This window comes from Clostridium sp. AF27-2AA (genome assembly GCF_003478505.1).
GTDB lineage: Bacteria > Bacillota > Clostridia > Lachnospirales > Lachnospiraceae > Brotaphodocola.
Map to the genome: position 1 here is coordinate 1 of NZ_QUFI01000004.1, position 57,671 is coordinate 57,671.

Genomic DNA, 57,671 nt, shown 5'->3' on the forward strand with positions numbered 1-57,671 from the left:
TGAGGGGCAGGGGAGTTGAAGTGTCGAAGACACTTTTTCGTATTTGCGTACAAGTTATGCAATCGGTACTGAACACGAACCGATTTTCCTGCATTCTTTTACGGAAAAACAGTTGTGAATCCCCGAAGAATGTGAGATAATAGGGAACGATTTCTATTTTAAAGGGTATTACAGACCAGAAGGAGGGAAAACCATGTATTCTTTTGACAGTAGAGTGCGTTACAGCGAGGTAGACGAAGACCGGAAGCTTTCCCTGACCGGAGTGATCAATTACATGCAGGACTGTTCCACGTTTCAGTCGGAGGACTTAAACATGGGAATTGATTATCTCACGGAAAAGCACCGTGCATGGCTGCTTTCTTCCTGGCAGATCATTGTGGACCGTTATCCGAAACTGGGAGAACGCATTGTGGTGAGTACCTGGCCCTATGATTTCAAAGGCATTTACGGACTGCGTAATTTTACGATCCAGGATCCGGAGGGCAATTACCTGGTGCGGGCCAATTCCAACTGGTTCTTCTTTGACACGGAGCACGGAGTACCGGTGCGCGTGGGGGAGGAAGATATCCGGGGATACGGCGTGGGACAGGAGGAAAAGCTTTCCATGGACTACGCGCCGAGAAGAATTCCGCTTCCGGCTGAGTATGAGGAATATCCGGTCATTGCGGTGGCGGCACATCACATTGACACAAATCATCATGTGAACAATGCCCAGTATGTGGAAATCGCGCGTGAGGTATTGCCTGCGGGACTTCTCATCCGGGAACTCCGGGTGGAGTACAAGAAAGCGGCAGTCCTTGGCGATCAGATCATTCCGCGCGTCAGCGTGGAAGAGGGGTGCTATACAATAGCCCTCTGCGATACAGAAGGAAAGCCTTACGCAGTTGTATGGCTGCGGACAGGCGTTACTGTACACGGGTAGGCATTTTCTGAACTGAAAATGCCGTATGATACAGCGGTGGCAGCAGATTTTGCCGATTTGGAATGCGAACATCGGCAAAATCCGTTGCTGTTTGCGCAACGCGTGAACAGTAACAGGCAGGTAAGCCGGTTGTGAAGGAACGACCAGAAAGAGAGAACCAGATGATAGAATTAGGAAAGATACAGCCCCTTATAGTTCAGAGAGAAAAAGAATTCGGAGTGTATCTTGGGGAGAAGAAAGACGATAAGAACTCTGTACTTCTGCCGAAAAAACAGGTGCCGGAAGGCACAAAGGTGGGCGACAGCCTGGAGGTATTTGTATACAAGGATTCCCAGGACCGCCTCATTGCAACCACCAACCGCCCGAAGCTGCAGGTTGGGGAGACTGCCGTACTGACAGTCAAGGACGTGGCAAAGATCGGAGCATTCCTCGATATGGGACTGGAAAAAGATCTGCTGCTTCCGTTTAAAGAGCAGAACCATAAGGTGCGTCAGGGAGAGAACTGCCTGGTAGCCCTTTATGTAGACAAGAGCCAGAGACTGGCTGCCACCATGAATGTGTATTCCTACATGAGCGCAGAGTCTCCTTACAAGAAGGATGACAAGGTGCAGGGAACTATTTACGAGATCAATGAGAATCTCGGAGCATTCGTTGCAGTGGACAACCGCTACTACGGACTCATCCCGAAGAAAGAGCTCTACGGAGATTTCCACATGGGAGATGTGATTGAAGCCCGCGTAGTGAAAGTGCGCGATGACGGCAAGCTGGATTTAAGCCCGCGTCAGAAAGCTTACATGCAGATGGACGACGATGCTGAGCTGGTATTAAAGGTCATTGATGAGTTTGACGGCGTACTTCCGTTCAACGACAAGGCAAGACCGGAGACCATCATGCGGGAATTCAAGCTGAGCAAGAATGCCTTCAAGCGTGCGGTCGGCAAATTACTGAAAGAAAACAAAGTCCGTATTACGGAGAAAACCATAGAGAGAATATAGGAGGATAGTTTTGGACACGATAGAATACTATAATAAGTATGCGTCGCGAATTTTTGAGGATACAGTAGACCGGGACATGGAGCCGCAGCGGGAGGAGTTCTTAGAGGAACTCCGGGAGATCGACGGCGACACCATCCTGGATCTTGGATGCGGCTCTGGCCGCGACAGCCTGGCTTTTTACGAGCAGGGCTTTGATGTGACCCCACTGGATGCATCGGAGGAGATGTGCAAGCTGGCGGAGATCCACACAGGCCTGGAAGTGCTGTGCATGGACTATGAGGACATGGAGTTTGATGATGCCTTTGACGGCATCTGGGGCAATGAGGCTCTTATCCATGTGCCGGAGGACGAACTGCCGGGTATCCTGGAAAAACTGACCGAGGCGCTGTGCCAGAACGGAATCTTATTCCTTTCCTTCCAGGAAGGGGACTTTGAGGGCCAGAGAAGCGGCCGGTATTTCTGTGAGTACACACGGGAAGAACTGGAGCGCATTCTGACCGAAACCGGACGTCTGGAAATCTTGAAACTCTGGACTACGGAGGATGAAGACAGGGAAGCAGGAGACAAGCTTCTCAATGTACTTGCAAAAAAGATTTCCTGACTGAACAGACGCACACCAGGCGCAGCAAAACGGGCGATTGAAACAGCTTATGTTTCACCGGTGTGATAAGGAGGTATTATGGGAGTCAGGGGAAAGTCTCCGTTTCGGGATTATATTCTGATCCTGATCGGGGCGTCAATTATGGGGTTTGCGATCAAAAACATTTATGATCCCATCGGACTGGTCACGGGAGGGGCTTCCGGTGTGGCCATCATCTTAAAAAAACAGTTTGGCGTGCCTCTGTGGCTGACGAACACGGCTATTAACATTCCGCTGTTCGCGGCTGCAGCAAAGCTAAAGGGCTGGAGCTTTATCAAGCGGACACTTCTGGCTACGGTCACGCTGTCGGTTTCCCTTTATGTGATTCCGGAGATGCCGTTTCTGATGGATGATCTGTTTTTAACGGCGCTGTTTGGCGGTCTGATCACCGGAGCCGGGGCCGGCATTGTGTTTGCCTGTCAGGCCACAACCGGCGGGACCGACATGCTGGCTGCCATCATCCGGCGCTGGCTGCCGCACTATACGCTTGCCCAGATCCTGCAGGTGTTGGACGCGGCCATCGTTCTGATCGGCGCGGGAATTTTTGGCGTTACCTATGCGCTGTACGCGCTGATTGCCATTTACGCGGTTTCCAAGGTGTCGGACGGAATCATTGAAGGTATGAAATATTCCAAGGTGGCCTATATCATCTCGGATAAGAGTGAAGAAATCGCCGCAGCTATCTTAAAAGAGCTGGAGCGCGGCGTGACGGCCTTGGATGCAAGGGGAATGTACTCCGGAAACCGGAAAGATGTCCTGTTTTGTGTTGTATCGAGAAAAGAAATTGCACAATTAAAGGAGCTCGTAGTTGGTCATGATGCACAAGCTTTTGTCATCGTAAGCGACGCACGGGAGGTTTTGGGAGAAGGTTTTATTGAATATAGACAATAAAACCTCAAAAAAGGCAGGCAAGTATTGGATACTTGCTTGCTTTTTTCTGCAAAGTGCATTAAAATATACGATAAGGGTCCTTTCAGGTTTGTGCGATTTTACAAAACGGGGCGGTATTACGAAATTAGGATTAAGGAGTGAATATTATGATTTCAAACCAGATTCTTCAGACAACCATTGACGGGCTGAAGGGGATCACCAGAATTGATCTGTGTATCTGTGATACGGAAGGAAAGGTGCTGGCTTCCACATTTCCGGAGGCGGAAGAGTACGAGAATTCTATTCTTTCCTTCGTAGATTCACCGGCAGACAGCCAGGTAATCCAGGGTTATCAGTTCTTCAAGGTGTTCGATGAGCATCAGCTGGAGTACATCCTGTTAGCCAAGGGCAGCAGTGATGACGTCTACATGGTAGGAAAACTGGCAGCGTTCCAGATCCAGAACCTTCTGGTAGCCTACAAGGAGCGTTTCGACAAAGATAACTTCATCAAGAACCTGCTTCTTGACAACCTGTTGTTAGTCGATATTTACAACCGCGCGAAGAAGCTGCACATTGAGACTAACGTGCGCAGAGTTGTATTCCTGATCGAGACCAAACAGGAGAAAGACGTCAATGCACTGGAGACTGTCCGCAGCCTGTTTGCCACCAAGACAAAAGATTTCATCACTGCGGTGGATGAGAAGAACATCATTCTCGTAAAAGAAGTAAAACCGAACGAGGACTACGCAGATCTGGAGAAGACCGCCAGCGTCATCCTCGATATGTTAAGCTCCGAGGCCATGACCAAGGTGCGCGTGGCTTACGGTACCGTAGTCAACGATATCAAGGAAGTATCCCGTTCCTACAAGGAAGCGAAGATGGCTCTGGATGTCGGCAAGATCTTCTACAACGGAAAGAACGTGGTTGCGTACGGAACGCTGGGAATCGGCCGTCTGATCTATCAGCTGCCGCTGCCGTTGTGCCGTATGTTCATCCGCGAGATCTTCGACGGCAAATCCCCGGACGAGTTTGACGAGGAGACCTTAACCACCATCAACAAATTCTTTGAGAACAGCTTAAACGTATCGGAAACATCCCGTCAGCTCTACATCCACAGAAACACCCTGGTGTACCGCCTGGACAAACTCCAGAAGAGCACCGGACTGGATCTGCGTGTCTTTGAAGATGCCATCACCTTCAAGATCGCGCTGATGGTTGTTAAGTACATGAAATACATGGAGAACCTGGACTATTAATCATGATAGAAATTCGTAATATAAGCAAAACATACGATAAGGGAAGCAAGGCACTGAAGGACATTGACATCCGCATCCAGGACGGAGAGTTTGTCTTTATCATGGGACGGAGCGGATCAGGAAAATCAACCCTGATCCGCCTTCTGCTGAAAGAGGCAGAGCCTTCATCGGGACGCATCATCGTCAACGATATGGACCTTCAGAAGATGCCGCGCCGTTACATACCGAAATACCGCCGCCGTCTTGGCGTGGTGTTTCAGGATTTCCGGCTTTTAAAAGACCGGACGGTATTTGAAAATGTAGCATTTGCCCAGCGTGTGGTAGGTGCTTCCCCCAGAAAAATCCGCGAAGAGGTTCCGCGCATGTTGAAGCTGGTGGGACTTTCTTCCAAGTATAAGTCTTTCCCGCATCAGCTTTCCGGCGGAGAACAGCAGCGTGTGGCTATTGCCCGCGCCCTCATCAACCGGCCGGAGGTGCTTCTTGCCGATGAGCCGACTGGAAACCTGGACCATGAGAATGCAACGGAGATCATGAAGCTTCTGGAGCGGATCAACGCGCTTGGTACTACGGTTGTGGTCGTAACCCACAGTCAGGAGATTGTAGACCAGATGGGAAAACGAGTCATTACCCTGAATAAGGGACATCTGGTAAGTGACGAAAGAAAGGGTGGATCAGACCGTGAAGATTAGTACATTCTGGTATTGCATGAAAGAGGGCATGAAGAATATATGCAGAAACATCTGGTTTTCGCTTGCTTCTGTGGCGACGATTTCTGCATGTATTTTTTTGTTTTGCCTGTTTTTTTCCATTATTGCCAATATCCGGTATATGGTGAAGCATGTGGAGAGCACGGTTGGAATTACCGTGCTGTTTGATGAGAATCTGACAGAGCAGGATATCCAGGGGCTTGGTGAGATCATCCACCAGCGGCCTGAGATCCGCGAGATGTATTATATTTCTGCGGAAGATGCCTGGAATTCTTTTAAGGAAGAATATTTTGCAGGCCATGAGGAGCTGGCCGAAGGCTTTGCGGAAGATAATCCGCTGGCTGGTTCTGCTTCTTATGAGATCTTTTTAAACGATATTTCCCAGCAGGATGAGCTGGTTGCGTATTTACAGGGTCTGGATGGCGTACGCCAGGTGAACTATTCCAACTCAGCGGTCGCCGGTTTTTCGGGCTTTAACCGTGTGATCGGTGTGCTGTCTTCCCTGATCATCGGTGTGCTTCTGGCAGTATCCCTGTTTTTGATCAACAACACCATTTCCGTAGCAGCGGCATTCCGCAGACAGGAGTGCCAGATCATGCGTCTGATCGGTGCTACAAATTTTATGATCCGTGCACCGTTTATCGTTGAGGGCGTGATGATCGGCCTCATTGGCGCGCTGATCCCGTTGGCAGGAACCTATTTCCTCTATACAAAAGGAATTGTGTATCTGTCTGAGCGGTTTCATGTGCTCTCCAACCTGTTTTATTTTGTACCGGTTGGTGAAATCTATCCGCTGCTGATCGGGGCAGCACTGATCCTGGGTGTTGGAATCGGATTCTTTGGAAGCTTTTTCACCATCCGCAAGTATATGAAGGTGTAATGATGCATAGAAACAAATGGAAAAGAATGCAGAGGCGCATGCTGGCTGCGGTGATGGGCACAGTGCTTGCCATGTCCTCATTCCAGACAGCCTACGCGACCAAGCAGGATGTGGAGGCGGCTAAAAAGAAGGTCAGCTCCATTGAGGAAGAAAAGAAAAAGGTACAGGCTACCATCAAGAACCTGGAAGGTCTAAAGAATGATGCGGCAGCATATGTCAAAGAGCTGGACGGCAGCCTGACAAAGCTGGAGGGAGAACTGGACCAGCTTTCCACCCAGATCGGAAACAAAGAACAGGAGATTGCCGATACCGGCGTGGCTCTGGAGCAGGCGAAAGAGACGGAAAATAAGCAGTATGCCGATATGAAGCTTCGTATCAAATACATGTACGAGCAGGGCAATACCAGCTACATTGATATGCTGTTTCAGTCTGAGGATATGGTACAGCTTATGAACCGGGCCGAGTACATCAACAAAATTTCCGACTATGACCGCAAGAAGATGGATGAGTACGAGGCAACCCGCCAGACGATTGCGGACGAAGAACAGAAATTAAAAGATGACCGGGAAGCGCTTCTCGACATGCAGGAGAAAACAAAGGCAAAGCAGGAATCAGTCAAGACGCTGCGTGCCCAGAAAAATAAGGAAATGCAAAGCTATGCCGGTCAGATTGATACCGCCCAGAGCCAGGTAGACCAGTACAACGCGGATCTGGCGGCGCAGGAGAACAAGATCAAGCAGATCGAGGCAGAAATCAAGCGCAAGGAAGAAGAGGAGCGCAAGAAGGCGGAAGCGGCCCGCAAGGCAGAAGAGGAAGCACGCAAAAAAGCAGAAGCAGCAGGAAAGAAAGTTTCTGCTACAGATAAAGCTGCTTCGCATAATGTTGCCAGTCTTGGGAATATTAGCTTTAAGTGGCCGTGTCCGTCCAGCGGACGCATTTCTTCCGGTTTCGGAATCAGAACCTCTCCGACAAAAGGAGCGTCCAGCAACCATCAGGGAATCGATATCCCGGCATCTACCGGAGCGGCCATCACGGCAGCAGCATCCGGCACGGTTGTGATATCTACCTACAGCTATTCTGCGGGAAATTACATCATGATCAGTCATGGCGGCGGTGTATACACCGTATATATGCACTGTTCCCAGATCCTGGCATCGGAAGGCCAGACGGTAAAACAGGGACAGACCATTGCGAAAGTAGGATCTACCGGCTATTCCACCGGTTCGCACCTGCATTTTGGAATCCGTTCCGGCGGGCGCTATGTAAATCCGCAGTCCTATGTAAGTCCGTAAAGAAATGGTATTTCGCAGTTTACAGTTACAAAGTGCCTGTCCGAACAATAGGAGCAGCATATGGACAGCAGGCGGGAATCATAAACAGACGAGGTGACATTATTGGAGAAAGAAAATAAAGGCAAGTCAAAGTTTTGGAAAGGCGTCTTAGCAGGTTCCCTTGTAACTGCTTTGGCAGGTTTTGGCATTGTGGGTGTGGCAACTGGTATCTCTGTGATCGGGCGCACCGTGATCGAGAATCAGGCGCAGAATACAACGGCAGAGGGTTCCGGCAGCGATGCCGTTCGAACCCAGGTAAATTTAAAACAGGTGGATGCAAAAATTTCCGTGCTTCAGCAGATCATCGACCGGTATTTCCTGTTCGATGAAGACGCGGAGCAGATGGAAACCGGAATCTACAAAGGCATGCTGGCCGGACTGGATGATCCGTACACCGTTTATTATACTCCGGAGGAGTACAGTTCCCTGACAGAGGAGACCAGCGGTGTATACTGTGGCATTGGTGTGCTGGTCAGCAAGAATGTGCAGACCGGGGCAGTGACGGCGCTCCGCGTTTTCCCGGGTTCCCCGGCAGAAGAGGCGGGCATGCAGAAAGGCGATATCATCTATAAGGTAAAGGATGTCTCTGCAGCGGATGAAGAACTTGACATTCTGGTTCAGGAGTACATCCGCGGTGAGGAAGGCTCCTATGTCGATGTGACGGTTTTGCGCGGAACCGAAGAAATCCCGCTCCACATTCAGCGTCGTATGGTGGAGGTGGCTACGGTAGAACACCAGATGCTGGCGGACAAGACCGGATATGTAGAAGTAACCCAGTTTGATACTGTGACAGCAGAGCAGTTTATCGCTGCGGTGTCTGATCTGGAACAGCAGGGTATGGAGCGCCTGATCATTGACCTGCGCGACAATCCGGGCGGCGTAGTAACATCCTGTGTGGAGATGGCGGCATACGTTCTGCCGGAAAACCAGCATGATGGAACCATTCTTTCTACCGCTACCAAGACCGGGCAGGAAGAACGCTACTACTGCCAGGACGGTGAGACCCGCCATGATGTGAGAGGAACAAGCACGGAGGGCGGCGATTTTCCGAAAGCCGATGACCATGAACTCAATGTTCCAATTGCGGTGCTGATCAACGGTCAGTCTGCCAGTGCGGCAGAAGTATTTGCCGGTGCCCTGCAGGACTACGGCGCAGCAACCCTGGTGGGAACCACTTCCTTCGGAAAAGGCATTGTGCAAAGCCTGATCCCGTTAACGGACGGATCTGCAGTCAAGATCACTACCGCCCACTACTACACCCCGGCCGGACATGACCTTCATAAGAAGGGACTGACACCGGATATAACGGTAGAACAGAAGCTGGATGAGGATCTCATCGGACAGTACGACATTCCGCTGGAGCGGGATAATCAGGTTCAGGCAGCCATCGAAGTGCTGGAAAAGTAGAAGCCCATCTGGTAACCAAAAAAGAATATGATCTGATACTTGCCGCATGCATAGAATAAAATGCATGCGGCTTTTTTTCGTTCTGTCCTATAATTACAATGATCTTTTAATGGCAGCTGTGCTCACCGCAGCTGTGTTCGCCGCAGGCATGTCCTTCGCCTTCATGGTCATGATGGCTGCAGTGTATGTTCGGATTATAGCCGAGGGTTCCGGTTAACAGTGCATTTACGGCTTCGTCTGCGTTTCCGCTTACGCCGCCGTACAGCCGGATGCCGGCCTGGGCGAGGGCGCTCTGGGCACCGCCGCCGATGCCTCCGCAGATCAGAGTGTCGACGTTATGTTCCAACAGAAAACCGGCAAGAGCTCCATGTCCGCTTCCGTTGGTATCAACAACTTCGGCTGCAGTTATGGTTCCGTTCTCTACCGTGTAGAGTTTAAACTGCTCTGTGTGTCCAAAATGCTGAAAAATTTCTCCGTTCTCATAAGTAACTGCAATTTTCATAATACATACTCCTTTGTTGTGTTGTAGATGGAAAACAGGAAAACTGTGTTCTGCCGTGGCCATGTGGCAGATGCATTGTCTGCAGCGGGGATATTCCCGCCCTTCGCAGATTCGGTAATTTCCGCCGGAAATGATGAGCCGTTTCCCGTTTACGATGCACTGTGCAAGCTTATAACGGGCGCTTTCATAAATTTCCGTGACTGTTGTGCGGGAAACATCCATCTGCGCGGAGCATTGTTCATGGGTTTTCTTTTCCAGGTCAACCAGACGGATCACTTCATATTCATCCAGTGTAAGTGTGATCGTGTCATCGGTCTGGCTGTTTTCCGGATAAAATGAATCGTACTGCGGTGTAAAGCAGATCCTCCGGCATTTTTGGGGTCTCGGCATGGGAAATCCTCCTTGTTTTCGACATATGTCGATTATAACTCATAAATAACAAAAGTCAATACGAAAACCACTATTAACCTGGGGACTTCGGGATATAAAGATTGACAGATCTGCCTGATTAGGGTACCATCCAATAGGAACGATACGCTGTATTCCGCCGGTTGCGGAAAATGCGGAACATAGCGGACATACTATAGAAGAGGTGAGAATCACATGTTAAAGGTAGACAACCTCACGTTTGAGGTGAATGAAGAGGGTAGAAAACGCTGTCTGGTCAATCATGTCAGTTTTCAGGTTGCGGATGGTGAAATGTTAGTGATTACCGGGCCGAACGGCGGCGGTAAGTCTACGCTGGCCAAGGTGCTGGCAGGCATTGAGAAAGCGGATGAGGGTCTGATTTTCCTGGATGAAGAGGATATTTCCGGTTACGATATCGATCATCGTGCCAATGCGGGAATCGGCTATGCATTCCAGCAGCCGCCACGCTTTAAGGGCATGACGGTGGCAAGAATGCTGTCTCTTGCAGCGGGAAAAGACCTGACGGAGGCAGAAAGCTGTAAGCTGCTTTCTGCAGTGGGACTTTGTTCTGCCGATTATCTGAACCGACAGATGGACGGCACACTTTCCGGAGGCGAGATGAAGCGTCTGGAGATTGCAACGGTACTGGCGAAACCGCACAAGGTCAGCATTTTTGATGAGCCGGAGGCCGGTATTGATCTTTGGAGCTTTTCTATGCTGATCAAACGGTTTGAGGAGATCCACAAAGAGAAACAGGAAAGCCTGATCCTGATTTCCCATCAGGAGCGGATCATCCGTATGGCAGACAAGATCATGGTAATCGAAGATGGTGAAGTGAAACGATACGGCAGCCGTGAGGAAGTCCTGCCAACTCTGTTTACGCAGGAGAGATGCGGCAAGTGTGCGAATGGACTGGAAGGAGGTGTCTGCTGATGGCACAGATCAATGAGACTACCCAGGGGGTTCTGGATCAGATCAGCGAAGGATTTGCGCAGAAAGGTGCTTATAATCTTCGCCAGAATGGCGTATCGATCTGTCATGGAGACAGCGAGCACATCAAGATTCGTAAGAAAGAAGATAAGCCTGGGATCGATATCCTGATTGACGGTGATACAAAGGGTGAAAAAGTGTTCATCCCGGTTGTAGTCAGTGTTTCCGGCATGACGGATCTGGTTTACAATGATTTCTATATCGCGGATGGTGCGGATGTGACCATCGTGGCAGGCTGCGGCATCCACAACAGCGGCTGCAATGAGAGCCGTCATGATGGTATTCATACCTTCCATGTAGGAAAGAATGCCAATGTCCGTTATGAAGAAAAGCATTACGGAGAAGGCAACGGAACCGGAAGCCGTATCTTAAATCCGGTGACGAACATTGAGGTAGGCGAGAATTCTGTTTTTACCCTGGATACCGTTCAGATCAAAGGTGTGGATTCCACGGTGCGCAGAACCAATGTTTCCATGGAGGCAGGCTCCAGGCTTTATGTGGTGGAGCGTATCATGACAGACGGAACACAGCATGCGGAGTCAGATATGGAGGTCTGCATGAATGGAAGCGGCTCCTCAGCACAGATCGTTTCCCGTTCTGTAGGCAAGGGGGAGTCTTCCCAGGTATTCCATCCGAAGGCAGTCGGAAACACCAAATGTCATGCTCATATCCAGTGTGATTCTATCATCATGGATCATGCAAAAGTTGGTTCCATTCCGGAGATTCAGGCTAATCATGTGGATGCTGCAATCGTTCATGAGGCAGCCATCGGACGAATCAATGATGAGCAGCTGTTGAAGCTCAGAACCCTCGGCATGACCGAGGCAGAAGCTGAGAATGTGATCATTGAAAACTTTTTAAGTTAATATTCTGTGATAGGAACAGGAATGAAGGATCTGTAGCAGCGGATTTTTCATTCCTGTTTTGCTTGCCTGAAAAATAACATATTCCTTTCGTAGAAAATCCCGGAATCTTATGTTATACTTAAAGGCAAATCGTGTAAGGAGGTGTCTCTTTTTATGATGCAGCGAATCTGTCCGGTCTGTGACCAGGTTATGAAGCATGCCCACTACTGCAGCGCATGTCACTCCTGGGTGAAGGACCCGATGTATATGAATGTCACGTATTATCTGAATGAGCGCCACCCGAAAAACGAGGCGCACTGCAGTTACCATAATGCAGAAGAGGAGCATACGAATGCCGGAGCCGAAAGGCGGAAGGCAGTGCGATCGTCTTCCGGCAGAGAGCGAAGCGTGAAAACAGAGCGGGCGGTCCGAACCACAGAAAAAGGCGCGTCAGGGCAGTCGAAGATGGTTATCGAAAAGAAAAATCCGGTTCGAAAACTGATTCTTTTGTATATTTTCCTGATGGTTGTGATATGGCTGTTCAGGCTGCTAAGCGGTATGGCTGGTTCATTCTCTGATATTACCGGAAGCATATTTGACAGTATCAGCGGGTCTGATTTCCGGGAACTGACGGATGAAGAAGCAAGAGCTTACGGCGGTCCCTGCACGGATGAACCGCATTTTGAAGTCACGATCGAAGCTCTTAAGAGTCCGATCCGGGAACTGTTTGATACCTGTCAGATTCCGCTGGCCGGAACAGATACCTATTCCCACAACACGGTATATTCCGATGAGACTACCTGGTTTTCTTCCACAGACACCTATTATATGGAAGCAGAGGACACATATGCCTATGTGGATTTTGACTACGACACAGCTACAGGTCAGCTCCATCAGATTTATCTGTCTGTCCCGGAACGAGATTCCATCACGGTTCTGACGAAGCAGTTTCTGCTGATGTTAAACGATGCGGATGCATGGGATATGGAACAGAAGCATCGTTCTGATGCGGCAGACCTGGATGAGCTGTATGCCCGGATGATGGAGCCCGGTGTGAACCAAACAGAGGGGGTCTGGTGCGGAGCCGGTATCAATGCTGAATTTCCGGATGCGGAAGATGAAAACTGCAGTGTGTGGATCTATCCTGACAGAAGCAGCGACAGCTACAGTTATGGAGAGCATACCGATAGTCTGTAAATGCCAAAATGTATGATGTGCCTGAGGTACAAAACAGTTATGAAATCATAAATATGAGAGGAACAGTACGTATGAAAATCAGAGATATTCTTGCAAAAAACGAACCAACACTTTCCTTTGAGGTATTCCCGCCAAAGACAGAGGATAAATACGAGTCTGTAGAAATGGCTGCTTCCGAGATTGCGAAGCTGAATCCGGCATTCATGAGCGTGACCTACGGCGCAGGCGGCGGTACCAGCCAGTATACGGTTGATATCGCAGCATCCTTAAAGGCAAAGGGGGTTACTCCGTTAGCGCATCTGACCTGCGTTTCATCCACCAGAGAAAAGGTACATTCGGTTCTGGAGCAGTTAAAGGCAGAGGGGATTGAGAATGTACTGGCTCTGCGCGGTGACATTCCAAAGGACGGAAAAGTTGAGAACGACTATCGCTATGCATCGGAACTCATTGCAGAGATCAAGGCATCCGGCGATTTCTGCATTGGTGCAGCCTGCTATCCGGAGGGGCATGTGGAGTCTGTCAATAAGACGGAGGATATCCAGCATCTGAAAGAAAAGGTAGAGGCCGGCTGTGACTTCGCGACTACCCAGATGTTCTTTGACAACAACATCCTATACAATTATCTGTACCGCGTGCGTGAAAAGGGCATTACGGTTCCGGTGATCGCAGGCATCATGCCGGTGACCAATGTAGCCCAGATCAAGCGCATCTGCTCTATGTCCGGGACCTATCTTCCGGCGCGCTTTAAAGCCATTGTTGACCGTTTTGGTGATAATCCTGCAGCTATGAAGCAGGCCGGCATTGCCTACGCAACGGAACAGATCATTGACCTGATCGCGAATCATGTAAACGGCATTCATGTGTATTCCATGAACAAGCCGGATGTGGCAGCCCAGATCCAAAACAGCCTTTCTGAGATCATCCGGTAGGAAAATACGATAAAGAAGGACAATGGCCCGGCATCGGAATTTTGGATGCCGGGCAGAAACTACGGAGAGAACAGGATTGATGAATGAAACATTTCACTGGAATGACCGGGAACTTTTGCGTTATCTGGGCTGTAAAAATGGGACAGCTCCGGACCAGAACACGGCAGATCTGATCATGCAGTGTAAGCAGGAACTGGAAGCAGTGGCTTCTCCCAGGGTTACCTGGAGAGAATATCCACTGTCATTTCAGGGTCATGTGATTGACATGACCTGTCTTCAGACACAAAGCAAAAGCCTGGAGCGGAATTTAAGGGACTGCGAGCGGGTTCTTTTGTTTGCCGCGACCCTTGGCAGTCAGGTAGATGTGCTGCTGCACCGCTATAACATGATCCAGATGAGCAAGGCCGTGGTCATGCAGGCGGCATCTGTAGCCATGCTGGAAACGTTCTGTGATGAACAGAATGAGAAACTGAAGGAAGAATACCAGGAAAAAGGCTGGTACTTAAGGCCGAGATTCAGTCCGGGCTACGGGGATTTCCCGCTGGAGTGTCAGAAACAGATCGCACCGGCGCTGGAGCTTGGAAAACGCATTGGCGTGACCCTGACGGACAGTCTTCTTATGGCACCATCCAAATCAGTGACGGCGGTCATCGGTGTGAGCCGCCTGCCAAGAAACTGTACGGTGCAGGGCTGTGAGGTCTGCGCCAAGCGGGACTGTGCTTACCGCAGATAGATGCAAATATGAACAACACGAAGGAGTTTACCATGGACATATTACAGGAATTACAGAACCGGATCTTATTCTGTGACGGAGGAATGGGAAGCCTTTTACAGGAGGCAGGATTAAAGCCGGGAGAGCTTCCGGGAACCTGGAACATTACGCATCCGGAGGAGCTTGTAAAGATTCACAAAGCCTATCTGGAGGCGGGCGCAGATATTGTGACCACAAACACCTTCGGCGTAGACCGGCTAAAATACAATAAAAACACGGAGTTTCAGCTGGAGCCGGTCATCCGGGCGGCAGTGGCGAATGCGAAGGAAGCCATCCGCCAGAGTGGAAAGCAGGCCTGGATCGGCCTGGATATGGGACCGACTGGCAAGCTGTTAAAACCGATGGGCGACCTAGCTTTTGAGGACTGCTGTGCCATCTACCGGGAAGTGGTGGAGATCGGAGCGGACGCAGGCGCGGATTTCATCCTCATTGAGACCATGAGCGACAGCTATGAAACCAAGGCAGCTGTGCTCGCAGCCAAAGAGGGCTGTGACCTTCCAATCTTTGTTACCGTTACCTTCGATGAGCGGGGCAAGCTTTTAACCGGCGGAAGCCCGGCATCCATTGTGGCTATGCTGGAGGGGCTTGGAGTTGACGTACTGGGCATGAACTGCGGCCTTGGCCCGGTTCAGATGAAAGAAATCTTAAAGGATGTTCTGGAAGTTTCTTCGATTCCGGTCATGATCAATCCGAATGCGGGACTGCCGAGAAGTGAGAATGGAAAGACCGTTTATGATATTGACGCGGCACATTTTGCAAAAACTGAGGAAGAAATTGTAGATATGGGTGCCCGGATCGTGGGCGGCTGCTGTGGTACTACGCCGGAGCACATTCGCATGGTGGCAGAGCGCTGCCGCGATAAAAAGCCGGTTCCGGTGACGAAGAAAAACCGCACGGTGGTATCTTCCTTCTGTCAGGCTGTTGAGATTGGAAAGAATCCGGTCATCATCGGCGAACGCATAAACCCGACTGGTAAGTCTAAATTCAAGCAGGCCCTGCGTGACCACAATCTGCAGTATATTTTACAGGAGGGCGTGACCCAGCAGGATCATGGTGCCCATGTGCTGGATGTGAACGTAGGTCTTCCGGAGATTGATGAGCCATCTATGCTGGAAGAGGTGGTACGGGAGCTGCAGAGCATCATTGACCTGCCGCTTCAGCTGGATACGACGGATCCGGTGGCTATGGAGCGGGCCATGCGTGTATACAACGGAAAACCGCTTATCAACTCCGTTAATGGAAAAGAGGAGTCCATGCGTACGGTATTCCCGCTGGTACAGAAGTATGGCGGCGTTGTGGTAGCGCTGGCGCTGGATGAGGGTGGTATTCCGGAGACGGCAGAGGGCCGCATTCAGGTGGCAAAAAAGATCTATAAGACGGCGGCTGAATACGGAATCGGACCAGAAGACATCATCATTGACGCGCTGTGCCTGACGGTAAGCTCGGACAGCCAGGGGGCCATCACCACGCTGGAGACTCTTCGCCGTGTGCGGGATGAGCTTCACGGAAAAACCATTTTAGGTGTGTCTAACATCTCCTTCGGTCTGCCACAGCGTGAGATCATCAATGCGGCATTTTTCACCATGGCCATGCAGAATGGCTTAAGCGCTGCCATCATCAACCCGAATTCCGAGGCCATGATGCGCGCGTACTACAGCTTCCGTGCCCTGATGAATCTGGATCCGCAGTGCAGCGAGTACATTTCTGTTTACAGCGGGCAGGTGGCAAGCCTGGGCCAGAGTGCGGTAACTGGAAATGGAGGGTCTGCAGCAGGCGGAGCGTCTGGGACAGCAGGCAGTCAGGAAGCTTCGGATCTGCATGCCAGCATCGTGAAGGGATTAAAAGACCAGGCGGTGCAGGCTGCAAAGGAACTGCTGGAAATCCAGGATGCCCTGGAGATCATCAACAGCCAGATCATTCCGGCACTGGATGTAGTGGGAAAGGGCTTTGAGAAGGGGACCATGTTCCTGCCGCAGCTTCTGATGAGCGCGGAGGCGGCAAAGGGCGCTTTTGGGGTTATCAAGGAAAAGCTGGATGCCAGTGGTCAGAAGCAGGAGAAGAAAGGTAAGATCATTCTGGCTACTGTTAAGGGTGATATTCACGACATCGGAAAGAATATTGTGAAGGTGCTTCTGGAAAACTACAGCTATGATGTGCTGGATCTGGGCAAGGATGTTCCGCCGGAGACCATTGTAGAGACAGCCGTGGAGAAGCATATTGAACTGGTGGGACTTTCTGCGCTGATGACCACCACCGTGCCAAGCATGGAAGAAACCATCGTACAGCTTCGCAAGGCAGCACCGTGGGCAAAGGTGATGGTTGGCGGTGCCGTGCTGACCCAGGAATATGCCGATACCATGGGAGCAGATCAGTACTGCCGCGATGCCATGGCTTCCGTAAATTACGCGGAGCAGGTATTCGGTCTTACAAAATAGTAAGAAATTTTTAAAAGAATAGAAATTGAATCTCCTTTCCGGCTGGATTACACTAGGATACATGGACTTAGTTGAACAGACAGAGAGGAGATTTTTTCATGTTACATGGTAAGATAAATACAGGAAAGCGCCTGGCAGCACTGGCACTCTGCGGACTTTTTGCCCTGCAGGCTCCGGCAGTACCGGCTATGGCAGCAGAAACACTGACGGTACAGGACCAGGGATTTTACCGCATTGATGGAACAAAGATTGAGGGAGCGGTGGCAAAAGGCGTTACCATTTCCAAATACCAGAACCAGGCAGGTCCCATCGACTGGGATGCCATGAAGGCGGATGGCGTGACCTTTGCCATGATCCGTGTCGGATACTTAAATGATCTGGACCCTTACTTTAAAGAAAATATGGAGGGTGCCATCAGCCACGGCATCCGTGTGGGTGTGTTCCTCTATTCCATGGCGTTGGATGAAGAGACTGCGCGGCAGGAAGCCCAGTATGTGCTGGAACAGATCCGGGGATATAAGATTTCCTATCCGGTTGCCTACGATGTAGAATCCAAGTACCTGCTTGACAATGGAAAAACGCCGCAGGAACTGGCAAACCAGACGAATGTTTTCTGCAAAGCCATCGCGGATGCCGGATACCGTCCAATTCTCTACGGAAACAATCAGTGGCTGACCAATTATGTAGATGTGTCCCAGGTGCCGTATGATATCTGGTATGCGCGCTACGGAACGACCGGTGAATTCCAGAACCGGAAGATCTGGCAGCTTACCGAGACGGGTTCCGTGGCAGGCATCACTGGCAATGTCTGCATCGAGGCTTCTTTCTATGATTATCCGGAGCTGGCGGCAGGCAATACAGGAAGTGGAACCTACACTGCAGGATCTTCTTCAAGCGGGGGCCCGGGTGTGAGTCTGTCAGCGGGAAAGACCCAGGCAACGCCAACGGTCGGCGCGTCCACGGATAGCCAGACAGGACCATCCGGCCAGGCGGGGCAGCAGGCCCAGACCGGTGCTTCTCCGGTTCAGACGGCCGGACAGGATGAAAGCCAGCTGACCAAATCACCGTCCGAACAGTAAAAAGGTGTGAGAGTCTGAAATGTACAAGCGGCAGGAAAGCTTACCGGCTCCTGCCGTTTTTGTTTTTCCGTGCGTATTCTTTTTACAAATACCGCTTGTATTTACGGAATGCTTTCGGTAGAATAGAGCTAGGCTGAATCCGGGATTCTCTTTGGAAACGGAGAGAATACCATGAAGAAAAAACGATCTGCTATTTTAAAGTGGCTGCTGCTTGCGGTATGCCTGTTTGTGGCGGGCTGCTTTTACAGCTGCGGCATCCGGAAGACAGAACAGGGGCCGGAAGCCGTACAGAAAAACAGGGCGTTTCAGGCGGAAAGCGCGCCGGAAAGCAGCAGGGAAATAACCGGAGAAGGTTTGGAATATCCAGAGGATACCGAAGCTTTCCTGGAAAATGGAGCTGCTGAACATACAGCAGATGCAAAGCAGGGCAAAACAGATTCCATACCGGAAAACAGTAATATGACAGAGACGGCTCTCTGCTATGTATATGTCTGTGGGAAGGTGCGGTCACCTGGGGTATACACGCTCCCGGAAGGTGCCCGAATCTATGAGGCAGTTGATCTGGCGGGCGGATTTACGGACGATGCGGAAGACTCCTGGCTGAATCTGGCAGAGCCTGTTACAGATGGCATGAAGCTGGAGGTTCCATCCAAAGCACAGGCGGGGGACCCGGCCTGGCAGGCTCAAAACAAGAATGCGTTAACCGGGAACAGAGACGCGGGAAATTCTGTGGCAGGGCAGCATGTTCTGGTCAACCTCAATACGGCTTCCCTGGAGGAACTGATGACGCTAAAGGGCATCGGGACATCCCGGGCGGAGGATATCATCCGTTACCGGAAGGAAGCAGGCGGTTTTACAAAAATAGAAGATATCATGAAGGTGCCGGGCATCAAGGACGCGGCCTTTCAGAAAATAAAAGAAAATATTACAGTATAGGGAATAGGTGAGAACATGGCAAAGATTCTGGTGGTTGATGATGAAAAACTGATCGTGAAGGGCATCCGTTTCAGTCTGGAACAGGACGGAATGGATGTGGACTGCGCGTATGACGGGGAAGAGGCGATCAATCTGGCAAAACAGACAGAATACGATGTCGTGCTTCTGGATGTGATGCTTCCCAAATATGACGGCTTTGAGGTCTGTCAGGCAATCCGGGAATTTTCCGAAATGCCGATCATCATGCTGACTGCCAAGGGCGGAGACATGGACAAGATCCTGGGACTGGAATACGGCGCAGACGATTATGTGACCAAGCCGTTTAATATTCTGGAGGTTAAGGCGCGCATCAAGGCAATTATGCGCAGAAATTCCAGAAAGTCCGGAAAGGGCAAAGAGGCGGAAAATAAGATGATCACCGCCGGAGACTTAAAGCTTGATCGGGAAGGCCGCCGGGTATTCATTGGTGAAAAAGAAATCAATCTGACGGCCAAGGAGTTTGATCTTCTGGAACTTCTGGTCTGCAATCCCAACAAAGTCTATTCCAGAGAGAGCCTTCTGTCTTTTGTGTGGGGCAACAAGGCTTCGGAATCTGGAGATGTACGTACCGTGGATGTTCACGTAAGACGTCTGCGTGAGAAAATCGAGCCGAGTCCAAGTGACCCGAAATACGTACATACCAAGTGGGGTGTGGGCTATTATTTCCGGGCATAGAACAGACAGATGACTGCCTGCGCAGCATAGGAACAGCAGCATGAGAGGTGGAATATCATGGGACAGAAAAGATGGAAAAACCGATGGAGAAGACTGGACAATACGGCCAAAATCTTTCCGGTGATCGCAAATGAGAATGTAAGCCAGGTCTTTCGGATCTCGGTGACCTTAAAGGAACCGGTGGATCCGGAGCTTCTTAGCAGGGCGCTGGAGGAAATTCTGCCGGAGATCCGGAATTTCCGTGTGAAGATGCGCAGGGGACTTTTCTGGTATTATTTTGAGGAAAATGACCGGATCCCGCAGGTAAAGCGGGAAAATACCTATCCATGCCGGTTTATTGATCCTCATGGAAATCAGCGCTTCTTGTTTCGGGTAACCTACTACGAAAAGCGCATCAATCTGGAAGTCTTTCATGCGCTCACGGACGGACTCGGTGCGGTAAACTTTTTAAAATGCCTGACCAGACAGTATCTTCGTCTGGCAGAAGGGGCGTCGGAGTTCATGACCCGGGACGATGAGAATGCCAGAAAGCAGGAGATCTTCCATGTCCAGGACAGTTACTTAGAACATGGGGAGGACGGAAAACCAAGAAGCTACAGCTCCAGACCGGCTTATCAGTTAGAAGGTCATTACCTGCCGCTGGGAACCGGGCAGGTTCTGCACGGGTATGTACCGGTGAGCCGCTTAAAGGCGGTCTGCAAACAACATGGAGTCAGCATCACCAAGTATCTGGCAGCATTACTGATCTGGTCTATCTGGCAGGAGTATCTGGGCGGAAAGAGCAGCAGGTGTGCTGTGGTTTTGAATCTGCCCATCAATCTGCGGGCTTTTTTTGGTTCAGATACCATGGCGAATTTCTTTGCGGTTACCATGATCGGCTGGCTGTTCCGGAATCCGGATATTCCGTTTGAGGTGCTTCTCCGGAAAGTGAGCAGTCAGATGGACCGCAAGATTGACAAAGACAAACTGGCGGAGAGCATTGCATACAATGTATCCAACGAGAAAAAATGGTACCTGCGGGCGATTCCCCTCTTTTTAAAAGCTCCGGCACTTTCTCTGGTGTTCCGGCTTAAGGACCGGGCCTACACCATGACACTGTCCAATATCGGGCCTGTACAGATGGAGCCGGAATACGCGGATCTCATCGAACGGTTCCATTTAATGATCGGCGTTTCGAGACGCCAGCCGGTTAAGTGCGCGGTGTGTGCTTACAAAGATGAGATGGTCATTACCTTTACTTCGGTCTTTGCGGACAGCCGCCTGCAGAAACGTTTCTTCCGAAAACTGAAGGAAGACGGAGTGCCGGTGCGGTTTGAGGGCAATGAGCTCTCTGCCGCAGTAAAGCGGGATATGTACCCACGGGTGCGCAAGGTACTGATTCGGCGCGGAGGCGCGGAGGAAAAGGCCACACGCATGGCAAAGCAGGTGGGCAACACCGGGGTGGATGCAGCGAAGGGAATCCGTGATTATGTCAGTGGCCGCAGAAGCTGGAAAGAGGAATTAAAACGCCGCCTGCATATCTAAAAACAGACAAAACTTGAGACGGAGGAAGATTACTTGAAAAACAGGGAAGTGAGTCTGCGCGGCAAACTGGTGCGGGACATGATGAAGAACATGATGGATTCCGCTATGGGACATAAAATCCAGACCGGGGAATACCGGAAGGATCCGAAGGAACCGGCCTGGATCTGCCCGCCGGATTATGAATATGAGATTGTGGAAATGCCCCATTTTAAGATGGAATATCTCCGGCCTACCGGAGTTTGTACCGGAAGAGTGATTCTGCAGCTTCATGGGGGCGGTTACATTGGCCCTATGAAAAATATTTACCGGGATTTCGCGATTCAGTACTGCCGCAGGAGCTTTGGCGGGGATGTGCTGACCATTGATTACCGGGTGGCACCGGAGCATCCGTACCCGGCTGCGCTGGAGGACGCGGTGGCGGCTTACCAGTGGCTGATCGGGGAAAAGCATTACGACGCGGACAAGATCGTGATTGCGGGAGATTCCGCGGGAGGCGGTCTGGCATTGGTCCTGGTTATGTACCTGCGGGATCATGGCATGGAACTGCCGGCCGGTGTGGTAGTCATGTCTCCCTGGACAGATTTAACCAACAGCGGACAATCCTACCAGACCAACTTTGACCGGGATCCCCAGTTTGGAGGTACCACCGACAATATGCTGTTTCACAGCACTTACATCGGAGACGCAGATCCGGAGGATCCGTATATCTCCCCGCTGTTTGGAGATTTTGCGCAGTTTCCGCCGGTGCTGTTTCAGGTGGGAAGTGAGGAAGTGCTGTTAGATGACACCCTGAGGACTGCGGAAAAGGTGCGCAAAGTCCATGGAAAGCTGCGCGTTACGGTTTATGAAGGAATGTTCCATGTGTTTCAGATGGCCCTGCGCCTGATCCCGGAAAGCCGGGAAGCCTGGGAAGAGGTCAGCCGCTTCCTGGAAATCATCTACTGCATTGAGCGGAAGAAAGAAGGAAGGGCCGTAAAACGGGTGAAATCCGGGCGGGAAAGAAGCAGGAGAGAGCAATGAAGATTACACTGGTTACTGTAGGAAAAATCAAGGAAAAATTTTATACGGATGCCATTGCGGAGTACGCGAAGCGCCTGAGCCGGTACTGTAAGCTGGAAATCATTCAGGTGGCAGACGAAAAGACACCGGATAAAGCCAGTGAGGCAGAAGAACAGCAGATTAAGGACAAAGAGGGAAAAAGGATTCTGGAGCAGATCAAAGACGGCGCGTTTATGATCGCGCTGGCAATTGATGGAAAAATGCTGGATTCTGTGGAACTTGCGGAAAAAATCGATAAGCTGGGAATTGGCGGAGTCAGCCAGCTGGTCTTTGTGATCGGCGGTTCTCTGGGACTTTCAGAGTCGGTCTTAAGCCGGGCCGATTACCGGCTGAGTTTCTCAAGGATGACGTTTCCGCACCAGCTGATGCGGGTGATTTTGTTAGAACAGATTTACCGCAGCTACCGGATCATTCATAAAGAACCATATCATAAATGAAAAGGGTTTCATAATCAAAAGGAGGCAGTTTCATATGAAAAACTGGAAAAAGGGAATTGCGCTGGTTGTGGCAGCAGGATTGCTGACGATTGCGGGAGCGGCAACTGCGCTGGCGGCATCCAAGACCAAACTGGATACTGTAACAGAACTTTACTGGGGGGACGATGGCACCACCGCAAACTGGGAGAAGGTGGATGATGCCTACCAGTATGAGGTCCGCCTTTACTGCAACGAGTCCCAGGTGGAGAGCATGAAAACCAAAAAAGATTCGCTCGACATGGAAAAGAAGATGACCAAAGAGGGCGATTACACATTTAAGGTGCGTGCTCTGGCAAAATCCAATTCCAAAGAATTTACGGACGGTTACTGGTCTGAGGAGTCTGAGGAAACTTATGTTTCTGAAGATTTCGCGAATATGATCAAAAACGGCGGAAGCACATCCCAGTTAAAGAACGGCGGTCCTGGCAAAAAAGAAGATGGTCAGACTACAGAAGAGAAAGAGGCTTCTGTTGTGATCCAGGCCAAATGGATCCAGGAAGCAGGCACTGGCCGCTGGTGGTATCAGAATGCAGATGGCAGCTACCCGAAGGGCGGCTGGTGGCAGGATCCGGCAAACGGAACCTGGTACTTCTTTGATGAGCAGGGATACATGCAGACTGGCTGGATTGACTGGAACGGAAACCGCTATTACTGCACAGCAGGCGGAGCCATGGCGGTCGGTGAGTACACCATTGATGGCGCACAGTACCGCTTTGACGCAACCGGCGCGTTACAGTAGAAAAAGTAAATAGCAGGTGAATATAAAACACCCCTTCCCTCATATATATTATGCAGGGGAGGGGTGTTTTTTTGGATAAGCGGGAGGAACTGATCAAAATATTTTCCAAAGATATCCGGGAGATCTTAAAGCAGGTCACAGTAGATTTTGAACAGGTACAGGAGATCCGCCTGCGGGTCCATGCACCGCTTCTGATGATCTGTAATAACCGGGAATATTACATCACCAGGGAAGGAAATTTAAGCATGCGGGCAGAAGAGGCGTACCTGGTAACGCGGGAGGCGCTGAAGGAAACACTGGATTATATGAGCAGTTATTCGCTTTATGCCTTTGAGGAGGAGATCAAGCAGGGGTTTATCACGATCCAGGGCGGACACCGCATCGGCATTGCAGGAAAAACCATTACCGATGGTCACGGGATCCGCAGCATGAAGTTCATCTCGTTTATCAATGTGCGTCTGTCCCATCAGGTGAAGGGCTGCGCGGAGTCAGTGCTGCCGTATCTGTATGACCGTGACATGATCTTTCATACGCTCATCATCTCGCCGCCGCGGTGCGGAAAAACCACACTTTTGCGTGATATCATCCGCCAGGTGTCCAATGGAAGCGCAGAGCATGCGGGACTGACCATCGGTGTGATCGATGAACGGTCGGAAATTGGTGCCTGTTATCAGGGAATCCCGCAGAATGAATTGGGAATCCGGACAGACATTCTGGACTGCTGTCCCAAGGCTCAGGGAATGATGATGCTGATCCGTACCATGTCGCCCCAGGTCATTGCGGTGGACGAGATTGGAAACCGGGAGGATCTGGAGTCCATCGAATATGTGATGAACTGTGGCTGCAAGCTGGTGGCCACGGTTCATGGAAGTTCCATTGAAGATATCAAGCAGAAACCGGTCCTGCGCAAGATGGTACTGGAAAAATGGTTTGAGCGGTATGTGATCTTAAATAACAGGGGAAAAGTGGGTAACATCGGGGAAATTTACGATTCCAGGGGATGCAGGCTTTACCCGGTGGGAGGTGAGTGCTTTTGAGCATGCAGGGATGGATGAAGCTGTTTGGCGCGGCCTGCATCCTGTGTGGTGCGGCGGGATGCGGAATCTGGTTTGCCGGCAGGTACCGGCAGCGGATTCTGGAGCTGGAACAGCTAAAACAGATGGTGTATCTTTTAAAGGGGCAGATTCTGTATGCCAGCGCACCGCTTCCGGAAGCGCTGGAAACAGTGGGAAAGCGGATGGACGGAGCACTTGGGACTCTGTTTCTGGAAACGGCAGCCAGTCTGGAGTCGCAGCCCGGAGAGCCATTTCCCGTGATATGGAGGAAGGCGGTTTCCGTAATGGAAGGGAAGACAGCCCTTTCAAAGTCGGACAGGCAGACTTTGGAGACGCTGGGAGAACATCTTGGTTTTCTGGACCGGGAGACTCAGGAGAGGACTCTGCTTTTGTACCTGGAGCAGGTGGACACGGAACTGGAGGTATTAAGAGAACACCGGCAGGAACGCTGCAGACTGTATACAAGCCTTGGGGTGATGGGCGGTCTGTTTCTTGCGGTGATCCTGGTCTGATGGAGGGTACATATGGGAGTGAATCTGATTTTCCGCATTGCTGCGGTGGGGATTCTGGTGTCTGTGATCTGCCAGGTGCTGCGCCACAGCGGACGGGAAGAGCAGGCATTTTTGACCAGTCTGGCGGGCCTTGTGCTTGTGCTGTTCTGGCTGGTGCCGTATATTTATGAGCTGTTTGAAACCATGAAAAATCTGTTTGCACTGTAGGGGATGCTATGACGGTAGTGACGGTGGGAATCATTGGGATCATGACGGTGCTGATGGCGGTTCAGCTAAAGAGCATGAAAGGGGAATACGGTCTGTATCTGGTGCTGGCAGCAGCCTGTGTGATCTTTTTTTACGGAACACTGAGACTGCGGGGAATTCTGGAGGGGATGCAGAAAATCCAGAACATGATCCGCATTAATCCGGTTTATTTAAATACATTGCTGAAGATGACGGGAATCACCTACATTGCGGAGTTCTCTTCCGGAATCTGTAAGGACGCAGGGTACGGAGCCCTTGGAACCCAGATTGAGATATTTGGAAAACTTTCCATCCTGGCAGTCAGCCTTCCGGTCATTCTGGCGCTTCTGGATACGCTGCAGGGGCTTTTGGCATGAGGCGGGGGAGCAAGTGGCTGGTTTTGCCTGTAACCGGCCTTTTTTTATTCGGTGTATTCAGCGGGCCGGAAAGCCGGACGTGGGCTATGGATGCGGCTGGCGCGGCCCGGGAAACTGGTGCGGAGGTGGATGAGCCGCCGGAGACGGGACAGGTACCGGATACCATGGATACTACTGGTGAAATTGTCGTGGATGAGTCGGATGGAATGTTTGACGCGGTGGAGGCGGCGCTTTCGGGGGACGGGCTCTCCGGTATCGGAGATATTGAGACATATTTAAGGCAGGAACTGGGCGATTCCAGCCACCGGCTTACCTTTGGGGACCTGATGAGAGCACTGGCATCCGGCAATATGAGGGAGGCGGCATCCCTGTGCCTGGAGGGACTGCGCCAGGAAATTTTTGGAGAACTGCAGGGAAAGGAACGCATGGCCGGGCGACTTCTGGCTCTGGGACTTTTTGGTGCGCTGTTTGCCGGGTTTTCTGAGGTGTTTTCTGGCGGGCATATAGCAGAAACCGGCTTTTTTCTGACTTATCTGATGGCCTTTGCGCTTTTGGCAGCGGTGTTTCGGGAAAGCGCGGAGGCTGCGGCCCGGATTTTAGACAGCCAGATCCAGTTTATGAAGGTACTGCTTCCTTCTTATTTCACTGCAGTAGTGTGGTCCGGCGCGGGACTTTCTTCCGCGGCCTGGTACGAGGCGGCCCTGTTTCTGATTGCGGGAGTGCAGAAGCTTTACGCGGGACTTTTACTCTCGCTGGTGCGCATCTATTTTCTGTCGGTCATGGCAGGTTCCATGGTAAAGGAAGATATGCTGTCCCGGATGCTGGATCTTTTAAAATCCGCAGTTCAGTGGGGCAGCCGGTCTTTGATCGGTCTTGTCCTGGGGTTCCAGTTAGTCCAGGGCATGGTGCTCCCTTATGCGGATTCTGTAAAAAATGCCGGGATGCAGCGGCTTTTGCAGGCCATTCCGGGCATTGGGTCCGGGGCCGGGGCGGTGACGAAGCTGATGCTGGGGTCTGGCGTGCTCATCAAAAATGCCATGGGAGCGGCAGCGGTTCTTCTTCTGTTTCTGTTTTCCATTGTGCCTCTGGCAAGACTGTTTGTGCTCTACCTGATCTACCGGGGGGTGGCGGCGGTGCTGCAGCCGGTGGCGGATAAGCGCCTGGTGGTCTGTTTAAGCGGTGCTGCCCAGGCTCAGAAAATGCTTTTGACGGTGACCGCTTCCTGTTTTTTACTCTTCGCAGTCACCATAGCCCTGATCTGTCAGGGAACCAATGCGGCTTATCTGGCATCGTAACAGAAAGGAGGCAGGCTTGTGACGGCAGTTTACGAGTGGATCCGGAACCTGACAGCGTTTTTTCTGTTTTTATCTGTAATGGAAAATCTGCTGCCGGGGCAGAAGTACGGAAAGTATATCCGGCTATTTGCGGGTATGGTGCTGATCCTTCTGGCGGTGGAGCCCTTTACTTCCGGGTTTAATCTGGATGAGGTGCTGGCCCGCAGCTATGAGGATCTGGTGATACGCGGGGAGGCGGGAGAACTGAAAGAGCAGCTTGGGGCAACAGAGCAAAAACGCCTTGGGCAGATTTTGTCGCAGTATGAGGAGGCAGTTGGCCGGGATGTAAGGGAGCTTGCGCAGTCCTGCGGACTGACGGTCATGGACTGCCGTGTCCGCATTGAGGGTGATGAAGACAGCCCGGAATTTGGAACAGTGCGGGAAATTGCGGCAGTTCTTCCGGCGCAGTCCGCACAGGCAGAAAAAGAGAAGCTGTCAAACAGGATTCAGGAATATTATGGTCTGGAGGAGCAGTATGTGGAAATTGAAATTGCCGGAGGGGAAGGACCGGTGGATCTTTCTCCTGACAGTGGGCGTGATTCTTTGTATTCTGGCATTTCCGGCGGGCAGTAAGAGCAGCCGGATGGCACTTCCGGTCTCCCGGAGCGCGGATGAGGCCGTAACAGCGTCCGGGCCAGGCGGCCAGGGTGCTGCGGCTTATGAGCGGGAAATGGAGGAGCGGGTGCGGGAAATTCTGCGGGGCGTTTCCGGTGTGGGAGAGGTGGATGTGATGATTGTCCTCAAATCTTCCGCGGAAAAGGTGATACAGGTAGACAACAGTACATCAAAATCGGTAACCACAGAAAAGGGAAGCGGTACAGACCGGGCGGTGGAGAGCCTGGAGCAGGAACACAGCACGGTGCTGACGGGAAGCGGGAGCGGACAGGAGCCGGTGGTAGCGAAAGAAGTCTACCCGGAGATCGCCGGTATCGTCATCAGTGCCTACGGGGGCGGCAATCCATCCGTGCAGGCAGAGATTTCCGAGGCCATGGAGGCATTATTCGGGCTTCCGGCGAATAAAATAAAAGTGTTAAAGCGGGTGGAGTAAAAAAGGAGCGTCGGTATGAAGCTGAAACGGGAAGGAACACCAAAACAGGACATGAATATGAAGAAACTGTTTCGAAGAAATCAGATCATCATTACGACTCTGGCCATCATGATCGCGGCTGCCGGATATCTGAATTACGCGGGAAAGCGGGAGCTGGAGGCCAGTGCCGGAGACGGAATCTACCAGGCAGGAACCTTTGATATTTCCGAGGAGGATCTTCTGGCGGAAAATCAGAAAAACGGAGCCGGGGATACGGCGCTGATCGAGGAGGCACAGCCGCAGGCAGAGGGCAGTGAGCTTCAGGCAGAGGCCACTCAGGGCGGAACTCTTTTGGCGGAAACAGATGCTGGAACAGAGCTTGCTGAGATTGACAGCTGGGACAGCGATGAGGAGGCCGGCATGGAAAATCCGGGGGAGGCAGTGCTCACCAGCGGCCTTACGGTTTCCGATTACATAGCCGGTGTGCAGCTGAACCGGGAGCAGATTCGGGCAAGAAATAAGGAAACTTTAAATTCTATCATCAACAGCACGAATATTGACGAGGCTGCCAAGCAGGAGGCCATCCAGAATATGATCACCATGACCGCGGTAGCGGAAAAAGAGAATGCGGCGGAGACTCTTTTGCAGGCCCGGGGTTTTGCGGATCCGGTGGTGAGCCTGACGGATGGAAAGGTGGACGTGGTGATCAACGCGCCCTCCATCACGGACCAGCAGCGTGCCCAGATTGAAGATATTGTGAAGCGCAAGACCGAGGTTGGAGCGGAAAACATCATCATTACGCTTTTGAATCTGGAGGATTAAAACACAAAAGCCCCTTTGCAAATCAGGGCAGATTTGTTATACTATAGAAAATAAGGATTTCCAGCGGAAACTGTGAAATCTGTCTGATCTGAGGAGGGAATACTGTGGCTGAGTTAGAAGGAAGAAATACACATAAATTATATGAAAAAGAGATGATGGGTGAGGTGCGCATCGCGGATGAAGTCGTAGCCATTATTGCAGGCCTGGCAGCGACTGAGGTAGATGGTGTGGATTCCATGGCCGGCAATATCACCAATGAGCTGGTAGGAAAGCTTGGCATGAAGAACCTGTCCAAGGGCGTGAAGGTAGATGTGACGGAGGAGCATGTGTCCGTAGATCTTTCCTTAAACATAAAGTACGGCTACAACATCCCGGATGTGAGTGAGCGCGTTCAGGACCGTGTTAAGTCCGCCATCGAGAACATGACAGGACTTACCGTGCTGGATGTCAACATCCGCATTGCAGGCGTCAACATTAACGAGCAGTAAAAAGAAAAACAGAAAACAAAGTCAGAACAGAAGGCTGGTCCGGAAACGGATCGGCCCTTTTTTGTTTTCAAAATCACCACTGAGTGGTAGGTCCAATCCGTAAAATGTTGTAAAAAAGTGTGACAATAAAATATCGATGGTTACATTTTCCAGAGAAAGGTGCTATAATCCATGGATGTTTCCAGAGAAGAACAATTTTTATTATTTGTGACTAAAAAGGAAGATAAGGAGGGAATGATGATGAATCTTGCATTTTGTATTCCATTTGCAGGACTTCTGCTTTGTATCGCGATGCTGCCGCTGGTAAAAGCAGAATGGTGGGAAGCGCACCAGCCCCATGCGGTCGTATTCTGGTCGCTGCTGTTTGTGCTGCCCTTTGCATTTGTGTATGGCCCCGGGCAGGCATTTGAGAAGGTGTTGGAGTGTATCGTAGATGATTATCTGACATTTATCATTTTGCTGTTCGGTCTTTTTTGTGTTTCAGGCAACATTACCCTGGAGGGGGATCTGGCGGGTTCCCCGCGCATCAACGTGGGCCTTCTTCTGATTGGCACCATGCTTTCCAGCTGGATTGGCACCACCGGTGCCAGCATGCTGATGGTGCGTCCCATTATCAAGATGAATGCCTGGAGAAAACGGAGAAGCCATATTATGGTGTTCTTTATTTTCCTGATCTCCAACATCGGCGGCTGCCTGACCCCGATCGGGGATCCGCCTCTTTTAATGGGATTTATGCGCGGGGTTCCGTTTTTCTGGAGCCTGCATCTTTTTCCGGTTCTTTTATTTAATGTAGTGATCCTGTTGACCATCTTTTATTTTCTGGACCGCAGGGCTTATCGGAAAGATATTGCGGAGGGCTTAAAGCCAGATATCAGCAAGCCGGGCACGGAAGTCCACATTCTGGGACTTCATAACCTGATCTTTCTGGCTATGATCGTGGCTGCCGTGATCTTAAGCGGAACATTACCGGGCATGGCAGCGTTTCAGGATGCGGAAGGAGCAGTTCGCGGAATTCATCTGTTTGGCGAGGTAACCTTAACTTATCCGGCCCTGATTGAGGTGGTGATTATTCTTGTGGCAGCATTTTTGTCCTTTAAAACCACAAGTGTGGAAATCCGCCGGAAAAACCACTTTACCTGGGGTGCAATCCAAGAAGTTGCTGTTTTGTTTGTAGGCATCTTTATTACCATGCAGCCGGCCCTCATGATCTTAAAGGCAAACGGCGCAAGCCTTGGATTAAACAAGCCCTTTGAGATGTTCTGGGCAACAGGATGCCTCTCCAGCTTTCTGGACAACACACCGACTTACCTGGTATTTCTGACCACGGCCGGGGCACTGGGCTTTACGGAGGGGATGCCAACCATTCTGGGTACCGTTCCGATTGCCATGCTGGAGGCTATCTCCTGCGGAGCGGTATTCATGGGAGCCAATACCTACATCGGCAATGCGCCGAACTTTATGGTCAAATCCATTTCTGACGAGAACGGTATCCGGATGCCTTCATTTTTCGGTTATCTGCTCTGGTCTATTACATTTCTGATTCCGGTATTTTTACTGGACATGCTGGTATTCTTTTTATAAGGAGGGAAACAGACTATGGAATATACACAGGAAAGCCTCCGCGAGCTTGCGGAGCGCATCTATGATCTGGATGCAGAAGTTTATACCCGTCTGGGCTCCTCTCTGGGACGCGTGTTCAACCGCGACCGGGAACGCTGTGTGACTGATCTGGTACAGCTGATGATGCAGCGGGACAGCGGCCATCAGCTGCGCAGTGAGCTGGCGCTGATCAGCAATATGGCCAGAACCATTCCGGATAAGGAAAGCCGCTCCATGGTTATGCGGGAGTATACCAGCATTCTGCATGAGGTGCTGGCACTGCCCACCAGTTTTGGTGACGGCGATGTGCTGGACCAGAAGATGGCTAGCTTAAATACCTTAAACCTGGAGAACCGCTTCTCTGGCAAAGATCATTTGATCATCTGCATCAGCCGTACCTATGGCTGCGGCGGCAATGAGATTGGCTTTACCCTGGCAGACCGCCTGCGGATTAACTATTATGACGCGGAGATTTTCTCTGCGGTATTAAAACGCCTGGAGGCAGAAAAAGATCATGTGAAAGACTTAAGCAGCTATCCGGGCAAAGAAATGGATAAGGCCAATCAGGAAGCGGCTTTCGCGAAGCCGCAGAAGATGACCTTAAAGACTTGGGCTTCTGAGTTCAGCCGCTATCATGGTCTGAGTAAGCGTGATGCCATCTTTTTCAACCAGAGTGATCTGATCTGTGACATGGCAAAACATGAGGACTTCATTGTGATGGGCCGCTGTGCTGATGTGATTCTGACGAACAATCACATTCCGCACATCAGCATTTTCATCACAGCGCCCTTTGAACAGCGCCTGCGCCGTGCCATGGAGCTCCATCCGGGCTTAAGCGCAAAAAAGGCAAAGCATCTGCTGAAAAAGCTGGACCGGGATCATCAGGACTATTACCATTTCTTTACCGGAAGAAAATGGGGTAATGCCTCCAATTATGACCTGTGCTTAAACAGCGCAGCCTACGGTATTGATGGATCCGTAGATTTTATCCTGCGTATGCTGGACCGGGAAGGAAAGACAAACCTGCCGCGGTAGGAGAAACTTTGCCAGGCAACTGGCTGCGAGAGATTTCAGCGCAGGAGCATGATCCGGCCTGCCTTGCCGCGTGATCAGCTGTGAAACAGCACAATTCCGCCGATGGCAATGAGGGCACCAAGAACCTTGCGCCACTCAAAAGGAGCTTTTTCTACGCCGAACCATCCAAACAGCTCAATAGTGTAAGCAATGATGATCTGGGTCACTACAATAAAAAGCGTGGCTTTTGCGGGGCCCAGCCCGTCCATGCTGCGGATGACGGTCCAGGTGATAAAAGCGCCAAGTATTCCACCGACAGCCATGTACCAGGGCCGTACGGAGAGGAGTGAGGAGACCGGCGTCCTCTCAGAAAAGAGCCAGAGGATGAGACAGGTGAAAAAAGCCGTGAGCTGGACCCACCCGGCGGAAAGCCAGATGCCGGTCTGGCGGGTCAGACCGGTATTTAAGACACCCTGGATGCTCATGAGGGCGCCGGACAAAAGGGCAATCAGAAAACCAAACATAGCAGGATCTCCTTTTCTGGGAAAATAAAAACTTCAGCCGCATAAGATATGCTTTAGTGTGTCTTATGCGGCTGTTTTTATACCTCGCACGAACTGTATTGTGAAAGTGAAAAAAGTGTGGTATGATAATGCGTAAGATTGGTAGCTGTCCGCCCATCTGCGCCCGCGCACTGAACGGGAGGGCACGGAACAGCTATAAGCAGGAGGAAGAAAGACAGATGACCAGAAGAGAAATGCGGGAGCATTGTTTTAAAATTCTGTTTGGAGTAGAGTTCTACCCGACGGAGGAGATAAAGGCCCAGGTGGAGCAGTATTTTGACGCTCCGCAGGAGGACGATGTAGCGGAAAACGGAACAGAAGAAGTAGTCCACAATGTAGAAATGAAAGAAGTTGACCGCACCTTCTTAACCGACCGCGTGGCAGGAATTGCCGGAAAGATTCCAGAGCTGGATGCCCGCATCGATGAGGTAGCCCAGGGATGGAAGACCAGCCGTATGGGAAAGGTAGAGCTTACCATTTTGCGCCAGGCTGTTTACGAGATGCAGTATGACAGCGAGGTGCCGTCTAAGGTAGCTATCAACGAGGCGGTAAATCTTGCGAAGAAATTCGGCGGAAAGGATTCACCGGCCTTCATCAACGGTGTGCTGGCGAAACTGGTAACCGAGGCATAATATGGCCAGCGTTTATTCGGTTTCCCAGGTGAATTCCTACATTAAGAATATGTTTGCCCAGGACTTTGCCCTCAGCCGCATTACGGTGCGGGGCGAGGTCTCAAACTGCAAGTATCATACATCAGGACATATTTATTTTACGCTGAAGGACGGGACCGGAACTCTGGCGGCAGTCATGTTTGCCGGCCAGAGGAAAGGTCTCTCTTTTCAGTTACAGGAAGGGCAGCAGGTGGTGGTGACCGGCTCGGTCGATGTCTATGAGCGGGACGGAAAGTACCAGCTGTATGCCAGAAAGATTGAGCAGGAGGGCCGTGGGGATTTATACCAGCGGTTCTTAAAGCTTCGGGACGAACTGGAAGAGATGGGCATGTTCGCGCCGGAGTACAAGCAGCCCATTCCTCGGTACGCAAAGACCGTGGGCGTTGTGACAGCTCCCACTGGAGCGGCTATCCGGGATATCATGAATATCACGAACCGAAGAAATCCGTATGTCCAGCTTGTCTTATATCCGGCTCTGGTGCAGGGAGCAGGAGCCGCTGCTTCCATCACAGCCGGAATTCGTACCCTGGACCGCATGGGCCTGGATGTGCTGATCGTGGGGCGCGGAGGCGGTTCTATTGAGGACCTTTGGGCGTTCAATGAAGAAATTGTGGCGCGGGCTATTTTCGACTGCGCAACCCCGGTCATCTCCGCAGTCGGTCATGAGACCGATGTGACCATTGCGGATTACGTGGCAGATCTGCGGGCACCGACTCCGTCTGCGGCGGCAGAACTGGCTGTATTTGATTACCGCCAGTTTGAGTCAGCAAGGCTTTCTTACCAGGCAGCGCTGAATCAGGCCATGGAACGAAAAAAGGAGCTTGTCCGTTACCGCACAGAGCAGTACCGTCTGCGTCTGAAGCTGCATGATCCGGAGCGGAAGCTGCGAGAGCAGAGGCAGCGCCTTACAGACACGGAAGATGCCATGAAGCGTGCCATGGAGCAGAAGCTGACGGCAGCGCGCCACCGTCTGGCACTCCTTAGCGGGCAGCTGCACGGCTTGTCACCGCTGGCAAAGATCAGCAATGGCTATGGCTTTGTGATGGACGCGGAGGGAAAACGACTCACATCCGTCGGCCAGACCGCAGCCGGAGATGCCATTACAATTCGGATTGCCGACGGAAAAATCCAGGCGCAGGTAACGGAAACTGTGCCGTATCAGGAAACGCGGGATCACGGGCCGAAAAGCCACGGCTGAGGCAGAACATCCTGTGTATGGCAAAAGACCGGGCGGAACAAAAAGGAGCAGATATGGAAAAATCAATAGAGCAGACCTTTGCAGAGCTGGATGAGCTGCTGGAAAAGCTGGAATCTCCGGATACCACACTGGAGGAGTCTTTTGCCTGTTATGAGACGGGTATGAAGCTGGTGAAGGCCTGCAATGATAAAATCGATAAAGTAGAAAAACAGATGATCATCCTGCAGGGAGGTGCAGAGGAAGATGGAGATGCGTGAAGAACTGAAGAAACGGACCAGTGAGGTAGAAGCGGTTGTAGAAAGCTACCTTCCGAAAGAAGAAGGACATCAGAAAACCATTTTTGAGGCGATGAATTACAGTGTGCGTGCAGGCGGCAAGCGTCTGCGCCCCATGCTGATGCAGGAGACCTACCATCTGTTTGGCGGCACGGAACGCGCTGTAGAGCCCTTTATGGCAGCCATGGAGATGATTCACACATCCTCCCTGATCCACGATGACCTTCCCTGCATGGACAATGACGAACTCCGCCGCGGCCTTCCCACCACATGGAAGAAATTTGGCTACGACATGGCAGTGCTGGCAGGAGATGCCCTGATGATCTATGCGTTCGAGACGGCAGCGAAAGCGTTTGCCATAACAGCTCATCCGGACCGGGCAGCAAAAGCCATTCAGGTACTGGCTGAGAAGACAGGCATCTACGGCATGATCGGCGGCCAGGTGGTGGACGTGGAACTGACCGGAAAGCCGATTCCGCAGGAAAAGCTGGATTTCATCTACCGGTTAAAGACAGGTGCGCTCTTAGAGGCTTCCATGATGATCGGAGCCATTCTCGGCGGCGCATCGGAGAAAGAGCAAAAGCGTGTAGAAGAGATTGCTTCGGCAGTGGGCCTGGCATTCCAGATTCAGGATGATATCCTGGATGTGACCAGCACCAGCGAAGAACTTGGCAAGCCGGTCTTAAGTGATGAGAAAAATCAGAAGACAACCTACGTGACACTGGTTGGGCTGGATCAGGCAAAGGCTGACGTGGCAGAAATCTCTGCCCGTGCGGTCAGCCTGTTAAAGGAACTCCCGGGAGAGAATCTGTTCCTGGAGAACCTGGTCACCATGCTGGTAGAACGGAAAAAATAGGAGAAGTTACGGGAGTTGCAAAAACCATGATTCTGGAACACATAGAAGGTCCGTGGGACGTGAAAAATTTAAGTCCGGAGGAGTTAAAAACACTGGCAGCCGAGATCCGGCAGTTCCTGATTGAGAAAATCAGCGTGACCGGCGGGCATCTGGCTTCCAATCTGGGTGTTGTGGAACTGACCATTGCCCTGTACCTGGCATTTGATCTGCCAAAAGATAAGGTTATCTGGGATGTGGGGCATCAGTCTTATACCCACAAGATTTTAAGCGGGCGCCGGGAAATGTTTGACGAGCTGAGACAGTACGGAGGTATGAGCGGTTTTCCAAAACGCAAGGAAAGCCCATACGATTCCTTTGATACCGGACACAGCTCTACCTCGATTTCCGCAGGACTTGGCATTGCCCAGGGCCGGGATCTCTTAGGGGAGGATTATGCGGTCATTTCTGTGATCGGAGATGGCGCGCTGACGGGCGGCATGGCCTATGAGGCGCTCAACAACGCGGCGCACCTGAAAAAGAACTTTATCATTGTACTGAACGATAACAACATGTCTATCTCGGAAAACGTGGGTGGCATGTCCAAATATCTGAGTGGTCTGCGATCCGGTGTGGGTTACAATGAACTCAAACGCCAGGTATCGGAGACTCTGCTGAAAATTCCGGTAGTCGGCGCCGGGCTGGTGGAAAAGATCAGCCGCACCAAAGACAGCATCAAACAGCTGGTCATTCCGGGCATGCTCTTTGAAAATATGGGCGTAACGTATTTGGGCCCGGTGGATGGCCATGACATCAAAACTATGGTCAAGACCTTCAAAGAAGCGCGCAGGATGGATCATGCGGTATTAGTGCATGTGCTGACCAAGAAGGGAAAGGGCTATGCTCCGGCAGAGAAGAACCCGTCCCGGTTCCACGGTATCGATCCGTTTGATATCGCGACCGGAAAATCCTTAAAGGAAAAGGTATATCCAACTTACACCGACGTATTCTCAAAGAAAATCTGCCAGCTGGCAGAGATAAATCCACGCCTGGTTGCTGTTACGGCGGCCATGCCGGACGGAACCGGATTAAAGGCATTTTCCAAATGCTATCCGGACCGCTTCTTTGATGTGGGAATTGCGGAACAGCATGCAGTGACCTCCGCGGCAGGCATGGCGGCAGCCGGATTAAAACCGGTGGTAGCGGTGTACTCCTCCTTTCTGCAGAGAGGATTTGACCAGGTGCTCCATGATGTCTGCATCCAGAATCTTTCGGTGGTCTTTGCGTTAGACCGGGCAGGACTGGTAGGAAGCGACGGGGAGACTCACCAGGGCATTTTTGATCTGTCGTATTTAAGCTGCATCCCGAACATGAGCATTATGGCTCCGAAAAACTTATGGGAGCTGAGAAAAGAACTGGAATTTGCCGTATGTCATTATGATGGACCGATTGCCATCCGTTATCCGCGGGGGCAGGCATACCGGGGATTAAAGGAATTTGATGCGCCCATCGAATACGGAAAGGGAGAAATGCTTTACGAAGGCAGCCGCATTGCCCTTCTGGCGGTGGGCAGTATGGTGAGCACCGCAGAACACGTGCGGGAAAAATTAAAGGGAGCCGGTTTTACCTGTACCCTGGCGAATGGACGCTTCATCAAGCCCGTGGACTATGGACTGGCGGACCGTCTGGCAAAGAGCCACGAGCTTCTGGTTGTCTTGGAAGAAAATGTGCTCCAGGGAGGCTACGGCCTGCAGGTAAAGGCTTACGTGCAGGAGCATTATCCGGAGGTGCAGGTCCTGACCATTGCGCTGCCGGACGCCTATGTGGAGCATGGCAATGTATCCGTGCTGCGGCAGGAGTTGGGAATCGACAGTGACTCCGTGATCCGTACCATGAGAAAAACATGGGAGCCACTGGAAGATGCCATGAAGGGAATCATAGAAGAGAAAGAGGAAAACAAATGAAGGAAAGACTGGATATCCTGATTGTAAATAAAGGGCTTGCCGCATCCAGAGAGAAGGCAAAGGCCATCATCATGTCGGGAATCGTATATGTAGACGGACAGAAGGAAGACAAGGCTGGTTCCATGTTTGAGGAGACTGCCAATATCGAAGTGCGCGGCGCAACCTTAAAGTATGTCAGCCGCGGCGGCCTGAAATTAGAAAAGGCCATGACTCATTTCGGCGTGGAATTAAAAGATAAGATCTGTATGGATGTAGGTTCCTCCACCGGCGGCTTTACCGACTGTATGCTGCAGAACGGCGCGGTGAAGGTCTACGCGGTGGATGTAGGCCATGGCCAGTTAGACTGGAAACTTCGCAATGACCCGCGGGTGGTCTGCATGGAAAAGACCAACATCCGTTATGTGACTCAGGAGGATATCGAGGACAAGATCAATTTCTCTTCCATCGATGTGTCCTTTATCTCCCTGACGAAGGTATTGGGACCGGTAAAAGCGCTTCTGGCCGATGACGGACAGATTGTCTGCCTGATCAAGCCACAGTTTGAGGCAGGAAGAGAGAAGGTCGGAAAGAAGGGCGTGGTGCGTGAAAAGAGCACCCACCTGGAGGTGATTGAGAAGGTCATCGAATTTGCGGTGAGCATTGGATTTGAAATTCTGAATCTGGAGTATTCCCCGATCAAGGGACCGGAGGGAAATATTGAGTACCTTCTCTATCTTCAGAATCATACCGACGGACAGACTTATCCGGAGTATCAGGTGGACGCGAAAACCATTGTGGACGCAGCTCACGGAGAACTGGATAAATAACAGGAGACAATATGAAGCATTTTTACCTGATCGCCAATCCCTCCAAACCGGGGGCCCTGGATATGGCGGAAAAACTTGAGACAGAACTTTTGCGGCGAGGGGCTTCCTGCGTGCATGCACGGGGCTATACACGGGCTGATCAGATTCCGGCAGATACGGAGTGTATCATCACCCTGGGGGGCGATGGAACCCTGATCCAGGCATCCAGAGACTTAATCAGTCTGGATCTTCCCATGATGGGCATTAACATGGGACATCTGGGATATCTTACCCAGGTATCCCGGGAGGAATCCATGGAGCCGGTGCTGGATGCTCTTTTATATGATTCCTTTACACTGGAAAAGCGCATGATGCTGGAGGGCAGTGTGGTGGGAGCGCAGAAAATGGTAAAGGGAATTGCCTTAAATGAGATCGTTCTGACCAGACAGGACGTGCTGCAGATGCTGCACTTCCAGGTGTACTTAAATGATGTGTTCTTCAACGAATATATGGCAGATGGCATCATTGCGGCCACGCCAACCGGTTCTACCGCATATAACCTTTCGGCCGGAGGACCGATCGTGGCGCCGGGAGCGCAGCTGATGGTGCTGACGCCCATCTGTTCCCATTCCTTAAACGCGCGGAGCATTGTGCTTTCGCCGGAGGACCGCATCAGCATCCGTCTGGTGAAATGGTCCGGCGGCAAATCCTACTCGGCGGTATTTGACGGGGACCAGGTGTTCCCGCTTCGCTACGGCGAACGGCTGGAAATTTGCAGGGCACCGAAGTATACCACCCTGATCCAGCTGAAAAATGTATCATTCCTTGAAAATATCAGACAGAAAATGGACCGTATTTAACGGAGGTAACCGATGAAACTGGAACGTCACAGTAAAATTGTGGAACTGATAGGAAAATATGAGATTGAAACCCAGGAGGAACTGGCAGAACGTCTGAAACAGGCGGGCTATAAGGTCACGCAGGCAACGGTTTCCCGTGATATCCGGGAACTGAAGCTGACTAAGATTCCATCGGAAAACGGGCGCCAGCGCTATGTGGTCATGCAGAGCCAGACGGCTTTCAGTGACAAATATATCCGAATTTTAAAGGACGGGTATGTCTCCATGGATATGGCACAGAATATTCTAGTGATCAAGACAGTATCCGGCATGGCCATGGCTGTGGCTGCGGCACTGGATGAGATTCATTTCCATGAGATCGTGGGCTGCATTGCGGGTGATGATACCGTCATGTGCGCGGTACGCAGCGTGGATGATACCATTCTTCTGATGGATAAATTAAAAAAACTGATCTCTGCCCGATAGGCGAAAAGGAGGTGCAGCAATGCTTTTGGAACTGCATGTAAAGAATCTGGCGCTGATCGAGGCGGCAGATGTGGAACTGGAGGACGGCTTAAACATTTTGACCGGTGAGACCGGTGCCGGAAAGTCTATCATGATCGGTTCGGTAAATCTGGCCCTGGGGCAGAAGGCCTCCAGGGAGATGATCCGAAACGGCGCGGAGTACGCCTACGTGGAGCTGGTTTTCTCAGTGGACCCGGAAAAGGAAGAAGCGCTGCGGGCGCTGGATGTGGTGCCGGATGAGAACGGCATCCTCATCATCAGCCGCAAGATCATGGCATCCCGCAGCTTAAGCCGCATCAATGATGAGACCGTCACTGCGGCCAGGTTAAAACAGGTCACTTCTCTGTTGATCGATATTCATGGACAGCATGAGCATCAGTCTCTGCTCCATGCCTCAAAACATCTGGAAATTCTGGATACCTACGCCAAATCCCGGGCACAGCAGCTAAAAGAACAGACGGCAGCTCTCTATACAGAGTATACCCGTCTGGAGAAGCAGTTAAACCAGCTTGTCACAGACAGTGAGAGCCGCAGGAGAGAGGCAGATTTTCTGCGTTTTGAAATCGAGGAGATTGAAAACGCCCAGTTAAAGGCAGATGAAGAAGAAACACTGGCGGCCCGCTGCAGAAAATATGGAAGCGCAAGACGGATCATGGGAAACCTGTCCGCGGCTTACCGCGCGGTGGACGCGGAGGCGGTGGGCAATGCCCTGCACCAGGTCGGCGAGGTGGTGGAGTTTGACCCGGAATTAAAGGCCATTCAGGATCAGCTTTACGATGCGGAGGCGGTATTGTCCGATGCGCATCATGCGATTGGAGAATACCTGGGACAGCTCGATTTTGATGAGCAGGCTTATCAGGAGGCCCAGGAACGTCTGGACCTGATCCGGGGCCTGGAGGCAAAGTATGGCGGAAGCCTGGAACGGACCGAAAAAGCGTTGGAAGAAAAGAAACAACGTCTGGAACAGCTGGAGCATTTTGATGAGTACCGCATGCAGCTGGAGCAGCAGTATCAGAAGGCGGAGAAAAAACTGGAGGCGGTGAGCACAGAGCTTTCCGCAGTCCGTCAGGAAGAAGCAAAAAAGCTTACGGAGAAAATCAGGGCCGGCCTCATTGATTTAAATTTCCTGGATGTCCGGTTTTCCATGGAATTTCGCCGTCTGCCTCATTACACGGCATCCGGTTTTGACGAGGCGGAATTTGTGATTTCCACAAACCCTGGCGAGCCGGAGCGCTCTCTGGGTCAGGTGGCATCCGGCGGTGAATTATCCCGTATTATGCTGGCTATCAAAACTGTATTGGCAGACAGCGATGATATTCCGACCCTGATCTTTGATGAGATTGACACCGGCATCAGCGGCCGTACAGCCCAGAAGGTGGCGGAAAAGCTGGCGGTCATCTCCAGAAACCATCAGGTTATCTGCATTACCCATCTGCCACAGATCGCTTCCATGGCGGACTGCCATTTTGAAATTAAAAAATCCACGGACGGAGCCAGCACAAAGACCAGAATTGCCCGATTAAAAGAGGAGGATGTGGTCACAGAGCTGGCAAGACTGCTGGGCGGCGCGCAGATTACAGATGCTGTGATCCAGAATGCCAGAGAAATGAAGAAACTGGCCCGGCAGACAAAAACTCACAACTAAAAACTGACAGTGTGAATTTTTTATTCCGCACACATACTAGAAAGGAGCTTACAAAAGGCTCCTTTTTCGTTACTTAAATTTGCCGCAGGATGCGTCAGGCGGCGTTTTCACGAACAGGAGGAATGCGGGATGAGAAAAACATGCAGGGCAGGAAAAAGGGCGGGAAAATATTTTTACCGGATCCTTATCTTGGTATTCTGGGCAGGCCTGGTCTTTACGGCGGGTTATGGCTGGTACTATGCCGAGCATCAGATTCCGGAACATTTCAGTGTTGCGGAGGGGGAGGAAACCTCCTTCTCCCTGGATCTGCCGCTTTACACGACACTGCTGAGCGAAAGTGAAGAGGTGATCCTGAAAGGAGATTCCGGCATCCCGCAGGATGAAATCCGAATCCGGCCGGACCAGGAGTTTTCCCTGTATGCCAGAAAGGATGGAAACTTCCGGCTGGGTCTGAAGCTTTTCGGGACCATTCCGTTTAAGGAAATCAGTGTGAATGTGGAAGATGCCTGTTACGCGGTTCCCTGCGGAATGCCAGTGGGAATCTATTTAAAATCCAGGGGCGTCATGGTCATTGGAACCGGCAAAGTCACAGATGAAAACGGAAGTGAGGCAGAGCCGGCTTACGGGATTTTACAGTCCGGCGATTATATTGAGGCAATCAACGGGGAGCCGCTCTCAGATAAAGAAGCCCTGATCACAAGTTTAAACCGCATGGGGGAGAGCGAGGCGCTTTTGCGGGTGCGGCGGGGAGGCAGGGAACTGGAACTTTCCGTGGATACGGTGAAAACGGCGGACGGAAGCCGGAAACTTGGTGCCTGGGTGCGTGATGACACCCAGGGAATCGGTACCATGACCTATTTAAAGCCCGATGGAGGCTTTGGGGCGCTGGGGCACGGCATCAGTGATAGTGATACCGGGCGAGTGGTGGAGATTGAAAATGGAGCGTTGTATGAGACTGAGATTCTTGGGATTGAAAAGGGGAGCGCCGGAAATCCGGGCGTGATGGCGGGGGTGATCTATTATGGCCCCGGTTCCAGACTGGGCAGTGTGGCACAAAACACGGACTGCGGGATTTTCGGAACGGCAGGGCAGGCATTCTGTGACGCGGTGGGGCAGCAGACCATGGAAGTAGGACACCGGCAGGATGTGAAACGGGGGAAAGCCTGGATCCGAAGCTGTGTTTCCGGGGAAGCCTGTGACTATGAAATCGAGATTCAGCGGGTGGATTACAGTCCGGCAAAGGAAAACAAGAGCCTGGTGTTTCAGGTTACAGATGAGCGGCTTTTGCGGCTCACCGGAGGAATCGTGCAGGGGATGAGCGGCAGTCCCATTCTTCAGAATGGAAAGCTTGTCGGTGCGGTGACACATGTGTTTGTACAGGATTCAACACGTGGATACGGAATTTTTGTGGAAGATATGCTGAAAAAATAAAAATTTTCGGAAAGGTGTTATATCTGCCATGTTTGATTCGTTATATAAGATGACAGCCGCAGACGGGCAGCAAAAAAACGACATTCCCTGTCAGTTCGGGACAGCATATACCATCGGAGCAGACGGTGGCCTGCATGTCGTGTCGAATTGTGCGGGGGTACGTCGAAGGATGCGGGGAAAGCAGGTTGCTGCCTGACAAAGACGGCTAGTATAATACGATTTATGTAACACTCCGGCATATTTGCAGGAATGTGACGGATCTGGAAGCAGGAGGAATGGATCATGGCTGAATTAAATATTGCGATTGCAGAAGATAACCCGCTGATGCTGGAATTACTTGGCAGCATTCTGGAAGAGGAAGATGGATTCCATGTGGTTGGAAAAGCAGACAATGGAGAAGACGCCTATCAGATGATCATGGATAAAAAGCCGGATATTGTACTTCTGGATGTGATCATGCCGAAGCTCGATGGCATTACGGTTCTGGAAAAGGTACGCGCGGCGAACATCGGCAAAGATATGCCGGCAGTCATTATGGTGACCGCGGCGGGAAATGAAACGGTGGCATCGGCGGCCTTCCGCAATGGTGCCAGTTACTATATCTTAAAACCATTTGACCGGGAAGTGCTTCTCGACAAGATCCGTCTTGTGGCACAGGAGCGGCTCCGCATGAAAATGCCATCTGTTGTTCGGGAAAAGCCGGCAGATACTTACATGAACAAAGGGGATTACATACGTCGGAATCTGGAGGATGATGTGACCCAGCTTCTCCATGAAATCGGGATTCCGGCCCATATCAAGGGATACCAGTATCTGCGGGATGCCATCATCATCTCCGTGGAAGAAAAGGAGATGTTGGTTTCTGTGACGAAGGTTCTGTATCCGGCTATTGCGAAGAAGCACGGCACTACCGCAAGCCGTGTGGAGCGGGCAATCCGTCATGCCATTGAGGTGGCATGGAGCCGCGGACAGCTTGAGATGATCGATGAGATTTTCGGTTATACGGTGAACAGCGGAAAAGGAAAACCAACCAACTCTGAATTTATTGCACTGATCACAGATAAGATCCGCCTGGATTATAAACGTGCACTCTGATATTACGGATGGTCTGCTTCAAAATCAAAGTTTCATAAAGATTTTACTTCCTAAAACGGTATAAATCATGTATACTGATAAGTAAGACAGTCAGCTAGGGGGCAGACTGGTGCAGAGGAGGGGTTCGTATGAAGAACATATTATTTGTCGCATCAGAAGCAGTTCCATTTATCAAGACAGGAGGGCTTGCTGATGTGGTTGGTTCTTTGCCAAAGTGCTTTGACAAGGAGTATTTTGACGTTAGGGTCATGATACCGAAATATCTGTGCATTCCGGAAAAATGGCGCAATGAGATGACTTATATCGATCATTTCTATATGGATTATCTGGGACAGAGCCGTTATGTCGGAATCATGCAATACATCTACGATGGGATCACGTTTTACTTTATTGATAATGAATCCTATTTCGGTGGCCCGAAGCCGTACGGTGACTGGCTGTATGACCTGGAGAAGTTTTCCTTCTTCTGTAACGCGGCATTGTCCGCGCTTCCGGTCATTGGCTTCAAGCCGAATGTGGTGCACTGCCATGACTGGCAGACCGGCCTGATACCGGTATACTTAAAAGACCGCTTCCGCGGCGGGGAGTTCTTCACGAACATGAAGTCTGTTATGACCATCCATAACTTAAAGTTCCAGGGTGTCTGGGATGTGAAGACAATCCAGCGTTTTTCCATGCTTCCGGATTATTACTTCACGCCGGATAAACTGGAGGCCTACAAGGATGGCAATATGTTAAAAGGCGGTATTGTCTTTGCGGATGCCATCACCACGGTGAGCCAGACTTACGCAGAGGAGATTAAGATGCCGTTCTACGGCGAAGGCCTTGACGGCCTGATGCGTGCCCGTTCCGGAGACCTGCGCGGTATTGTGAATGGCATTGATTATGACGAGTTCAATCCGGAAACCGACAAGCTCATTGCGCAGCCGTACAACGCAAAGAATTTCCGCAAGGAAAAAGGCAAGAATAAGAAGCAGCTTCAGGCACAGCTTGGCCTTCCGGTCGATGAAAAGAAATTTATGGTGGGCATTGTTTCCCGCCTGACGGATCAGAAGGGACTGGATCTGGTACAGTGTGTCATGGACGAGCTCTGCAGTGATGACATGCAGTTTGTGGTTCTGGGAACCGGGGACGAAAAATACGAGAATATGTTCCGTCACTATGACTGGAAGTATCATGACCGGGTGTCCGCTCAGATCTATTATTCCAACGATATGTCCCACAAAATCTATGCAGGCTGTGACGCGCTTCTGATGCCGTCCCTTTTTGAACCATGCGGTTTAAGCCAGCTGATGGCACTGCGTTACGGCACGGTGCCGATTGTGCGTGAGACCGGCGGATTAAAGGATACGGTAGAGCCTTACAATGAGTACGAAAGCCGCGGAACTGGTTTCTCCTTCTCAAACTACAACGCTCATGAGATGTTAGATACCGTCCGTTACGCAAAGTATATTTACTATGACAAAAAGCGTGAATGGAACAAAATCATCGACCGGGCTATGGCAGCAGATTTCTCCTGGCAGCAGTCTGCCGGCAAATACCAGGAACTCTACGACTGGCTGATCGGTTATTGATGTCTGGTGCTGTTTGCGCAACGCGTGAGCAGTAGCAAATGAAGTTACAGTTCACGGAAAGCAGGATTACAACATGGGATTTTGGGATAAACTTCTGAGCAATGAGGTACTCATCAGCGCAATTGTGGGATGGACCGTTGCCCAGATTTTAAAGACACTGATTGATTTTGGACTGAATAAAAGCTTTACCCCGGAACGGCTTGTGGGCTCCGGCGGCATGCCAAGCTCCCACTCCGCAACGGTCTGTGGGCTGACTACCGCTTCCGCACTGTGCTACGGGGTGGAGTCGTTCCAGTTTGCCATCAGCTTTGTACTGGCTGCGGTGGTTATGTATGATGCCATCGGTGTCCGTCAGGAGACCGGAAAACAGGCAAAACTTCTAAACCTCATCATGGAGCAGGACTGGTTCAATTTAAACAATCAGGAGATTCAGAAACGGTTAAAGGAGTTTGTGGGTCATACACCGCTTCAGGTAGCCGCGGGCGCTGCGCTGGGCATCATTCTGGCATTTGTGGTGCACCAGAGTTATTTATAAGCTTCGCTAAAAACAAGTTGACAGAAAAAAACGGATATGCTATTATATTCTGGTATGAGTTAACGCCGGGACCCAGTCTTTTGGATACTCCAACCACAGACCTGGTTTACGGTGAGTAGAATATTTTTAAGGAGGAAATCAACATGATTTCAAAGGAAAAGAAAGCAGCAATCATCGCTGAGTACGGCAGAAAAGCAGGAGATACCGGTTCACCGGAGGTTCAGATCGCAATCCTGACCGCAAGAATTGCAGAGCTGACTGAGCATTTAAAGAGCAATCAGAAGGATCATCATTCCAGACGTGGTCTGTTAAAGATGGTAGGTCAGAGACGTGGTCTTCTTGACTACTTAAAGAAAACCGACCTGGAAGGCTATCGTGCTCTGATTGAAAAGTTAGGCATCAGAAAGTAATTAGGACGTTAGGGTGGAGAGGTCATCTCCACCCTTTTGTTTTTTCCGTTTTATGATATTTTCTGGAAGGCATATCCCGAAGCCGCTGCTGTGTATACAAGCCTTTGTGTACAGAGCAGTAGTTTCGGAGCCTTCTGTGAATATATAGAATTTAAAATAGAAAGAGAAAAGGAGACAACCCATGTACAAAAGTTTTAGTATGGAACTTGCCGGAAGAACTCTGACTGTTGATGTGAACAGAGTTGCAAAGCAGGCAAACGGCGCAGCATTCATGCACTATGGTGACACCACCGTATTATCTACCGCTACCGCATCTGACAAACCGAGAGACGGTATCGATTTCTTCCCGTTAAGCGTGGAATATGAAGAAAAATTATACTCTGTAGGAAAAATCCCGGGAGGCTTCAATAAGAGAGAGGGCAAGGCATCTGAGAACGCAATCCTGACTTCCCGTGTCATCGACCGTCCGATGCGTCCGCTGTTCCCGAAGGATTACCGCAACGATGTAACCTTAAACAACATGGTTATGAGCGTAGACCCGGAGTGCCGTCCGGAATTAGTGGCTATGCTGGGTGCTGCTATCGCAACCTGCATTTCCGATATCCCGTTTGACGGTCCGTGTGCCATGACCCAGATTGGCATGATCGACGGTGAGTTCATTATCAACCCGTCCCAGGCCCAGTGGAAGCAGGGTGACTTAAACTTAACTGTAGCATCTACCCGTGAGAAAGTGATCATGATCGAGGCCGGAGCAAATGAGATTCCGGAGGCAAAGATGATCGAGGCAATCTACAAGGCTCACGAAGTGAACCAGGAGATCATCAAATTCATCGATACCATCGTGGCAGAGTGCGGTAAGGCAAAACACAGCTACGAGAGCTGCGCAATTCCGGAAGAGCTGTTTGCAGCTATCAGGGAGATTGTAACTCCGGAGCAGATGGAAGAGGCAGTTTTCACCGATGACAAGCAGACCCGTGAGGAGAACATCCGTCAGATCACTGAGAAGCTGGAAGAGGCTTTTGCAGACAATGAGGAGTGGCTGGCTGTCCTTGGCGAGGCTGTTTACCAGTATCAGAAGAAGACTGTTCGCAAGATGATCTTAAAAGATCACAAGAGACCGGATGGCCGTGAGATCACCCAGATCCGTCCGCTGGCAGCAGAGGTTGATCTGATTCCGCGTGTACATGGCTCCGCTATGTTTACCCGTGGACAGACCCAGATCTGCAACGTCTGCACCCTGGCTCCGCTGTCTGAGCAGCAGAAGTTAGATGGCCTGGATGAGAACGAAGTATCCAAGCGCTATATGCATCACTATAACTTCCCGTCCTACTCTGTAGGTGAGACCAAACCGTCCAGAGGACCGGGACGCCGTGAGATTGGTCATGGCGCACTGGCTGAGCGTGCCCTGATTCCGGTACTGCCGTCTGAGGAAGAGTTCCCGTACGCAATCCGTACCGTATCCGAGACCTTTGAGTCCAACGGTTCTACCTCCATGGCATCCACCTGTGCATCCTGCATGTCCTTAATGGCAGCAGGCGTACCGATCAAGAAGATGGTTGCAGGTATTTCCTGTGGTCTGGTTACCGGCGATTCTGACGATGATTTCGTTCTGTTAACTGATATCCAGGGCCTCGAGGACTTCTTTGGCGATATGGATTTTAAGGTAACCGGCACCACCGATGGCATCACCGCTATCCAGATGGATATCAAGATCCATGGCCTGACCAGACCGATTGTAGAGGGTGCTATCGCAAGATGCCGTGAGGCAAGACTCTTCATCATGGATACCTGCATGAAGCCGGCTATCTCTGAGCCGAGAAAAGAGGTTGGCAAGTATGCTCCGAAGATTGACCAGATCAGCATCGACCCGCAGAAGATCGGTGATGTGGTTGGAAAGCAGGGCTGCGTGATCAACAAGATCATTGAGGAGACCGGCGTGAAGATCGACATTTCCGAGGAGGGCAACGTAGCAATCTGCGGTACCGACAAAGAGATGATTGAGAAAGCAAAGAGCATCATCAAAAATATCGTGACGGATATTGAACCGGGACAGATTATTACCGGTAAGGTTGTCCGCATCATGCCGTTCGGCGCGTTCGTAGAGCTGAAGCCGAAGAAGGATGGTATGATCCACATTTCCAGACTCTCTGACAAGCGCGTAGAGAAGGTGGAAGACGTTGTCAATATCGGTGATATAGTAACCGTGAAGGTTCTTGACGTAGATAAGATGGGCAAGATCAGCCTCAGCATGAAGCCGGGCGACCTTGCAAAGAAGGAAAGTGAAAACTAATTTATGAACTGTAAAAGATATTTTACAGGTGCTCTGGCTGCCTTTATGGTGGCCAGTAGTGCTTTTATGGCTTACGCGGACGGACCGGTGACAAAAGGAACCGATCCGGCAGGACTTACATCAGCACCCGGTGAAACTATCGGGGCAGGAAATGAAACAGCAGGCGAAGCAGCAGAAACTGTCGCAGCGGCACCTGCAGCAGAAGCACAAAGCAGCAATACAACCGTCACAGCCGGAGAAACTACGGCATCTGACAACAGTGCGGCAGGAAGCGGTACGGTTACGGCGGGAAGCAGTACAGTCGTAGCAGGAAGCAGCACGGTCACTGTTGGCGGCGCATTATCATCTGGAAGTACGGTAACAGCGGGCGGCCAGGCTGGACCGGTAGCAGGAGGAAGTTCCGGCATCATCACGGCAGGAAGCGGTAAGGCAGCAGGTGCATCGTCAGGTCCGGCGGGGGTGGTAGTTCCGTCGGTGATCGGAGCCGGTGATCTCTCATTTGCCGGCCAGCTGACAGACTCCATCGTCAAGGTAGTTGAAAAATACAGCTATGATCAGATGAGCCGTGATATCAGCAGTCTGAAATCCCGTTATGGCAGCCATATGCAGGTGAACACCATAGGGACCAGCCTGGACGGACGCAGTCTTTACGAGATCATCATCGGAAACCCGAACGCGTCAAAACACATCCTGATCCATGCGGGCATTCACGCGCGGGAATACATAACGCCGCTTCTGGTCATGAAGCAGGCAGAGCATCTGCTGGCTTTTTATGACAGCGGAAGCTATCAGGGACGAAAGCTTTCGGATATCCTTGCGGGAGTGGCTATTCATATTGTGCCGATGGTCAATCCGGATGGGGTTACCATCAGCCAGTTTGGTGTGTCTGCCCTTCGTTCCGCTGATCTGCGCCAGATTGTCAGCCAGTGTTACGCGCAGGACCAGGCAGACGGACGTACTACCCAGAGCTTTGAGCGCTACCAGGCTTTGTGGAAGGCCAATGGACGCGGTGTGGACCTAAACCAGAACTTCCCGGCTCTGTGGGACTCCATTACCACCGGACCTTCCCATGCTTCCTATGCAAATTACAAGGGAACCAGCGCACTTTCTGAGCCGGAGAGCAAGGCCCTTGCTAATCTGGCTAATTCCACAAACTGGACGATGACCATCAGCTATCACAGCATGGGCAATCTGGTGTACTGGGATTTTGCCGGAAATAAGGTTGCGGAACAGTCCAAAGAGCTTGCTGAGCTGGTAACCGGCATTTCCGGATACCGTACCAACAGAAGCAGCGGCAAGGGAGGGTTCAAAGATTATGTCCAGATCAAGGACAGCCCGATCCCGAGCCTGACCATTGAGGTGGGAAGTGTGGCCTGCCCGATGCCGGCAAGTGAATTCGGCAATGTCTGGAACAGCAACCAGTCGATTCTGGCAGCACTTGCGGCCTACGCAGCAGATCATTAACAGAAATTGAACAAAATTCGTTGAGAATGCCCGTCACGGTACTTGTGACGGGCATTTTTACATACTATTTACCCAAAATTTACCTAAATTTTAAAATCGGTTGAAAATGGAAGAAGCGGTATGGTATGATTAATTTGTTTGCGGACTGAAGAGAATAGAGAGAAAAGAGTACGCGAGACGAGGAGGAGAGTATGTCAATCAGCGACATTTCAAACGGGTTTGGTTTCCTGGGCGGTCTTGGTATGTTCCTTTACGGCATGAATATCATGGCGGACGGTATGCAGAAGACGGCGGGAAGCAAGATGAGCAGTTTCCTTGGGATGCTTACCAACAACCGGTTCCTGGCGGTTGCATTGGGCGCATTGATCACAGCGATCATCCAGTCCAGTGGAGCCACAACGGTCATGGTAGTCGGTTTTGTAAGTGCAGGCGTATTGAACCTGTCCCAGGCGGTCGGCGTGATCATGGGTGCTAACATTGGTACCACCATCACTGCATGGATCGTATCCATGAGCCAGCTGGGTGATGCCTTTGAGGTTATGAAACCAGGCTTTTACGCACCGGCCATCATTGGTATTGGCGCATTGCTGCTGGTTTTTGCCAAGAGTCAGAAAAAGAAGACCATTGGTGAGATCATGATCGGTCTGGGCCTTTTGTTTATTGGTCTTGATTTTATGTCAGGGTCGATTAATCCTTACACGGATGCACCGATTTTTGCGAAAGCCTTTGAAATATTAGGAGGTAATCCGCTTCTGGGCATGATCATCGGTGCGCTGGTTACCGCGCTTCTGCAGAGTTCCTCTGCTTCCGTTGGTATCCTGCAGACTTTGGCCATGAACGGCATTGTAACCACAAATGCGGCGATCTATATTACACTGGGCCAGAACATTGGTTCCTGTGTGACTGCCATGCTTTCCAGTATGGGCGGATCCCGCACGGCCAAGCGTGCGGCTGTCATGCATCTGACCTTTAACGTCATTGGTGCGATTGTGTTCGGATCGATCGGATTTATCTTTTTCAGCCTGCGTCCGGCCTTTGCGGCATCCAACATCAATGCGGTGCAGATTTCTATTTTCCATACAATCTTCAACCTGACCATGACCACGCTGCTGTTTCCATTCGCGGATGTGCTGGTTAAGATTTCCGGCATGGTTGTGAAGGAGAAGGCGGAGGAGGAGCCGGTAGCAGAGGATGCGGAAACTGCTGCCACCCTCAAACATCTGGACGAGCGTATCTTTGAGTCTCCGGCATTCGCAGTGGAGACCGCAGCCCTTGAGGTTGTCCATATGGGACAGATCACCTATGAGAATGTGGTCCGTGCCATTGATGCAGTCCTGACCGTGAATTCCGATGAGGTGGAAACGGTATTCAAGACCGAGCAGACCATCAATAATATGGAGAAGATGCTGACCGAGTACCTTATTAAGGTAGATAACCTTTCCCTGACTGAGAAACAAAAGAAGGTCGTAAACAACCTGTTCTACAGTGTCAGCGATATCGAGCGTATCGGCGACCATGCGGAAAACCTGGCAGAACAGGCTCAGTACATGGTAGAGCACGGCCTTCAGTTCTCTACCACCGGTGCGGATGACTTAAAATCCATCAGCGACAGTGTGTTAAAATCCTTCCAGTATGCCATTGACGCGAGACAGAACGGCAACATGGAGGCAGTGCGCAAGGTCAGCCAGTACGAGGATGATGTCGACAGCCAGGAAGAAGAGCTTCGCGAGAAACACATTGAGCGTCTTTCCGCGGGAGAGTGCAAGGCTTCCGCAGGCGTGGTATTCCTGGATATCATCAGCAACCTGGAGCGAGTATCCGATCATGCCTACAATTTGGCAGGCTATGTCAAGGACGAGATGTAGTAATTGACATAATTATGAACAGAATGACATGTTTTGCATGGATTCTGTATACAAAGCACAAAAGAAAGCCCTTCGGAGCAGAACTCCGGAGGGCTTCTTTGACAAAAACAAGACGATAATTACATGGTTTTTGTCAATATGGCAAAAAAAGGCTTGCTATTTTGTTGGTTATTAGGTACAATAAGAGCAAGGTTGATGAGTTTTTAACAATCATCATATTTTTAACAATCTAGGAGGAATGAATCATGGCAGTTAAAGTAGCAATCAATGGTTTTGGTCGTATCGGCCGTCTGGCATTCAGACAGATGTTTGGCGCAGAGGGTTATGAGGTAGTAGCAATCAACGACTTAACCGATCCGAAGATGTTAGCTCACTTATTAAAATACGATACCGCACAGGGCGGATACGCAGGTCACATCGGTGAGGGCAAGCACACCGTAGAGGCTGGCGAGGATTCCATCACTGTAGACGGCAAGAAGATCACCATCTACAAAGAGGCTAAGGCTGCTGATCTTCCGTGGGGAGAGATTGGCGTAGATGTAGTATTAGAGTGTACTGGTTTCTACACCTCCAAAGAGAAAGCACAGGCGCACATTGACGCAGGCGCAAAGAAAGTTGTTATCTCCGCTCCAGCAGGCAACGACTTAAAGACCATCGTTTACAGCGTAAACGAGAACACCCTGACTGCAGATGATACCATCATTTCCGCAGCATCCTGCACCACCAACTGCCTGGCACCTATGGCAAAGGCTCTGAATGATTACGCTCCGATCCAGTCCGGTATCATGAGCACTATTCACGCTTACACCGGCGACCAGATGATCCTGGATGGCCCGCACAGAAAAGGTGATTTAAGAAGAGCAAGAGCAGGCGCTGCAAACATCGTTCCGAACTCCACCGGTGCTGCAAAAGCAATCGGCCTGGTTATTCCGGAGTTAAACGGTAAGCTTATCGGTTCCGCACAGCGTGTTCCGGTACCGACCGGTTCTACCACCATCTTAACCGCAGTTGTTAAGAAAGCAGGCGTTACCAAAGAGGACATCAATGCAGCTATGAAGGCAGCAGCAAGCGAGTCCTTCGGTTACAACGAGGATCCGATCGTTTCTTCCGATGTTATCGGTATGAGATACGGTTCTCTGTTTGATGCAACCCAGACCATGGTAGCTCAGATCGCAGAAGATCTGTACGAGGTTCAGGTTGTTTCATGGTACGACAACGAGAACTCCTACACCAGCCAGATGGTTCGCACCATTAAGTACTTCGCAGAGCTGGCATAAGTTCTTAAAACTTACAAAAGACTCCATAAGGGTCCGGTCACATGTGGGCCGGGCCCTTTTCTGTTTCATAGGAAATTGCGTCCTATGAAACAAAAAAACGCTCCGCAGGGATGCGCACTCGGCGCAAAGGTAGATGGTTGCTGAAGCAACCGCGCCTCGGCGCGAGAATGTGCCAAGGCACATTCTTTTTTGTACAATTATTATGTAAATGTGGAAAGGGGATAACCTCTATGTTAAACAAAAAAAGTGTTGACGATCTGAAAAATTTAAAAGGAAAAAGAGTTCTGGTGCGCTGTGACTTTAACGTACCGTTAAAGAATGGTGTCATCACCGACGAGACCCGTATCGTGGCTGCACTGCCGACTATCCAGAAGCTCATCAGCGAAGGTGCAAAAGTCATTCTCTGCTCCCACCTGGGCAAGGTAAAGAATGGTCCGAACGAGGGCGAGTCCCTGGCTCCGGTCGCAGTACGCCTGTCCGAGAAGCTTGGCAGGGATGTTGTATTTGTATCCGATTACAATGTAACCGGTGAGGCAGCTACCAAGGCGGTTGAGGCCATGAAAGAGGGCGATGTTGTCCTGCTTCAGAATACCCGTTTCCGTGGCGCAGAAGAAACCAAGAATGGTGAGCAGTTCAGCAAAGAGCTGGCTGATCTGGCAGATGATTATGTATGTGACGCATTCGGTTCCTCCCACAGAGCGCATGCTTCCGTTGAGGGCGTAACCAAATTCATCACTGCAAAGGGCGGCACCAACGCAGTTGGTTACCTGATGCAGAAAGAAATCGATTTCCTGGGCAACGCAGTAGAAAATCCGGTAAGACCGTTTGTAGCGATCCTGGGCGGCGCAAAGGTTGCAGATAAATTAAACGTAATCTCCAATCTGCTGGAGAAATGCGATACCCTCATCATCGGCGGTGGTATGGCATTTACCTTCTTGAAGGCAGAGGGCAAAGAAATCGGTAAATCCCTGGTAGATGATACCAAGTTAGATTACTGCAAGGAGATGCTTGAGAAGGCTGAGAAGCTTGGCAAGAAGTTACTGCTTCCGGTAGATGCAGCAGTAGCAGCATCCTTCCCGGACCCGATCGACGCACCGATCGAGGTTCAGAATGTAGCGGCAGACCAGATCCCGGCAGACCAGATGGGCCTGGATATCGGTACTGAGACCGCAAAACTGTATGCAGAGGCTGTTAAGAGTGCCAAAACGGTTGTATGGAACGGACCGATGGGCGTATTCGAGAACCCGACTCTGGCAGCAGGTACCATTGCGGTAGCAAAAGCACTGGCAGAGACCGACGCCACCACCATCATCGGTGGCGGTGATTCCGCAGCAGCAGTTAATCAGCTCGGCTTTGCAGATAAGATGAGCCACATTTCCACCGGCGGCGGCGCATCCCTGGAGTTCTTAGAGGGCAAGTCCCTTCCGGGCGTAGCTGCAGCAGATGATAAGTAAGCACTTAAGTGAGCACTTAGTGCGTGCGAGCCGCAGACGAAGCACAAACTTAGTGTGAACTTACTTCCACGCACTTAGCAAGTGCAAGCTGAAAGCGCAGCACGAGCTTAGTAAGGGGAAGTTTCCATAAGGAAAAGCTACTATAAGCAAGAATTTAGGAGGATTTTACAATGTCCAGAAAAAAAATCATCGCAGGCAACTGGAAGATGAACATGACCCCTTCTGAGGCAGTTGCCCTGATCAACACCTTAAAACCACTTGTACAGAACGATGAGGTTGATGTTCTGCTCTGCGTTCCGGCTATTGACATCATTCCGGCAATGGAAGCAGCAAAGGGAACCAACATCCAGATTGGTGCTGAGAATATGTATTTCGAGGAGAAGGGTGCTTATACCGGCGAAATTTCCCCGAATATGCTGGTAGATGCAGGTGTAAAATATGTGATCATCGGTCATTCCGAGAGAAGAGAATACTTCGCAGAGACCAATGAGACGGTAAATAAGAAAGCTCTCAAGGCATTTGAGCACGGTATTACCCCGATCATCTGCTGTGGTGAGAGCCTGACCCAGAGAGAGCAGGGCATCACCATTGACTGGATCCGTCAGCAGATCAAGGTTGCATTCTTAAATGTAACCGCAGATCAGGCAAAGACCGCAGTCATTGCTTATGAGCCAATCTGGGCTATCGGTACCGGTAAGGTAGCTACCACGGAGCAGGCTCAGGAAGTATGCGCAGCAATCCGTGCATGCATCGGCGAGATCTATGACGAGGCAACTGCGGAAGCCATCCGTATCCAGTACGGCGGTTCTGTATCCGCTGCAAGCGCACCGGAGCTGTTTGCGCAGGCAGACATCGATGGCGGTCTGGTAGGCGGCGCATCCTTAAAACCAGATTTTGGCGCAATTGTAAACTACAACAAATAAGCCAGCTGTAAAGGGAATGTTAAGGAATCGGAAACAGGTATTCCAAAAACTATACACTGCATTCTTTTTATAGTAAAATAAATGGGAGCGGAAAAATTCCGTTCCCATTTTTGCTTTCCAGACGTAAAAGAGATATTCCGGAAAGCTTACGGAGGCATTTATGAGTGTAGACATGAAGCATAAAAGAACATCACCAAAACATGAAAAAGAGCATTCTAAAATCAGAACAGTGATCCTGCATAATGTGCTGATCACGCTGCTGATCATGGGAGTATCGACCATTATGGCCCAGGCTTTTTTTCATTACAGTAGGAACTCTACCAGTGTTGCAATTATCTATGTGCTGGCAGTCATGCTGGTAGCCCGTTATACGACTGGATATATCACCGGAATCATTGCGGCGGTTTTTGGCGTATTTTTTGTCAATTATGTTTTTACATTTCCATATATGAACTTTAATTTTTCCATAGACGGATATCCGGTGACCTTTCTTGGCATGCTGCTGGTGTCTTCCATTACCAGTACGACAACGACACGCTTTAAAAAACAGAGCCAGCTTCTGAATGAACGGGAAAAGCTTTTGGTGGAAGCAGAGAAAGAAACAATGCGGGCAAATCTGCTGCGGGCGGTATCTCATGATCTGAGAACTCCGTTAACCAGTATCATCGGACTGGCTGATACTGCATTAAATGACAGTCCGGAAATGACAGAGGCAAAACGCCGCGAACTGCTGGAAGGAATTCGTGAGGATGCCAACTGGCTGTTAAACATGGTGGAAAATCTGCTTTCCGTTACCAGAATCCGGGTGGGAGATACGCACGTGAACACATCGCCGGAGCCTTTGGAGGAAGTAGTGGCAGAGGCAGTGCAGCGGTTCCGGAAACGACTGCCCCAGAGTAAAGTCGATGTAAAGGTTCCGGACGAGTTTCTTATGGTTCCCATGGATGCAACGCTCATTGAGCAGGTTATCATCAATCTGCTGGAAAATGCGGTGTATCATTCCGGAACAGATGAACCCATTGAATTTTATGTAGAGAAGAGAGAAGCTTATGTAGCGTTCCATATCCGGGATTATGGCAAGGGAATTGATCCGGAGCGTCTGAAAACAATTTTTGACGGAGCCGGAATCGAACCCAATGCCAGCGGAGATTCCCACAAAGGAATGGGAATCGGACTTACTATCTGCAAGACTATTATCAATGCGCATAATGGAACCATTGAGGCGGCAAATCGTCTGAAGGGAGCCGAATTTATTTTTACATTACCATTGGAAGAGGAAGAAGAACATGACAAATAAACAGGTAATTCTGATCATTGAAGATGAAAAAAATATTGGAAATTACATTGAGACGATCATAATATCAAATGGCTACAAGGCCCTGCGCGCCATGAACGGAATGTCTGGTCTTTCCCTGTGCACCTCCCACCATCCGGACCTGATCCTTCTGGATCTGGGACTGCCGGATATCGATGGCAGTGAGGTCCTCGAGCGCGTGCGCGGTTTCTCTGCGGTTCCGGTCATTGTAATTTCTGCCAGAACCCAGGAGGCAGAAAAGGTTCAGGCTCTTGATCAGGGAGCCGATGATTATATAACAAAGCCATTCGGTTCTGAGGAATTGCTGGCCAGAATCCGCACGGCTCTGCGTCATAGCGCCCAGGTGGCAAGTTCAGGTCCGCGTGAGACGGTTTACTCCCGGGATGGCCTGGTCATTGATTTTGATAAACGGGTGGTGACGCTGAATGGAGAAGATATCCACCTGACCCAGATAGAGTATAAACTGGTATCCCTGCTTGCAAAAAACGCAGGCAAGGTTCTTACATATGATTTTATCCTGAAAGAAATCTGGGGTCCTTACGCCGATACCGACAACCAGATTCTCCGCGTAAACATGGCAAACATCCGCCGAAAACTAGAAAGCAACCCGGCAGAACCACACTATATCTTCACCGAGATCGGAGTAGGGTACCGGATGAAAGAATAAAAATTTAA

The 57,671-nt window shown here is 50.8% G+C and carries 57 protein-coding genes; 55 read left to right on the top strand and 2 right to left on the bottom strand.

Going from position 1 to position 57,671, the window contains the following annotated elements:
* The first annotated feature begins 193 nt into the window (after nucleotides 1-193).
* The 9 genes from DWY84_RS03340 to DWY84_RS03380 all read left to right on the top strand — a co-directional run bounded on the left by DWY84_RS03340 (nucleotide 194) and on the right by DWY84_RS03380 (nucleotide 9,008).
* A complete protein-coding gene (locus DWY84_RS03340) occupies nucleotides 194-922 on the top strand; it encodes an acyl-ACP thioesterase domain-containing protein (protein WP_118530825.1) in 729 nt (242 codons plus the stop codon).
* A gap of 161 nt (nucleotides 923-1,083) precedes the next feature.
* Nucleotides 1,084-1,917 (top strand): S1-like domain-containing RNA-binding protein, encoded by an 834-nt coding sequence (locus DWY84_RS03345; protein WP_118530827.1) that lies wholly within the window; start codon nucleotides 1,084-1,086, stop codon nucleotides 1,915-1,917.
* A gap of 10 nt (nucleotides 1,918-1,927) precedes the next feature.
* Nucleotides 1,928-2,518, top strand: a complete 591-nt coding sequence (locus tag DWY84_RS03350; RefSeq protein ID WP_118530829.1) for a class I SAM-dependent methyltransferase — start codon at nucleotides 1,928-1,930, stop codon at nucleotides 2,516-2,518.
* A gap of 78 nt (nucleotides 2,519-2,596) precedes the next feature.
* The gene (locus DWY84_RS03355; RefSeq protein ID WP_118530831.1) at nucleotides 2,597-3,448 is read left to right on the top strand and encodes a YitT family protein; all 852 of its coding nucleotides are present in this window, start codon (nucleotides 2,597-2,599) and stop codon (nucleotides 3,446-3,448) included.
* 146 nt (nucleotides 3,449-3,594) lie between these two features.
* Nucleotides 3,595-4,683 carry a helix-turn-helix domain-containing protein gene (locus DWY84_RS03360; protein WP_118530833.1) on the top strand — a complete coding sequence of 363 codons (1,089 nt, stop codon included), beginning with the start codon at nucleotides 3,595-3,597 and terminating at the stop codon, nucleotides 4,681-4,683.
* Between the two features lie 2 nt (nucleotides 4,684-4,685).
* Nucleotides 4,686-5,372, top strand: coding sequence for a cell division ATP-binding protein FtsE (ftsE, locus tag DWY84_RS03365; RefSeq protein WP_118530835.1), 687 nt, complete (start codon nucleotides 4,686-4,688; stop codon nucleotides 5,370-5,372).
* A complete protein-coding gene (gene ftsX, locus DWY84_RS03370) occupies nucleotides 5,362-6,270 on the top strand; it encodes a permease-like cell division protein FtsX (RefSeq protein ID WP_118530837.1) in 909 nt (302 codons plus the stop codon). The genes ftsE and ftsX overlap by 11 nt, the downstream gene beginning before the upstream one ends.
* Nucleotides 6,270-7,562, top strand: a complete 1,293-nt coding sequence (locus DWY84_RS03375; RefSeq protein WP_347560755.1) for a peptidoglycan DD-metalloendopeptidase family protein — start codon at nucleotides 6,270-6,272, stop codon at nucleotides 7,560-7,562. The genes ftsX and DWY84_RS03375 overlap by 1 nt, the downstream gene beginning before the upstream one ends.
* Nucleotides 7,563-7,664: 102 nt before the next feature.
* Nucleotides 7,665-9,008 (top strand): S41 family peptidase, encoded by a 1,344-nt coding sequence (locus DWY84_RS03380; RefSeq protein WP_118530839.1) that lies wholly within the window; start codon nucleotides 7,665-7,667, stop codon nucleotides 9,006-9,008.
* 106 nt (nucleotides 9,009-9,114) lie between these two features.
* On the opposite strand, the gene DWY84_RS03385 is transcribed toward DWY84_RS03380, so the two are convergent.
* Nucleotides 9,115-9,900, bottom strand: a complete 786-nt coding sequence (locus DWY84_RS03385; RefSeq protein ID WP_118530841.1) for a DUF134 domain-containing protein — start codon at nucleotides 9,898-9,900, stop codon at nucleotides 9,115-9,117.
* Nucleotides 9,901-10,113: 213 nt separating this feature from the next.
* Here DWY84_RS03385 and DWY84_RS03390 point away from each other — a divergent pair, with 213 nt between their 5' ends.
* The 24 genes from DWY84_RS03390 (at nucleotide 10,114) to DWY84_RS03505 (ending at nucleotide 32,087) form a co-directional block, all read left to right on the top strand.
* Nucleotides 10,114-10,851, top strand: coding sequence for an ABC transporter ATP-binding protein (locus DWY84_RS03390; protein WP_118530843.1), 738 nt, complete (start codon nucleotides 10,114-10,116; stop codon nucleotides 10,849-10,851).
* Entirely contained in the window at nucleotides 10,851-11,774 is a 924-nt protein-coding gene (locus DWY84_RS03395; protein WP_118530845.1) for a SufD family Fe-S cluster assembly protein, read from the top strand. The genes DWY84_RS03390 and DWY84_RS03395 overlap by 1 nt, the downstream gene beginning before the upstream one ends.
* A gap of 153 nt (nucleotides 11,775-11,927) precedes the next feature.
* The gene (locus DWY84_RS03400) at nucleotides 11,928-12,950 is read left to right on the top strand and encodes a hypothetical protein (RefSeq protein WP_118530847.1); all 1,023 of its coding nucleotides are present in this window, start codon (nucleotides 11,928-11,930) and stop codon (nucleotides 12,948-12,950) included.
* 71 nt (nucleotides 12,951-13,021) lie between these two features.
* On the top strand, nucleotides 13,022-13,879 hold the full coding sequence (gene metF / locus DWY84_RS03405; protein ID WP_118530849.1) for a methylenetetrahydrofolate reductase [NAD(P)H]: 858 nt from the start codon (nucleotides 13,022-13,024) through the stop codon (nucleotides 13,877-13,879).
* A gap of 79 nt (nucleotides 13,880-13,958) precedes the next feature.
* Nucleotides 13,959-14,612, top strand: coding sequence for a vitamin B12 dependent-methionine synthase activation domain-containing protein (locus DWY84_RS03410; protein WP_118530850.1), 654 nt, complete (start codon nucleotides 13,959-13,961; stop codon nucleotides 14,610-14,612).
* Between the two features lie 32 nt (nucleotides 14,613-14,644).
* Nucleotides 14,645-17,086, top strand: a complete 2,442-nt coding sequence (locus DWY84_RS03415; protein ID WP_118530852.1) for a homocysteine S-methyltransferase family protein — start codon at nucleotides 14,645-14,647, stop codon at nucleotides 17,084-17,086.
* A gap of 98 nt (nucleotides 17,087-17,184) precedes the next feature.
* Nucleotides 17,185-18,165 (top strand): glycoside hydrolase family 25 protein, encoded by a 981-nt coding sequence (locus DWY84_RS03420; protein ID WP_118530854.1) that lies wholly within the window; start codon nucleotides 17,185-17,187, stop codon nucleotides 18,163-18,165.
* A 171-nt stretch (nucleotides 18,166-18,336) separates the two neighbouring features.
* Nucleotides 18,337-19,101, top strand: a complete 765-nt coding sequence (locus DWY84_RS03425; protein WP_118530856.1) for a helix-hairpin-helix domain-containing protein — start codon at nucleotides 18,337-18,339, stop codon at nucleotides 19,099-19,101.
* A gap of 15 nt (nucleotides 19,102-19,116) precedes the next feature.
* Nucleotides 19,117-19,815: a response regulator transcription factor gene (locus DWY84_RS03430; protein ID WP_118530858.1), complete on the top strand. Its 699-nt coding sequence runs from the start codon at nucleotides 19,117-19,119 to the stop codon at nucleotides 19,813-19,815.
* A 57-nt stretch (nucleotides 19,816-19,872) separates the two neighbouring features.
* Entirely contained in the window at nucleotides 19,873-21,339 is a 1,467-nt protein-coding gene (locus DWY84_RS03435; RefSeq protein ID WP_178716449.1) for a hypothetical protein, read from the top strand.
* Nucleotides 21,340-21,372: 33 nt separating this feature from the next.
* Nucleotides 21,373-22,359, top strand: a complete 987-nt coding sequence (locus tag DWY84_RS03440; protein ID WP_118530860.1) for an alpha/beta hydrolase — start codon at nucleotides 21,373-21,375, stop codon at nucleotides 22,357-22,359.
* Entirely contained in the window at nucleotides 22,356-22,835 is a 480-nt protein-coding gene (rlmH, locus tag DWY84_RS03445) for a 23S rRNA (pseudouridine(1915)-N(3))-methyltransferase RlmH (protein ID WP_118530862.1), read from the top strand. The genes DWY84_RS03440 and rlmH overlap by 4 nt, the downstream gene beginning before the upstream one ends.
* Nucleotides 22,836-22,869: 34 nt before the next feature.
* Nucleotides 22,870-23,613: a hypothetical protein gene (locus DWY84_RS03450; RefSeq protein WP_118530864.1), complete on the top strand. Its 744-nt coding sequence runs from the start codon at nucleotides 22,870-22,872 to the stop codon at nucleotides 23,611-23,613.
* 71 nt (nucleotides 23,614-23,684) lie between these two features.
* Entirely contained in the window at nucleotides 23,685-24,650 is a 966-nt protein-coding gene (gene spoIIIAA, locus DWY84_RS03455) for a stage III sporulation protein AA (protein ID WP_178716447.1), read from the top strand.
* A 2-nt stretch (nucleotides 24,651-24,652) separates the two neighbouring features.
* Nucleotides 24,653-25,180 (top strand): stage III sporulation protein AB, encoded by a 528-nt coding sequence (locus DWY84_RS03460; RefSeq protein WP_243024750.1) that lies wholly within the window; start codon nucleotides 24,653-24,655, stop codon nucleotides 25,178-25,180.
* 12 nt (nucleotides 25,181-25,192) lie between these two features.
* Nucleotides 25,193-25,387, top strand: a complete 195-nt coding sequence (gene spoIIIAC, locus DWY84_RS03465) for a stage III sporulation protein AC (protein WP_118530868.1) — start codon at nucleotides 25,193-25,195, stop codon at nucleotides 25,385-25,387.
* 8 nt (nucleotides 25,388-25,395) lie between these two features.
* Complete coding sequence (locus DWY84_RS03470) at nucleotides 25,396-25,782, top strand: SpoIIIAC/SpoIIIAD family protein (RefSeq protein WP_118530870.1); 387 nt, start codon at nucleotides 25,396-25,398, stop codon at nucleotides 25,780-25,782.
* Complete coding sequence (locus DWY84_RS03475; RefSeq protein ID WP_118530872.1) at nucleotides 25,779-27,077, top strand: stage III sporulation protein AE; 1,299 nt, start codon at nucleotides 25,779-25,781, stop codon at nucleotides 27,075-27,077. Before DWY84_RS03470 ends, DWY84_RS03475 begins: the two co-directional genes overlap by 4 nt.
* An 18-nt stretch (nucleotides 27,078-27,095) precedes the next feature.
* Nucleotides 27,096-27,689 (top strand): stage III sporulation protein AF, encoded by a 594-nt coding sequence (locus DWY84_RS03480; protein ID WP_118530874.1) that lies wholly within the window; start codon nucleotides 27,096-27,098, stop codon nucleotides 27,687-27,689.
* Nucleotides 27,690-27,699: 10 nt separating this feature from the next.
* Complete coding sequence (locus DWY84_RS03485; RefSeq protein WP_347560756.1) at nucleotides 27,700-28,164, top strand: stage III sporulation protein AG; 465 nt, start codon at nucleotides 27,700-27,702, stop codon at nucleotides 28,162-28,164.
* Between the two features lie 15 nt (nucleotides 28,165-28,179).
* Complete coding sequence (locus tag DWY84_RS03490) at nucleotides 28,180-28,965, top strand: SpoIIIAH-like family protein (protein WP_243024736.1); 786 nt, start codon at nucleotides 28,180-28,182, stop codon at nucleotides 28,963-28,965.
* A gap of 152 nt (nucleotides 28,966-29,117) precedes the next feature.
* Complete coding sequence (locus DWY84_RS03495) at nucleotides 29,118-29,453, top strand: Asp23/Gls24 family envelope stress response protein (protein WP_118531089.1); 336 nt, start codon at nucleotides 29,118-29,120, stop codon at nucleotides 29,451-29,453.
* A 234-nt stretch (nucleotides 29,454-29,687) separates the two neighbouring features.
* Nucleotides 29,688-31,034, top strand: a complete 1,347-nt coding sequence (locus DWY84_RS03500; RefSeq protein ID WP_243024737.1) for a sodium:proton antiporter — start codon at nucleotides 29,688-29,690, stop codon at nucleotides 31,032-31,034.
* 15 nt (nucleotides 31,035-31,049) lie between these two features.
* Nucleotides 31,050-32,087, top strand: a complete 1,038-nt coding sequence (locus DWY84_RS03505; protein ID WP_118530880.1) for a cytidylate kinase-like family protein — start codon at nucleotides 31,050-31,052, stop codon at nucleotides 32,085-32,087.
* Between the two features lie 74 nt (nucleotides 32,088-32,161).
* Here DWY84_RS03505 and DWY84_RS03510 read toward each other — a convergent pair whose 3' ends face one another.
* Nucleotides 32,162-32,590, bottom strand: coding sequence for a DMT family transporter (locus tag DWY84_RS03510; RefSeq protein WP_118530882.1), 429 nt, complete (start codon nucleotides 32,588-32,590; stop codon nucleotides 32,162-32,164).
* Nucleotides 32,591-32,808: 218 nt separating this feature from the next.
* Between DWY84_RS03510 and nusB the strand changes: the two genes are divergently transcribed.
* From nusB to DWY84_RS03620, 22 genes are all read left to right on the top strand, one after another.
* On the top strand, nucleotides 32,809-33,261 hold the full coding sequence (gene nusB / locus DWY84_RS03515) for a transcription antitermination factor NusB (protein WP_118530884.1): 453 nt from the start codon (nucleotides 32,809-32,811) through the stop codon (nucleotides 33,259-33,261).
* A 1-nt stretch (nucleotide 33,262) separates the two neighbouring features.
* Entirely contained in the window at nucleotides 33,263-34,498 is a 1,236-nt protein-coding gene (xseA, locus tag DWY84_RS03520) for an exodeoxyribonuclease VII large subunit (protein WP_118530886.1), read from the top strand.
* Nucleotides 34,499-34,551: 53 nt separating this feature from the next.
* Nucleotides 34,552-34,755, top strand: a complete 204-nt coding sequence (gene xseB / locus DWY84_RS03525) for an exodeoxyribonuclease VII small subunit (protein ID WP_347560757.1) — start codon at nucleotides 34,552-34,554, stop codon at nucleotides 34,753-34,755.
* Complete coding sequence (locus DWY84_RS03530; protein WP_118530891.1) at nucleotides 34,742-35,629, top strand: polyprenyl synthetase family protein; 888 nt, start codon at nucleotides 34,742-34,744, stop codon at nucleotides 35,627-35,629. The genes xseB and DWY84_RS03530 overlap by 14 nt, the downstream gene beginning before the upstream one ends.
* Nucleotides 35,630-35,655: 26 nt before the next feature.
* Nucleotides 35,656-37,569, top strand: a complete 1,914-nt coding sequence (dxs, locus tag DWY84_RS03535) for a 1-deoxy-D-xylulose-5-phosphate synthase (RefSeq protein ID WP_118530893.1) — start codon at nucleotides 35,656-35,658, stop codon at nucleotides 37,567-37,569.
* Nucleotides 37,566-38,375 (top strand): TlyA family RNA methyltransferase, encoded by an 810-nt coding sequence (locus DWY84_RS03540; RefSeq protein WP_118530895.1) that lies wholly within the window; start codon nucleotides 37,566-37,568, stop codon nucleotides 38,373-38,375. The genes dxs and DWY84_RS03540 overlap by 4 nt, the downstream gene beginning before the upstream one ends.
* An 11-nt stretch (nucleotides 38,376-38,386) precedes the next feature.
* Nucleotides 38,387-39,214 (top strand): NAD(+)/NADH kinase, encoded by an 828-nt coding sequence (locus tag DWY84_RS03545; protein ID WP_118530897.1) that lies wholly within the window; start codon nucleotides 38,387-38,389, stop codon nucleotides 39,212-39,214.
* A gap of 12 nt (nucleotides 39,215-39,226) precedes the next feature.
* Nucleotides 39,227-39,679 (top strand): arginine repressor, encoded by a 453-nt coding sequence (gene argR, locus DWY84_RS03550; RefSeq protein WP_118530899.1) that lies wholly within the window; start codon nucleotides 39,227-39,229, stop codon nucleotides 39,677-39,679.
* Nucleotides 39,680-39,698: 19 nt separating this feature from the next.
* Complete coding sequence (gene recN / locus DWY84_RS03555; protein ID WP_118530901.1) at nucleotides 39,699-41,363, top strand: DNA repair protein RecN; 1,665 nt, start codon at nucleotides 39,699-39,701, stop codon at nucleotides 41,361-41,363.
* Nucleotides 41,364-41,492: 129 nt separating this feature from the next.
* On the top strand, nucleotides 41,493-42,794 hold the full coding sequence (gene spoIVB / locus DWY84_RS03560; RefSeq protein WP_118530902.1) for a SpoIVB peptidase: 1,302 nt from the start codon (nucleotides 41,493-41,495) through the stop codon (nucleotides 42,792-42,794).
* Between the two features lie 282 nt (nucleotides 42,795-43,076).
* Nucleotides 43,077-43,889, top strand: coding sequence for a sporulation transcription factor Spo0A (spo0A, locus tag DWY84_RS03565; protein WP_118530903.1), 813 nt, complete (start codon nucleotides 43,077-43,079; stop codon nucleotides 43,887-43,889).
* A 128-nt stretch (nucleotides 43,890-44,017) separates the two neighbouring features.
* Nucleotides 44,018-45,463 (top strand): glycogen synthase GlgA, encoded by a 1,446-nt coding sequence (gene glgA / locus DWY84_RS03570; RefSeq protein WP_118530905.1) that lies wholly within the window; start codon nucleotides 44,018-44,020, stop codon nucleotides 45,461-45,463.
* A 73-nt stretch (nucleotides 45,464-45,536) separates the two neighbouring features.
* Nucleotides 45,537-45,998, top strand: coding sequence for a divergent PAP2 family protein (locus DWY84_RS03575; protein WP_118530906.1), 462 nt, complete (start codon nucleotides 45,537-45,539; stop codon nucleotides 45,996-45,998).
* A 143-nt stretch (nucleotides 45,999-46,141) separates the two neighbouring features.
* Complete coding sequence (gene rpsO / locus DWY84_RS03580) at nucleotides 46,142-46,408, top strand: 30S ribosomal protein S15 (protein WP_118530908.1); 267 nt, start codon at nucleotides 46,142-46,144, stop codon at nucleotides 46,406-46,408.
* 181 nt (nucleotides 46,409-46,589) lie between these two features.
* Nucleotides 46,590-48,698 (top strand): polyribonucleotide nucleotidyltransferase, encoded by a 2,109-nt coding sequence (locus DWY84_RS03585; RefSeq protein ID WP_118530910.1) that lies wholly within the window; start codon nucleotides 46,590-46,592, stop codon nucleotides 48,696-48,698.
* Between the two features lie 3 nt (nucleotides 48,699-48,701).
* On the top strand, nucleotides 48,702-50,162 hold the full coding sequence (locus DWY84_RS03590) for a M14 family zinc carboxypeptidase (RefSeq protein WP_118530911.1): 1,461 nt from the start codon (nucleotides 48,702-48,704) through the stop codon (nucleotides 50,160-50,162).
* A gap of 191 nt (nucleotides 50,163-50,353) precedes the next feature.
* Nucleotides 50,354-52,027, top strand: a complete 1,674-nt coding sequence (locus tag DWY84_RS03595; RefSeq protein WP_118530913.1) for a Na/Pi cotransporter family protein — start codon at nucleotides 50,354-50,356, stop codon at nucleotides 52,025-52,027.
* Between the two features lie 245 nt (nucleotides 52,028-52,272).
* Entirely contained in the window at nucleotides 52,273-53,304 is a 1,032-nt protein-coding gene (gene gap, locus DWY84_RS03600) for a type I glyceraldehyde-3-phosphate dehydrogenase (protein WP_118530914.1), read from the top strand.
* 230 nt (nucleotides 53,305-53,534) lie between these two features.
* Nucleotides 53,535-54,758: a phosphoglycerate kinase gene (locus DWY84_RS03605; RefSeq protein WP_118530916.1), complete on the top strand. Its 1,224-nt coding sequence runs from the start codon at nucleotides 53,535-53,537 to the stop codon at nucleotides 54,756-54,758.
* Nucleotides 54,759-54,928: 170 nt separating this feature from the next.
* On the top strand, nucleotides 54,929-55,681 hold the full coding sequence (gene tpiA / locus DWY84_RS03610) for a triose-phosphate isomerase (RefSeq protein WP_118530917.1): 753 nt from the start codon (nucleotides 54,929-54,931) through the stop codon (nucleotides 55,679-55,681).
* A gap of 160 nt (nucleotides 55,682-55,841) precedes the next feature.
* Nucleotides 55,842-56,978 carry a DUF4118 domain-containing protein gene (locus DWY84_RS03615; RefSeq protein WP_347560758.1) on the top strand — a complete coding sequence of 379 codons (1,137 nt, stop codon included), beginning with the start codon at nucleotides 55,842-55,844 and terminating at the stop codon, nucleotides 56,976-56,978.
* Nucleotides 56,968-57,663: a response regulator transcription factor gene (locus DWY84_RS03620; RefSeq protein ID WP_118530918.1), complete on the top strand. Its 696-nt coding sequence runs from the start codon at nucleotides 56,968-56,970 to the stop codon at nucleotides 57,661-57,663. Before DWY84_RS03615 ends, DWY84_RS03620 begins: the two co-directional genes overlap by 11 nt.
* Nucleotides 57,664-57,671: the final 8 nt, after the last annotated feature.

Coding starts and splice junctions, on each gene's coding strand:
- DWY84_RS03340 (WP_118530825.1), top strand. CDS start 194: ATGTATTCTTTTGACAGTAGAGTGCGTTACAGCGAGGTAGACGAAGAC.
- DWY84_RS03345 (WP_118530827.1), top strand. CDS start 1,084: ATGATAGAATTAGGAAAGATACAGCCCCTTATAGTTCAGAGAGAAAAA.
- DWY84_RS03355 (WP_118530831.1), top strand. CDS start 2,597: ATGGGAGTCAGGGGAAAGTCTCCGTTTCGGGATTATATTCTGATCCTG.
- DWY84_RS03360 (WP_118530833.1), top strand. CDS start 3,595: ATGATTTCAAACCAGATTCTTCAGACAACCATTGACGGGCTGAAGGGG.
- ftsE (WP_118530835.1), top strand. CDS start 4,686: ATGATAGAAATTCGTAATATAAGCAAAACATACGATAAGGGAAGCAAG.
- DWY84_RS03375 (WP_347560755.1), top strand. CDS start 6,270: ATGATGCATAGAAACAAATGGAAAAGAATGCAGAGGCGCATGCTGGCT.
- DWY84_RS03385 (WP_118530841.1), bottom strand. CDS start 9,900: ATGCCGAGACCCCAAAAATGCCGGAGGATCTGCTTTACACCGCAGTAC.
- DWY84_RS03390 (WP_118530843.1), top strand. CDS start 10,114: ATGTTAAAGGTAGACAACCTCACGTTTGAGGTGAATGAAGAGGGTAGA.
- DWY84_RS03395 (WP_118530845.1), top strand. CDS start 10,851: ATGGCACAGATCAATGAGACTACCCAGGGGGTTCTGGATCAGATCAGC.
- DWY84_RS03400 (WP_118530847.1), top strand. CDS start 11,928: ATGATGCAGCGAATCTGTCCGGTCTGTGACCAGGTTATGAAGCATGCC.
- metF (WP_118530849.1), top strand. CDS start 13,022: ATGAAAATCAGAGATATTCTTGCAAAAAACGAACCAACACTTTCCTTT.
- DWY84_RS03410 (WP_118530850.1), top strand. CDS start 13,959: ATGAATGAAACATTTCACTGGAATGACCGGGAACTTTTGCGTTATCTG.
- DWY84_RS03415 (WP_118530852.1), top strand. CDS start 14,645: ATGGACATATTACAGGAATTACAGAACCGGATCTTATTCTGTGACGGA.
- DWY84_RS03420 (WP_118530854.1), top strand. CDS start 17,185: ATGTTACATGGTAAGATAAATACAGGAAAGCGCCTGGCAGCACTGGCA.
- DWY84_RS03425 (WP_118530856.1), top strand. CDS start 18,337: ATGAAGAAAAAACGATCTGCTATTTTAAAGTGGCTGCTGCTTGCGGTA.
- DWY84_RS03430 (WP_118530858.1), top strand. CDS start 19,117: ATGGCAAAGATTCTGGTGGTTGATGATGAAAAACTGATCGTGAAGGGC.
- DWY84_RS03435 (WP_178716449.1), top strand. CDS start 19,873: ATGGGACAGAAAAGATGGAAAAACCGATGGAGAAGACTGGACAATACG.
- rlmH (WP_118530862.1), top strand. CDS start 22,356: ATGAAGATTACACTGGTTACTGTAGGAAAAATCAAGGAAAAATTTTAT.
- DWY84_RS03450 (WP_118530864.1), top strand. CDS start 22,870: ATGAAAAACTGGAAAAAGGGAATTGCGCTGGTTGTGGCAGCAGGATTG.
- DWY84_RS03460 (WP_243024750.1), top strand. CDS start 24,653: ATGCAGGGATGGATGAAGCTGTTTGGCGCGGCCTGCATCCTGTGTGGT.
- spoIIIAC (WP_118530868.1), top strand. CDS start 25,193: ATGGGAGTGAATCTGATTTTCCGCATTGCTGCGGTGGGGATTCTGGTG.
- DWY84_RS03470 (WP_118530870.1), top strand. CDS start 25,396: ATGACGGTAGTGACGGTGGGAATCATTGGGATCATGACGGTGCTGATG.
- DWY84_RS03475 (WP_118530872.1), top strand. CDS start 25,779: ATGAGGCGGGGGAGCAAGTGGCTGGTTTTGCCTGTAACCGGCCTTTTT.
- DWY84_RS03485 (WP_347560756.1), top strand. CDS start 27,700: ATGGCACTTCCGGTCTCCCGGAGCGCGGATGAGGCCGTAACAGCGTCC.
- DWY84_RS03490 (WP_243024736.1), top strand. CDS start 28,180: ATGAAGCTGAAACGGGAAGGAACACCAAAACAGGACATGAATATGAAG.
- DWY84_RS03495 (WP_118531089.1), top strand. CDS start 29,118: ATGATGGGTGAGGTGCGCATCGCGGATGAAGTCGTAGCCATTATTGCA.
- DWY84_RS03500 (WP_243024737.1), top strand. CDS start 29,688: ATGATGATGAATCTTGCATTTTGTATTCCATTTGCAGGACTTCTGCTT.
- DWY84_RS03505 (WP_118530880.1), top strand. CDS start 31,050: ATGGAATATACACAGGAAAGCCTCCGCGAGCTTGCGGAGCGCATCTAT.
- DWY84_RS03510 (WP_118530882.1), bottom strand. CDS start 32,590: ATGTTTGGTTTTCTGATTGCCCTTTTGTCCGGCGCCCTCATGAGCATC.
- nusB (WP_118530884.1), top strand. CDS start 32,809: ATGACCAGAAGAGAAATGCGGGAGCATTGTTTTAAAATTCTGTTTGGA.
- xseA (WP_118530886.1), top strand. CDS start 33,263: ATGGCCAGCGTTTATTCGGTTTCCCAGGTGAATTCCTACATTAAGAAT.
- xseB (WP_347560757.1), top strand. CDS start 34,552: ATGGAAAAATCAATAGAGCAGACCTTTGCAGAGCTGGATGAGCTGCTG.
- DWY84_RS03530 (WP_118530891.1), top strand. CDS start 34,742: ATGGAGATGCGTGAAGAACTGAAGAAACGGACCAGTGAGGTAGAAGCG.
- dxs (WP_118530893.1), top strand. CDS start 35,656: ATGATTCTGGAACACATAGAAGGTCCGTGGGACGTGAAAAATTTAAGT.
- DWY84_RS03540 (WP_118530895.1), top strand. CDS start 37,566: ATGAAGGAAAGACTGGATATCCTGATTGTAAATAAAGGGCTTGCCGCA.
- DWY84_RS03545 (WP_118530897.1), top strand. CDS start 38,387: ATGAAGCATTTTTACCTGATCGCCAATCCCTCCAAACCGGGGGCCCTG.
- argR (WP_118530899.1), top strand. CDS start 39,227: ATGAAACTGGAACGTCACAGTAAAATTGTGGAACTGATAGGAAAATAT.
- recN (WP_118530901.1), top strand. CDS start 39,699: ATGCTTTTGGAACTGCATGTAAAGAATCTGGCGCTGATCGAGGCGGCA.
- spoIVB (WP_118530902.1), top strand. CDS start 41,493: ATGAGAAAAACATGCAGGGCAGGAAAAAGGGCGGGAAAATATTTTTAC.
- spo0A (WP_118530903.1), top strand. CDS start 43,077: ATGGCTGAATTAAATATTGCGATTGCAGAAGATAACCCGCTGATGCTG.
- glgA (WP_118530905.1), top strand. CDS start 44,018: ATGAAGAACATATTATTTGTCGCATCAGAAGCAGTTCCATTTATCAAG.
- DWY84_RS03575 (WP_118530906.1), top strand. CDS start 45,537: ATGGGATTTTGGGATAAACTTCTGAGCAATGAGGTACTCATCAGCGCA.
- rpsO (WP_118530908.1), top strand. CDS start 46,142: ATGATTTCAAAGGAAAAGAAAGCAGCAATCATCGCTGAGTACGGCAGA.
- DWY84_RS03585 (WP_118530910.1), top strand. CDS start 46,590: ATGTACAAAAGTTTTAGTATGGAACTTGCCGGAAGAACTCTGACTGTT.
- DWY84_RS03590 (WP_118530911.1), top strand. CDS start 48,702: ATGAACTGTAAAAGATATTTTACAGGTGCTCTGGCTGCCTTTATGGTG.
- DWY84_RS03595 (WP_118530913.1), top strand. CDS start 50,354: ATGTCAATCAGCGACATTTCAAACGGGTTTGGTTTCCTGGGCGGTCTT.
- gap (WP_118530914.1), top strand. CDS start 52,273: ATGGCAGTTAAAGTAGCAATCAATGGTTTTGGTCGTATCGGCCGTCTG.
- DWY84_RS03605 (WP_118530916.1), top strand. CDS start 53,535: ATGTTAAACAAAAAAAGTGTTGACGATCTGAAAAATTTAAAAGGAAAA.
- tpiA (WP_118530917.1), top strand. CDS start 54,929: ATGTCCAGAAAAAAAATCATCGCAGGCAACTGGAAGATGAACATGACC.
- DWY84_RS03615 (WP_347560758.1), top strand. CDS start 55,842: ATGAGTGTAGACATGAAGCATAAAAGAACATCACCAAAACATGAAAAA.
- DWY84_RS03620 (WP_118530918.1), top strand. CDS start 56,968: ATGACAAATAAACAGGTAATTCTGATCATTGAAGATGAAAAAAATATT.